The sequence below is a fragment of the Paludisphaera soli genome (genome assembly GCF_011064595.1).
GTDB lineage: Bacteria > Planctomycetota > Planctomycetia > Isosphaerales > Isosphaeraceae > Paludisphaera > Paludisphaera soli.
On the sequence record NZ_JAALJI010000002.1, the window covers coordinates 1 to 57,521 of the forward strand.

Here is a 57,521-nt window from a genome sequence, read left to right on the forward strand (position 1 = left end):
GACGTTGATCTGGAGCGCGGGGAGCGGCCAGCTTGCGGACGGTCGCCAGCGTCCGGAGCGTGGCGAGGTAGCGGCGGTGCGCGGCGTCGTGGCGGCGTAGGGCCAGACTGGCTTGCGGGATCGTCCTCCCTTCGCCGGGTTTGAGGTCGGTGACCTCGTGCCAGCGCAGGCGGAACCAGCACAGGGCGGCCGTCTCGGCGAGCGTCCTTTCGATCGGCGTGGGATTCGGCCCCGCCAGCTCGGCGGCGTGGCGGCGTAGGTTGGACTCGAAGACTTCGGCCCCCGTCTTTCCCTTGCCGACGGTCGCGGCGGCGTACTCTCTCAACGCCCATGCGTCGAGTTGAGTCAGGAATCTGTCGATGGGCAAAGAACGCCCCCCCGCCGAAGCGGGGACCGTCGTCGAGTCGGGCGTCGGCTCGGTCGTCTCAGCTAGCGCCTGCATCGAGGTGTCTCCTTCGGCGACGGTGCCGCCATTGCCCCTTGTGGTGGTGGCAACCGGCGGCGGTCAGGACCGACGTAGCTTCGGACTTCCCTTCCGCAACAAGGGTGGCGAGCAGGTCGTCGACCTTGTTCTCGCAACGCAAGCCTTCGCGCTCGGTTTCTCGTTTGATTCGATCGAGATTGTCGAGACGGGCGATCAAATCGGCGACCTCGCCCGCCCCGTAATACTCGCTGACTACCCGCTCTCCCACCCGTCGAGAACGGTAGTAGTAGCGCCGGCCGTTGATCGTCTTCCAGCCCATGCCCCGAGTCTCCCTGCCTCGATGCCGGCGAGGTCGAGCGGTCGCATCAGGTTTAACCCACACGCTTGCGTTAGCCCCGCTCCAGTATACCACCCCTGGAAAATTTCGCGTGTACAGAACGCCAGAGTCGATCACCCGGCCAAGAGAGCCGCGATAGCCACTGGCAATTCGCGGGTGTCGGATGCGAGAATGTCGTCGAGGACCGGCTCCGCTCGGGGGTGTGAGGCTGGTGTGGAAACCGACATGGTCGCGGTCGGGCCGGCCCTCGTCTACTCGATGATGCAGGCGTCGATGTCTCTTGTCCTGGTGCGCTACTACTGCCCGGCATGCGGTTATCCCGGCCTCGCCTGGCCGGCGTACGCCCGGCTCGGCCGACCGCCCTGGTATCACCCCGGCCCGCCGCCTTACGATCGCTGGTACGGCGATCCTTCCTACCAGGTCTGTCCGTGCTGCGGGTTCGAACCCGGCAACGACGATGATGCGTGGTCAGGAGCCGTGCTCCCCTTGAGCTTCGAGCAATATCTACGCATGTGGGTCCGGTCGGGCGGGGCTTGGCTCGATGAGTCGCTCAAGCCGGGGGGATGGATCCTGGCGCAGCAACTCCGAGACGCAGGGATAATGCTCGACCCAAATGCATATAATCCCGGGAAGTGCAGAGACTAGGCAGGTAGTCGAAACGGCCGGACCCGCCGCATGATGGCGAGCCCGGCCGACGCTCGCAGCCGAGCCACCTCGCGGCCCGCCGGCCCGGCGAACGCCAGCCGCCGCCCCCGCTCGCACGACCGGTGGCGGACGACCGAGGGATCGTCTCGAAACTCGTCCGATGCGGCGAGGTTCCGGGACGTAGATTTCGAGACGGGTAGCAGGACGGTTTCCGGCCCGCTGCCGCTGGTTCCGTCGCATCGCTCCCGAGCGTCCCATTAACGGGCGTTTTTGAGACAGGCGCCGGCGAACGTGTTCGTCCCTTTTTAGCGGGTTCAGGGTGAGGGGCTGGTCGAGTAGAATAGCGGCCCGTGCGATGGATTCGACCTTCAACCAATGAGACGTGAATCCATGAGACTGCGAGAAGCTGTGATTGCCTTCGCCGTCCTGGGCACGTTCCCCCTCGGCCTCACGGCGGCCGCCGACGACTCGGCCGCCAAGGTGACGACAGTCGCCGTCCCCGGCGGCGGCAAGCCCGTCGTGGCTCGCACCGATAAGGACGGTGCGGTTCACCTCCTGTTCGACTCGGGGGACGGGCCGAGGTACGCGAAGTCCACCGACGGCGGCGTGTCCTTCTCCGCGGCCATTCCGGTGGTCCGCGGGGGTTCGCAGGCCGCGGGCCTGGAGTACGACGGCTGGGACATGGCCATCGGCAAGGGCGGCCGGGTCCACGTGGCGATGTCAACCAACGCCTGGAAGCTCAAGCTCCCCCACGAGGAGTGGGGCTTCTTCTATGCCAGCCTCGACCCGGACGCATCTACCTTCTCGCCGGTGCGGAACATAAACAGGAAGCCGAGCGAGGGCTTCTCCCTCGCGGCCGACGAGAAGGGCAACGTCACCGCGTGCTGGCTCTCGGGCAAGCTCTACGCCACTGTCTCCCACGACAACGGCGAGACGTTCGGGCCGAACGTGGAGATTAATCCCCGGTTCAACCCGTGCGACTGTTGCACGACGAGTGCCGCCTACGGCGAGGACGGGCGGCTCGCCGTCCTCTATCGAGAGGAGACGAACAATGAGCGAGACATGTACCTCGTGCTCTGGGACCAGGCCCGCAACGAGACGACGCGGACGCGGGTCGGCCGCACCCCGTGGAAGCTCGACGGCTGCCCCATGACGTACTACACGGTCCGGCCCGACCGGAGCGGATTCGCGGCGGCCTGGCCGACGAAGGGGACGATTTACTTCGCCCGCCTCGACGGCCGAGGCAAGTCGTCACGCCTGGCCGAGGTCGAGACGCCGGGGCGGTCGGGGATGCGGACGGGCCTCCTCGCCCTGAACGGCCCCGACGGGGGCACGCTCGTGGCGTGGAAGAAGGACGGCGTGGCGGGGTGGCAGCTCTATGATGCTGAGGGTCAACCTTCCGGGCCGCCCGGCTCGGCGAAGAGCCCCGGCGACGGGGTCGCCGGCGTGGTCGGCAAGGACGGCGGGTTCGTCCTGTTCCGCTGATGGCCTCGACTCACGAGCGAGTGTCCCGAGCGAGGTCTTTATCTCGCTCGGGCCTCCCAGCTAGGAAAGCATAAAGGCGGCCTATCGGAAACGTCCCCGCTCGGTGAGAGCGGGGTCGTTTCGCTTTGGGCGCCCTGTCTCAAAAACGAGCGTTTTTGAGACAGGCAGAGAACAGTATTAAGAGGGTTATCCTGCACGACCCGCCGATAGGTTCGCTTCGTCGCGTTGACCAGGATTCGTCGACGACATGATACCTCCCATGACAGCGGCATTGAAATGGTTGGAGAAGAATTAGACGCCCCAGCAGTCGAACCGAGGGTACCTCGGCATCCGCGGAACTGGTGCTACCCTGGCTACTACCGGCGTGATGGGACGCCGCAAGTCGTTCGTTGGACGGACGATGCTTGCGGCACTGAGTTGACTCTAGATCAGCTAGTCTAGGTTCGAATGCTAGACCCCAGCTTTCAGGAAACCCGGCATCAGACCGGGTTTTTTGTTGCGCCTCACTGCACCGACTGGTGCGTCGGTGCCTCGTGCCGCATACTCGCCGTCGAGGATTCGCGTCGGAGCCGATCGACCCCTCCCATCTCGGGGGTTCGAGCCCTCACCGACTCGCCCCCCGCATTCGCGGCGAAGCCTTTGTCGATGCCTCACGTAGTCGATCGCCCGGTCCCGCGACGCCGCGGTCGGGCGAGGAAGCCCGGGCGTTGGGGCGCTTGCAGCACGATTTCTTGCCTCGACTTCGTCGAAGACGGCGTAGGTTGGTCGGGTGGACGAAGACCGTCGCGAACCTTTCGCATGTCTCGCCACCCTGCTCAGAGACTATCACCATGATGAAAAGCTCGATGTTGAGACTTCTCGTGCTCGGCCTGGGAGTCGGTGTGGGCCCGATTACGGCCGCCGGCCCCGTCCCTGATCATCGACCGGAATCGGGGGAGGATCGACCTGCGAGCGACCAGGGAGGCCGCTCTACGGCGGTGCGCGAACCGGACGCCGCTCCCGCGCCTACCGCCAAAAAGCCGAACATCCTGGTCATCTGGGGCGACGACGTCGGCACCTGGAACATCAGCCACAACAACCGCGGCATGATGGGCTATCGCACGCCGAACATCGATCGCATCGCGAAAGAAGGGGTCGGTTTCACCGACTATTACGCCCAGCAGAGCTGCACCGCCGGACGGGCGGCCTTCATCAGCGGGTCGGTACCGGTCCGCTCGGGCATGACGAAGGTCGGCCTTCCCGGCAGCAAGGAAGGCTGGCAGAAGTCCGACGTCACCATGGCCACCGTGCTCAAGAGCCTGGGCTACGCCACGGGCCAGTTCGGCAAGAACCATCAGGGCGACCGGGACGAGCACCTGCCCACGATGCACGGGTTCGACGAATTCTTCGGGAGCCTGTACCACCTGAACGCCGAGGAGGAGCCGGAGAACCTCGACTATCCCAAGGATCCCGAATTCCGCAAGAAGTTCGGCCCTCGCGGCGTCCTCAGGTGCAAGGCCGACGGCCAAGGGGGCCAGACGATCGAGAGCACCGGCCCGCTGACCCGGAAGCGGATGGAGACGATCGACGACGAGACCGTGGCCGCCGCCAAGGACTTCCTGCAACGGCAGGCCAAATCCGGCCGGCCCTTCTTCTGCTGGTGGAACGGCACGCGGATGCACTTCCGCACGCACGTTAAGGCGGAGAATCGCGGCAAGTCCGGCCAGGACGAGTATTCCGACGCCATGGTCGAGCACGACGCCCACGTCGGCGAGCTGCTCAGGGCGATCGACGAGCTAGGCCTGGCGGACGAGACGATCGTCATGTATTCCACCGACAACGGCCCGCACTACAACACCTGGCCCGACGCGGGGACCACCCCCTTCCGCAGCGAGAAGAACTCGAACTGGGAAGGCGCCTATCGCGTGCCGACCTTCGTCCGCTGGCCCGGACGAATCCCGGCCGGCACGACCCTCAACGGCATCGTCTCGCACGAAGACTGGCTCCCCACCTTCGCCGCCGCGGCCGGGGCGACGGACGTGAAAGAGAAATTGCTCCAGGGGGCCGAGTTCAACGGCCGGACGTATCGAAACCACCTCGACGGCTACAACCAGCTCGGCTACCTCACCGGGGCCGCCCAGGCATCCCCTCGCGAGGAGTTCTGGTATGTGAACGACGACGGCCAGATCGTGGCCGCGCGTTATCGAGACTGGAAGGTCGTCTTCCTCGAGAACCGGGGCGAGGGGTTCGGGGTCTGGAGGGAACCGTTCACGGAGCTTCGCGTCCCCTTGCTGTTCAACCTCCGACGCGACCCGTTCGAGAAGGCCCAGCACAGCTCCAACACCTACAACGACTGGTTCCTGGACCGGCCGTTCATCGTCGTGCCCGTGCAGGCGCTGGCGGCGAAATTCCTCCAGACCATGAAAGACTATCCGCCCAGCCAGTCCGCCGGCTCGTTCAACCTCAGCAAGATCGAGAAGCAGCTGCGGAACGGCGCCAGTTCGAGGTGAACCGGTCGATCGGGCGGCCCGATCCTGAGACGGGTCGCCCTCCTCCCGGAACGTGAGCCGGTGGAGCCCATCCCATGATGCGAAACCCCGGACGCCCTGCCCCGGACGTCCCGCCGAATCGTAGTCGTCGCGCCTTCCTCGCCCGAGCCGTGCTCTGGCCGGCGCTCGCCGGCCTGTCGGGCGATCCTTCGTCGCGGGCGGCGGATCGCGAGCCTTCCCGCTCCGGGAGGCTCTTCTTCACCTCGCGCGGCAGGACGGGACTCGTCGACGCCGACGGAGGCGGCCTGCGTTATCTCGACTTCGACAAGCCCGGTCAGGCCACCTGGCAGGTCGGCGCGACGTTCCCCGACGGCCGCCGCGTGATCCTCCTCAGCATGGAGCCGCGACGCGACGGCCCCGGGCGTCCGTTCGACGAGTACTACACGCAGACCCCGACGCACCTCTGGATCCACGACGTGGAGAGCGGGTCGCTGGAGGAGATCTGCACCCGGGATCGGCTGGCCCCTTTCACCACGCCCGCCCTGCTCTTGGGCGAGGATCGGCTGCTAGTGCAGGTGGTCCGCCAGAAGGTCGGCGAGGTCTTCAGCGTCCGGCTGGACGGGTCGGACCCTCGCGAGTTCACCCGAGCCGGCGAGGGCCTCCCCTACGGGTTGAGCCTGAGCCCCGACGGCCGGAGGGTCGCGTTCCACCTCGCCGGGCCGGAGGGGTACCAGGTCTGGACCAGCGACATCGACGGCAAGGATCGAGTCCGCCTGGCCGCCGCTCCGGGGCACCTGTACTTCGGCACGAACTGGTCGCCGGACGGGCGATGGGTCGTCTACGTCGATTGTCGGCCCGCCGAGGACCCCGGCCACGACTGGGCCGAAGTCTGCGTCGGCCGCGCCGACGGCGGCGAGCACCGCGTGCTGACGAGCGGCGGGGCGATGTGGTTCGCCGCGACCTACGGGGACGCGAAGACGCGGGGAGGCGGTTCGAACGTGCCCTCGTGGACCCGCGACGGCTCGATCCTCTTCCCGCGTCGACTGCCGGATTCCAAGGTCCCCTGGGAGTATCAGGCGCAACGGCCCGACGTCGACCACTTCAATCGCGACTACAAGCCCGAGCTCGCCCGGGGAGGCACGGAGATCTGTCGACTCGACCCGCGCGACGGGCGGATCTCCGTGCTGACCAACAGCCGCCCACCGGTTTGGGGCTTCCGCGCGAGCGAGTCGCCCGACGGCAAGTCCGTCGCCTTCTGCCGCGCCCCGACGGGGGGCCCGCCCGAGATCTGGACGATGGACGCCGACGGCGCCAACCCGCGATTCCTCACCCGGGGCCTCGACGATCTCGGGGCCGATCATCCCCGCTGGTTCTGACGATCGACCTACGGCCTGGTCCCGACGCCGGCCGGCGTCTCGGATTCCGGGACGAGAAGCGTCGCGATCACCTGAGCGTAGACGCGATGGCCGAAGTCGTTCGGGTGGTTCACGCCGTTTCCGGTCTGGTCCCAGTCCTGCTTCAACGCCAGGAACCGCTCCCAGACGGAGGTCAGGTCGGCGAGGGCGATTCCGGGGCCTAGAAGCTTCGCCAGGGCGTCGCGGTATTCCGGGAAGGCCTCGTGGCGGAGCCGGGTCCAGGCGGGATTGCCGAGCATCGTGGCGACCAGGACGAACTCGGCCTCGGGGAGTCGCTCGCGGACCTTCGCGACGAACGTCTCCACGTTCGCCTGATAGTCTTTCGCGGAACGTCCCGCCGCGTCGTTCATGCCGAACGCGACGACGACGAGGTCGGGTTGAGGCTCGACGACCTTCTCGACCATCGTGAGCGCCCAGGCGGTGTCCATGCCGCCGACCGAGAGGTTCGCGAGCCGGACCTCGCCGTGGCAGGTCTCCTGCAAGTGGCGACGCACCAGCTCGGGATAGGCGGGCTGGAAAGGAGCCCCCTCGGCCCAGCCGGAAGCGTTGCATCCCGAGGAGATGCTGTCTCCCAGGACGACGATCGAGACGGGCTCGCGGCCTTTCAGCTTCCCCACAGTACGCGAGAGCGCCGCCGGGTCGAACACCGGGATGGGCGCGGTCCAGAGGTCCCGCTCGTGCTCGTACGTGATGCAGGTCTGGAGCGCGTGGTACTCCAGCTTCGCACCGAAGAGGATCTCGCCGCCGCCGTCGCGGTGCGTCAGCTCGAACATCTGCGTCTTGGGGGGACGTCGCAGCTCGGCGGGGGCTGAAGAGACGATCCGCGAGCCCGGGGGCAGGACGATCTCGCGAGAGCCAGGCTTCCAGACGAAGTCGCGGCCATCCTCGTAGGCGACGTCGCCCGCCGAATTCCGAACGGCCAGCACCTTCCGGATCGGGAACAAGACGGAGGCCCGCGCCTGGCCGGTCTCGGCGTCCTTGAGGAACAGCACGGACTCCCCCGCCATGACCTCACCCTTCCAGAAGGGACGCAGAAGGTCGGCCGAGTATTCCCAGGCCGGCTTCGCAGGATCGTCGGCGAAAGCCGGCGCGGGAGCGCCGAGGGTGAGGCCGATCGGCAGGCACGCGAACATCCGGAGGAGGCGGAGGCTTCGATTCGATGGCATGGCGATTCCGAATCCGACAAAGAGAGGGGCTTCGAGCCGCGGCCGTCAGCCGAACAGCTCGACGAGCGGCCGGCCGCCGTCCACCAGGGCGACGGGACGGCCGAGCGGGTCGAGGATGCGCGACTCGGGATCGATCCCGAGCGCGTGGAAGATCGTGGCGGAGAGCTCCTCGGGAGACACCGGGTCGTCCAGCGGATAGGCGGCGTCCTTGTCGGAGCGGCCGAAGGCCACGCCGCCGCGGACGCCCGCCCCGGCCAGGACCGCCGGGAAGCAATGGGTCCAGTGGTCCCGGCCGAACTGGGCGTTGCTGAAACGAGGCGTCCGGCCCATCTCCCCCAGGCAGACGACGAGCGTCTCATCCAGGAGGCCGCGCGCGTTCATGTCTTCCAGGAGCGCAGAGAGAGTCTCGTCGAGGCCGGGGAGGAGGTGCCGTTCGAGGTCCTGGGCGCCCTGGTGGCTGTCCCAGCTGTAGCCGTCGGGCGCGTCCCAGACCACGGTGACGAACCGCGCGCCGGCCTCGATCATCCGACGGCCCATCAACGCCGACTGGCCGAACAGATGTCGCCCGTATCGGTCGCGGACCCGATCGGGCTCCTGGCGGACGTCGAAGGCGTCGCGCATGGACGGCGAGGTCATCAGGCGGGCGGCGCGGGCCTGGAGCCGGCCGAACTCCTCGGCCGATTGCGACCGATCGAGCCGCTCCCGCGCGGCGTCGAACTGATCGAGCAGGCTCATCCGCCCCCGCGACCGGTCGAGAGTCATGCCGGCGCCGCCGTCGAGCCCCTGGAGGCGGAAGTCCAGCTCCTCGTCGGTGCAGTCGCGGTAGTAGGGGTTGTCGTCCGGCCCGCGCTTGGGGATTCGGGTCGAGACGGCGTTGTACGTGTTGCCCAGCCAGCCGCCGTACCCGCCCGCGCGGTTAAAACCTTGAATGTGCCCCAGCGGGTTGGGCAGGTAGACGTAGCTTGGGAAGTCGCGACGTCGGGCCTCCGGGCTCGCCGACTCGTCCCGGCGATCCAGATACTCCACGATCGACCCCATGGCGGGCCAGTCCTGGGCGGCCGCGTCGACCATCGACGCCCCGCGCTGGGCCGGCGGGAGCGGACGCCCCGTCTGGATGTAATGGCAGGCGTTGTGGTCGTTGTAAGGGTGGGTCATCGTCCGGATGACCGCGAACCGATCGGAACACGCGGCGAGCCGGGGGAGGTGCTCGCTCATCAGCAGCCCCGGCGTCCGCGACGCGATCGGGCGGAAGGGCCCTCGGATTCCCGAAGCGGCGTCAGGCTTGAGGTCGAACGATTCGAGCTGGCTGGGCCCGCCGAACAGGAAGAGGAACAGCACGGACCGGGCCCGGGGGCTTCCGACCACGCCCGCCTCCTCGGCGCCGAGCAGCGTCGTCAGGCTCGTTCCCAGCAGCCCCGCCCCGCCGGCCCGCAGGAGGTCCCGGCGAGTGAGCCCGCTGCAGACGCGGCGCGGGCGACCCTGGATCGTGAGCATGCTGTCCACTCCGTTCGGGGAGGGGTCGGAGGCGGGGTCACATCAGGCCGGGTATCGGCGACCCTTGATAGATCAGGTGGGGGCGGTCCAGTTCGTCGCTCCAGCTCGCGGTGTCGGGGATGCCGAGCGCCTTGTAGATCGTGGCGGCCATGTTCTCGGGCGACTGCGGCAGCGAGGCGGGGTAGGCGCCGATCTTGTCGGTCGAGCCGACGACCGTCCCACCCCGGACGCCGCCCCCCGCGAACCAGACGCTCTGGGCCGCCCCCCAGTGGTCGCGGCCGACGGTCTCGTACGACTCGGGGAGCGTGGACAGCTTGGGAGTCCGGCCGAACTCGCTCGCCATGACGATCATGGTGGAGTCGAGCAGCCCTCGCGACTCCAGGTCGTCCAGCAAGGCCCCGAGGGCCCTGTCGGTCGGCGGGAAGAGTTTGTCCTTGAGTCGCGGGAACATGTCGCCGTGCGTGTCCCAGGTCTCGTTGCTGCCGAGGTTCACCTGGACCAGCGAGACGCCGGCCTCGACCAGCCGGAGGGCCATCAGCATCGACCAGCCGAAGCTGTTCTTGCCGTAGCGTTCCTGGACCTTCTCGTCGGCCCGGGTCACGTCGAACGCGTCGCGGATCTCGGGCGAGGCTAAAAGCGAGATGGCCGACTGGCGGTGCCGATCGAAACGCTCGGCGGTCGCGGTCGCCTCCAGGGAGCCGCGTTGGCGGTCCAGCTCCCGCAAGAGGTCGGTCCGCTGGTTGAGGCGTCCCAGGGTCATGCCGGGGGAGAGGGTCAGGTTCGGCGCCTGGAAGACGCGGTCGTCGGGGCTCTGCGGCGGCTTTTTGGACTCGTTGGGGAAGACGTACCCCGGGAACGCCCCGCGCCAGAAGGGATTCCCATAGGTCGACGCCTCGACGTAGAAGGGGTCGCGATGCGAGCCCATCTGGCCGCCGAAGCCCCCCGGAATCACGCCGCCGGACCAGTGGATCAGCCGTTCGGGGAGCACGACGGCCGGCGGCAGGTTGTGGCCCCGCGCGGCCATGGCGTCGCCGACCACCGAGGCGATGCAGGGCCAGTCGGTCGATCGCGGCTGGCGGTCGCCGCGGAAGCCGGGGTCGGGCTTGCTCCGCCCCGTGAGCATCAGGTAGTGGCCGAGCGTGTGGTCGTTCGTGCCGTGGGTCAGCGACCGGACGACGGCCCACTTGTCGCTGCGGGCGGCGAGGCCGGGGAGGTGCTCGCAGACCTCGACGCCAGGCGTCCGCGTGGCGATCGGCTTGAATTCGCCGCGGATCCCCTCGGGGGCGTCGGGCTTCATGTCGAAGCTCTCGTGCTGCGCCAGGCCCCCGGAGAGGAAGATGTAGATGCAGGACTTCGCCGTCCCGCCCGTCGCGCCACCCCGGGGCGTCGCCGCACGCAGGGCCTGCAGGTGGTTCATCCCCAGGCCGAGCAGCCCCACCGCCCCCGCCTGGACGGCCGTCCGACGGGTGACGTGCGGGTGCGAGCCCTGATGCGAAACCCTCATCGTGTCGCCTCCAGGCCCGGTCCCCGAGGCGACCTCGCGACGGGCCGGGCGAGCCCTCGTCCGTCCAACGATTGTTGAACAGAGCGCGGTCTCAACGATAACGGCCCGGGGCCGCGTGGGCAACGGGTTCCTTCAGGAGTTGACGGCGAGGCCCGAAGCTTCGAAGACGGCCGTCTGCACCGCGATGTCGTGCTCCGGGGTGAAGTCGATCGGCTTCTCCCCGCGGATGACCCGGGCCATTTCTGCGGCGTCGTCGACGTATCGCGTGTACCGGGGCATGGGGACGTCCTGGTAACCCTTCCGATAGGGATCGCGCGGCTCCGAGAAGGCGAGGCGGACAGAGGGTTCGTCCAGCGGCTGGATGTGGAAGGTCCCCTCCGACCCGCAGACGGTCAGATGCCGCCGCGCAAAGCCCTCAACCTCCAGGGCGGTCGACCGCACCGTGGCCGTCGCGCGGGGATACTCGAAGACGGCGAGCATGTTGTCGAGCAGCGAGTCGCCGGACTTCGAGGAATGCCGAGGATAGGGTGTGATCTTCCCCGGCGCCCCCAGGACCCCCACGACCAGGTCGATGACGTGGCAGCCCAGCTCGAACATGGTCCCGCCGCGATATTCGGCGAATGCGGCGCGGCCGGCGGGCTCGACGACCTTGCTCATGACCGCGTGGACCTCGAAAACCTCGCCCAGCCAGCCGCGTTCCAGGATCTCGCGGAGTAGGACGACGGCGGGGTTATAACGGTACATGTAACCCATCTGCACCCAAAGTTTCTTCTTCGCGGCCGCGTCCAGGATGCGCCTGTACTGAGGCAGCGACTCGCCGGCGGGCTTGTCGAGATGGACGTGCATCCCAGCCGCCACGCAGGCCTCGGCCGCGTCGAGCAGGTCGCGGACCCGCGTCTCGACGAGGACCGCCTGGAGCCCCGGCGTGGCGAGCAGTTGCTCGCGCGTCATCCAGGGGAGATCTCGGAAGGCCTCCTTCGATCGCGCCTGCTCCCGGAGGCGAGCGTCCATCTCGACGACGCCGACGACCTCGTAATCCTCGGATCGTCGATAAACGGCCAGCTTGTCCGCGTGGGCGTGCCCCACGCCGATCTGGCCGATCTTGATGCGAGGCGGCCGCGAGCCGGGGGTGTCCTGGCCTCCTCGCCCCGGATCCCCGAGCATCGAGACGGCGAGCAGCCCACCGGTCGTCCGCAGCATGGAGCGTCGATCCCGTCCGTTCATCGGTCCCCCCCTCGATAGGCTTCGCCTCGTCCGACCGCGGGCCTCATCCCGCGATGATACACGAGCCCGACGGGTCGTGATGCGGTGTTCCGGCGCCCGGCGGCCTCGGGCCTCGCTTGCCTCTCGAAGGGGCTTTAAGCTGATCGTCGAGTCGCCGGAGCATCCGGCCCTCGACGAGGAAGGTCGGGCGGGCGAGGCGAGTCGCCCCCGGACGCCACCACGGCCGGACCGAGGCCATCAGGAGATCGACATGAATCCGACGACGACCAAGGCCGCGGCGCGCTGCCACGGCCCGAATCGGCGGCAAGCCGCCAGCGCCTTGTTGGGCCTCCTCGCCGCCCTCTGCGCGACCTTCCAGCACGCCCGGGCGGCGGACGACGAGGTCGTCGTCTCTGTCTATCAGGGGGTCTGTCGCGAGGGGGATTTCTCGGCGAACCTCGCCACGGCGCGTTCGGTCGTCAAGGAGGCCCTCGACCGCGGCAGCCATTTCGTCGCCATCCCGGAGTGTTTCCTCTCCGGCTACGCGAGCGTCGAGGCGGTCCAGAGCGGCGCCCGGTCGCTCGACGACCCGGAACTCGCCGGGTTCATCGAGGAATCGGCGTCGCACGAGATGGTCGTGCTCGCGGGCCTGGCCCGAAAGGCGAAGGACGGCCTCTACAACAGCGTCCTGGTGATCCATCGCGGCCGCTTGCTCGGCATCTACGACAAGGTGATGCTCACCGGCGGCGACCGCGACGTCCTGGGCTTCAAGGCGGGGACCTCGGTCCCGGTCTTCGCGGCGCACGGCGTCCGCTTCGCCTCGATCATCTGCCACGACAGCTCGTTCCCGCACGTCGCGATGGCGGCGCGACTCCAGGGCGCGCGGCTCCTCTTCTCGCCCCACAACAACGAGATCGCCTCGCGGGCGGCCGACGACCATCGGCGATCGGTCCGGAACACCCACGTCGGCCTGGCCGGGCAACTCAAGATGGTGGTCGCCCGCGCCAACAACGTCAAATCTGATCGGGAGGGCCAGATCGGCTACGGCGACAGCTTCATCCTCGGCCCTCAGGGTGAGCCCCTCGCCGAGGCCGGGCTCTTCAAGACCGGGCTGATCACCGCCCGCATCGACCGCAAATCGCTGAGCGTCGGGTCCGTCTGGGCCGACGACGGCGAGGTCCCGGCGTGGCTGCGGACGCAGATCGCGCGGGGGCTCACCGAGTTCCGAACGCCGACCGACGACGCCGACCTCAAGGGTTGGCTGCAAAACATGGTCGTCCATCATCGCTTCACCCCGCAGGAGGTGGGCGCGGCGACCGGCTTCACGCTCCAGGAAGTCCGCGACGCCCTGCGTCGACTCGGGCTGGAGGGCGCCGCCCCGCCCCCTCGAAAGCCCGGCGATCCCCTGCTCGTCTTGCCGTACCCCGGCGGTCGGCATCCTCGGATCGGCTTCCTGGATGGGGCCGTCATGCCCCAGCGCGAGACGAAGCTGAGCGTGTTCACCCCCTGGGACGACGCGAGCTACGTCGTCGTCGACGTGCCCGAGGCGGTCTTCTCGAACCTGGGTTTGACCTATCTCGCCCACACCCACATCCCCACGATCTGGGACGCCAGGGGGATCGCCCTGCCCCGCCTGGAGTGGCGTCGCGACGAGGATGGGTCGTACCACGGCGAGCGGGCGCTGCCCAACGGCGTCGCCTTCGGGGCCGACGCCGCCCCGTCGCCGGCGGGCGTCCGGATGAGCCTCTGGCTACGGAACGGGACCGGCGAAAGGCTGACCGGCCTGCGGGTCCAGAATTGCGTGATGCTGGCGGGGGCCCGGGGCTTCGCCGACCAATCGAACGCCAACAAGGTCTTCCGCCCCCCCTACGCCGCCGCCCGCTCCGAAGACGGCCGCCGCTGGGTCGTCACCGCCTGGGAGCCCAACCAGCGATGCTGGGGCAACCCGGATTGCCCGTGCCTCCACTCCGACCCCCAGTTCCCCGACTGCGAGCCGGGAGCGACGGTCCGCCTCCGCGGCTGGCTCTCCTTCTACGAGGGCGACGACATCGACGGCGAGCTGAAGCGCCTCGACAAGGCCGGATGGCGGGACTGACGGGCCGAAGGATTCGCCGAGGCGAGGGGAGATGGCATGACGAAACTTCGATTAGTCCGGGGGTGCGTGAAAGCGACGGCGGCGATCTTCCTCCTCGCGGGCGGGGCGGGCGCGACCGAATACCGAGGGCGGGTGGTGGACTCACGGACCGGCGCCCCGCTCGCGTCTCGCGTCTACCTGCAGGCCCCGGACGGCGACTGGCTGTTCGTCGACGCGGCCGACCGGGAGGGGCGAGCCACGCCGTATCGCGAGCAGTGGGTGCCGATGCCGGGCTCGATCGACCGACATACGACCGTCACCGCCCACGAGTTCCGCATCGAGCTGCCGCCCGGCGATTATCGACTCGCGGTGGAGAGAGGCAAGGAGTACCTCCCGCTGGAGCGGGTCGTGCGGATGGGGACCGAACCGCTCGCCGAGATCCTGCCGCTGGAACGCTGGGCCGACATGGCCTCGCGAGGATGGTACTCGGGCGAGACCCACGTCCACCGGAGGCTGGAGGAATTGCCCGACGTGATGCTCGCCGAGGATTTGAACGTGGCGTTCCCCGTCACCTACTGGACCACGACGGCCGACGAGGCCCCGACGACCGCGCCCTCGACGCTCCGCCCCGAGCCGGATCCTCTGGGCCCGAGGCGTGATCCCGGCCCGGATCCGATCGCCGTGGACGCCACGCATGTGATGGTCCCCCGGAACACGGAGTACGAGATCTTCTCCGTGGGCGGCCGTCGCCACGTGCTGGGTGCCCTGTTCCTGCTGAACCACAAGTCGGTGTTCACGGAGCACGCGCCGCCCGTGGCGGCGATCGCCGAGAAGGCCCATCGCGAGCGGGCCTTGCTGGACCTCGACAAGCACAACTGGCCCTGGTCGTTCATGCTCGTGCCGATCGCCGGGGTCGACCTGTTCGAGCTGGCGAACAACAGCGTCTGGCGGGCCCCGTTCGGATTCCGGACGGGCATGGTCCCGCCCCCTCCGTGGATGGAGGTCGAGCAGGACTCCGGCGGGATGACCGAGCGGGGCTGGCTCGACTTCGGCTTCCAGACGTACTACGCGCTGCTGAACTGCGGGTTCCCGTTGCGGCCGACGGCCGGAACGGCCTCGGGCGTCCATCCGGTGCCGCTGGGGCACGGTCGCGTTTACGTCCACCTGGGCGGGCCGTTCCGCGTCGTAGACTGGATCGCGGGCCTCGACGCCGGGCGGAGCTTCGTGACCACCGGGCCGATGCTGCCGACGACGATCGACGGCCGACTCCCCGGCCATCGCTTCCGCCACCCGGACAAGGCCGCGCGGACGTTCCGCGTCGCGGGCGAGGCCCTCAGCGCCCGGCCGATTGAGCGGATCGAGGTGGTCGTCGATGGCGAGGTCCTGCGTCGCGTGGGCCCGGCGAACAATCCCGGCGCGGGCGGGGGCTTCGCGTCGCCTTTCGCCGAGGACGTGACCGTCGAAGGCTCGGCGTGGATCGCGGTCCGCTGCTTCGAAAGCCAGCCCGACGGCCGGGTCCGGTTCGCCCACACCGGCCCGTTCCACGTCGAGATGGCCGGCGAGCCCGTCCGGCCGCGACGCCGAGAGGTCGACTGGTTCATCGCCCGGATGCGCGAGGAGATCGAACGCAACACGGGCGTCCTCGACGAAGCGTCGCTGGCGGAATACACGAGGGCGCTCCAGATCTACGAGCGGATCGCTGAACGGGCGCGGGATTGAGCACCCTGCAGTCCGGAGGGACAACCGAGCTTGCCTCGCTTCCGGGCCCCTGATAGTTTGAGCCTCGGGGAGGGATCCCCGCGCGCCGACTTAGAAAGAACGTTTGCCGAGGCGGAGGGGTGGGACGGAGCCTTGAGCAGCCCAGCGATTCGGAAGGTCATCGTGATCGGCCTGGACGGCCTGGAGCCCAGCCTCGTCGAGCCCATGCTGGCCCGGGGCGAGCTACCCCACCTGGCCCGGCTGGCCGAGGAGGCCGGGCTCGCCCGCGTGGCGACGACCGCCCCCGCCCAGACGCCCGTCGCCTGGTCGACGTTCGCCACCGGCGTCAATCCGGGCGGTCACGGCGTCTTCGACTTCCTCCGCCGCGACCCCAAGACCTACCGGATCGACAGCGGGCTCAACCACTACGAGCAGAAGAACCCCCTGCTCCCCCCGAAGGCCGTCAACCAGCGGCGGGGGACCACCGTGTGGGACCTCCTCTCGGCGGCCGGCGTCCCCTCCACGATCCTGCGCTGTCCTTGCTCGTATCCGCCCGACCGGCTCCGCGGCTCGCTGCTCGCCGGGATGGGCGTGCCGGACCTCCGCGGCGGCTTCGGCACCTCCACCTATTACACGGCCGACCCCGACTCCCGGGCCGGCGAGAGCGAGCACGTCGTCACGCTGGTCGACGACGGTCGAGGCCCGATCGCCACCCGCCTGATCGGCCCGCGCAACCCCAAGACCCGCGCCGACCATCACGCCGAAATCCAGCTGGTCCGGGCCGCCGAGCCGGGCGTGCTGACGATCCGATCGGCGGGCGAGCCCCGCGAGCTGCTCGTCCGCGAGGGCGAATGGAGCGGCTGGCTGAAGGTGAAGTTCAAGCTCGGCCCGCTCCAGTCGGCCCACGGCGTCGTGCGATTCCTGCTGATCCGCCGCGACCCGACGATCGTCCTGTACGCCTCGCCGATCAACTTCGACCCCTCCGCCCCGCTGTTCCCGATCAGCTCCCCCCCCGAGTTCGCCCGCAAGTTGGCCGAGGGCGTAGGACGGTTCCACACCGCCGGGTTCGTCGAGGACCACAACGGCGTCATCAACGAGCGGATCTCCGAGGAGCAGTTCCTCGCCCAGTGCGACGACGCCTGGCGCGAGCGCCGGGCGATGATGGAGCACGAGCTGGGCCGGCTCGATTCGGGGCTGTTCTACTGCCTGTTCGACACGCCCGATCGCGTGCAACACATGCTCTGGCGTTTCCGCGAGCCCGAACACCCGGCGAATCGAGGGCGGCCCGAAGCCCCCGCGCTCGCCGCGGCCATCGAGGACCACTACCGACGCGGCGACGCGGTCGTCGGCCAGACGCTCGACCACGTCGACGACCGCACGCTCCTGATCGTCCTCAGCGACCACGGATTCAGCAGCTTCCAGCGCCAGTTCCACCTGAATTCCTGGCTGCTTCGCGAAGGTCTGCTCGCCCTCAAACCCGGCCTCGCGCCGGGCCAAGCGGCGGGCGAGTTCCTCCATGGGATCGACTGGGAGAACACGCAGGCTTACGCGATGGGCCTGAGCGGCCTGTTCCTCAACCTGCAAGGCCGTGAGGGCCGCGGGATCGTCCGCCCCGAGGACGCAGCCTCGCTCCGCCGCGCGATCGCCGAGAAGCTCGGCGGCGTCCGCGACGACGACCGAGGCCGCGTCGCGGTCCGCTCGGCCCGGCCGCGCGAGTCGGTCTACTCGGGCCCGCACGCCGACGAGGCTCCGGACGTCATCGTCGACTACGCGCCGGGGCATCGGGTCTCCTGGTCGTCGTCGATGGGGGGGGTGGCCGACGGCCCGCTGCACGAGGACAACGTCAAGAAGTGGTCCGGCGACCATTGCATCGACCCGGCCGCGACCCCGGGCGTCCTGCTCATGAATCGGCCCTTCCGTCGCGAGGGTGCGAGCCTGGTCGACCTGGCGCCCACGATCCTCGACGCCTTCGGGGTCGAGAAGGGCCCGCTGATGGAAGGGAGCACGCTGAAGCCATGAAGATCCTGGTCCTCGGCCTCGACTGCGCCGCGCCCGAGATCCTGCTGGGCGACGACCGCCTGGCCACGATCCGGAGCCTGATGGAGGTCGGCTGCCACGGCCGGCTGGAGAGCGTCGTGCCGCCGATCACGGTCCCGGCCTGGATGTGCCTGGCCACAGGTCAGGACCCGGGCTCGCTCGGCGTCTACGGCTTCCGCAACCGGGTGGATCACTCGTACAAAGGGCTGGGGATCGTCGACTCGCGGTCGATCCAGGCCCCGGCGATGTGGGACCAGGTGGCGAAGGAAGGGGGCCGCTCGATCCTCGTCGGCGTGCCCCCCGGCTACCCCCCCCGCCAGGTGGACGGCATCGCCGTCGGCTGCTTCCTCACGCCCGACACGACCAAGGGGACCTACACGCATCCCCCCGAGATCGCGGCGACGATCGAGAAGCTCGTCGGGACGTACCCGGTCGACGCCAAGGGCTTCCGCACCAACGACAAGGAAGCCCTCCGCGACCAGATCCTCGACATGAGCCGGAAGCAATTCACGGTCGTCCGGCACCTGATCGAGAACGAGCCGTGGGACTACTTCCACTTCGTCGAGATCGGGCTGGACCGCATCCACCACGCCTTCTGGCGGTATCACGACCCGGAGCACGTCCTCCACGAGCCCGACAGCCCATTCGCCGCGGTCGTGCGCGACTACTACTTCCACCTCGATGAGGAGATCGCCAAGGTCCTGGACCTCTTGACCGAGGACACGGTGGTCCTGGTCGTCTCGGACCACGGCGCCCGCCGGCTGGACGGCGGCTTCTGCGTCAACGAATGGCTCGTCCGCGAGGGACTGCTCGCCCTCAACGCCTACCCCGAACAGGTCACGCCGCTGTCGAAACAGGACGTCGACTGGTCCCGGACCAAGGTCTGGAGCGAGGGGGGCTACTACGCCCGCGTGTTCCTCAACGTGAAGGGCCGCGAGCCCGAAGGGACCATCGACCCGTCCGACTACGAGGCCTTTCGCAACGAGTTGAAGGCCAAGCTGGAAGCCACGACCGGACCGGACGGCGCGTTGCTCGGCACACTGGTCTTCAAGCCCGAAGAGATCTACCGGAACGTCCGCAACGTGGCGCCCGACCTGATCGTCCACTTCGGCGGCCTGGCCTGGCGGTCGATCGGCGGGGTCGGCTATCCGACGCTCCACGTCCGCGAGAACGACACCGGGCCCGACGACTGCAACCACGCCCAGCACGGCGCGTTCATCCTGGCGAGCCCCCAGCTCCCGCCGTTCGGCGAGATCGAGGGCGCCCGGCTGCTCGACATCGCCCCGACCTTGCTCAACCTCGCCGGCTATCCCCCCCTGCCCGACGCCCACGGCCGCAACCTCCTGGAAGGCCGCACGCCCGCCGACTCGGGAGACGGAGCCGGCGACGGCGAGCCGATGGACGACGACGAGCTGGTCCGCGACCGCCTCCGCGGCCTGGGCTACATCGGCTGAGGCCGCGGCCGGCCGACCTCCCGCCACACCCGACGATCCAGGAAGCCCGAGATGCCCCGACATCCCCGCGTCGCGACCGTCCTCCTCCTCCTTGCCGGACTCGTCGGGGGCCGGCCCGCAATAGGCCAGGAATACGACGTGATCCTGCGCGGCGGGACGGTCTACGACGGTTCGGGCGGCCCCGCCGTAGCGGCCGACGTGGCCGTCTCCGGCGACCGGATCGCGGCCGTCGGCGACCTGCACGGGGCGAGGGCCGGGCGCGAGATCGACGCCCGGGGCCTGGCCGTCGCGCCGGGGTTCATTAATATGTTGAGCTGGGCCCCCAGCTCGCTGCTCGTCGACGGCCGCTCCCAGGGGGACGTCCGCCAGGGGGTCACGCTGGAGGTCTTCGGCGAGGGGGAATCCTGCGGCCCCTACACGCCGGCCTTGAAGGCGGAGGCGGTCCGACAGCAGCGGGACCTGCGATTCGACATCACCTGGGACACGCTCGGCGGATTCCTGGAGACGCTGGAGCGGCGCGGGGTCTCGTGCAACGTGGCCTCGTTCGTGGGGGCGGCCACCGTCCGCTCGTGCGTGGTCGGGCTCGACGACCGCGACCCGACGGTCGAGGAACTGGAACGGATGCGGGTCCTGGTCGACCAGGCCATGTCCGAGGGGGCCCTGGGGGTCGGCTCGGCCCTGATCTACGCCCCGGGCTCGTACGCGAAGACCGACGAGCTGGTCGCGCTTTGCGAGGTCGCCGCCCGTCGCGGCGGGATGTACATCAGCCACATCCGGAGCGAGGGGGACCGGCTGCTCGAGGCGGTCGACGAGTTGATCGCCATCGCTCGCCGCGCGAACATCCCGGCGGAGATCTACCACCTCAAGGCGGCCGGCCGGGCCAACTGGCCGAAGCTCGACGAGGCGCTCGCGAAGGTCGAGGCGGCGCGGGCCGACGGACTCAAGATCACGGCCGACGTCTACCCTTACACCGCGGGGGCCACCGGGCTCGACGCCGCGATGCCGACCTGGGTCCAGGCCGGCGGGCTCGACGCCTGGATCGCCCGGCTCAAGGACCCGGCCACCCGGACCCGGGTCGTCCGCGAGATCGCCGAGCCCGGCGCCGATTGGGAGAGCCTCTACAAGGCCGCCGGCTCGGCCGACCGAGTCCTGCTCGCGGGCTTCAAAAGCGACCGGCTCAAGCCCCTGACCGGCAAAACGCTGGCCGAGGTCGCGGCGGTCCGGGGCGCGTCGCCCGAGGAGACTATCGTCGACCTGGTCGTCGAGGACGGCAGCCGCGTGGACGCCATCTACTTCTTCATCGACGAGGAGAACCTGCGGAAAGAGCTGAGGAAGCCCTGGGTGAGCGTCTGCTCCGACGAGGGCTCGTTCGCGCCCGAGGGGGTGTTCCTCAGGTCCAATCCTCACCCCCGGGCCTACGGCTCGTTCGCCCGCGTGCTGGGCCGGTACGTCCGCGACCAGCGGATCCTGCCGATGGAGGAGGCCGTCCGCCGCCTGACCTCGCTCCCCGCCGAGAACCTCAAGCTCGACCGTCGCGGACGGCTGGCGGAGGGATTCTTCGCCGACGTGGTCGCCTTCGACCCGACCGCGATCGCCGACCTCGCCACCTACGAGGCCCCCCACCAGTACGCCGTCGGCGTGCGGACCGTCCTCGTCAACGGGGCGATCGTCGTCGACGGCGGCGAGCACACCGGTGCGAAGCCCGGCCGCGCCCTCAGGGGCCCCGGATGGAAGCGCGACTGACCACGGATCCGGCCCCGTCACCGCCGAGAACAGGCCGACATGATCCCGAGAGACGCCCCGGAGTTCCCGCTCGACGGCTCGATGATGTTGCCTGCGTCCCCCGCCCATAGGCCCGCCCGACCTGCTCGCGACCGACGCCCCGAATCGGCTTCGTTCGCCAAGGCCCGAAAACGAACCCATCGGCCGCAAATCGTTTTCCATTATATATTTAGACTCATGTTTCGGCTTCTGGAATTGGGTTCGTTCGGCGCGTTTCGCGTACGTTTTCAGAGCCGATGCGTCGGGCGGGATGCGGGCTCGTTCGAATTCGGCGCGATCCTCCAAGATCATCTTGGTCCGCGTTCGACGATCGCCGAGCCGACGGCGGCGCGGGGCCGATCCGCATGGCCAGGATCGGCCGCTTCGACTAGACTCGGCGTCGCGTCCGGCCCGAGGCTGGGCGGAGTCGACGACGACATTCCGTGCCGGCGTTTCGGGCCGGGGCCCCGAGACGACCGTTCCGCGATCGCCCCGCCACCGCCGGGCGGCCTCCTCCCTCGATCCCTCGCGGTCGCGGGGCGTGCCGCGTCGCCGGGGGTTTTCCCAAGGATGGGGAGACGTCCATGAGCACGGGGCCGCTGGGGAGATTGTTGCTCGTCGAGGACGAGAACGTGCTGCGCCGGCTCGTCCACCAGTTCCTCTGCCTCGAGAACTACGAGGTGGAGCCGGTCGAGGACGGACAGGCGGCGGTCGACGCCTATGCGAGCCGGGGGCCGTTCGACGTGATCCTCATGGACCTCAACCTCCCGGTGCTGCCGGGCGTCGAGGCCTGCCGGCGGATCAAGTGGATGAACCCCGCCCAGCCCTTCCTCGTCTGCAGCGCGGCGATCCTGGACCACCACGTCGAGGCCCTGCACGCGATCGGCGTCCGCGAAACCCTCGGGAAGCCTTACCATCCCACGGAGCTGCTGACGCGGATCCGGTCCCTGATGGGGGCCTCGATCCCCTTGCGGGCGGACGCGGCCTCGTCGGTCCGACCGTGGCGGCCGGACGCGGCGGCTTCAGCTCGAGGGCCGTCCGCCTTGTCGGAAGCTCGCGTGTTGGAGTAAGCTGAGTGATCGTGCGCGGTGGGGCGGGACGGACCGTCGCCCATCGCGAGCCACATCGCAAGGCCTGGCCTTGCCGCCTGACACTTTTCGGAAGATGCGAGGGACGGTTTCATGGCTGGGAAACCGCTGAATCGACTGGAACTGCGACGCCAAAGCGAGGCCGCCGAGCCTCTCGACCCGATGGAGGACGAGACCGACGCGGTCGTCGAGGACGCCGACGACGAAGAGGTCGTCGTACGCCCCAAGAAGAAGGCCAAGGCCCCGGCGAAGACCAAGGCCAAGAGCACCCGCGCCGCCAAGCCCGCCGCCCGCATGAAGATCGTCTGGGTGGTCATGAACGACGCCTACAAGGCCGTCGGCACCTTCGAGTACAACCAGCGCGAGGCCGCCGAAGCCCGCGCCGCCGAGCTGACCGCCAAGGGCAAGGGGACGCACTTCATCCAGCGGACCAAGGAAGAGATGCCGGCCGACGCGCCGGGCATCGGCGCCCTGATCCCCCGCCCCGAGGTCGCCCCCTCCCGCGCCAAGGCCGCCGCCAAGGTGGTCAAGGAGGTCGAGGCCGTCGTCGAGGAAGAGATCGAGGAGGATGACGACGACGACGAGGTCGAGGCTGACGTCGAAGACGACGCCGACGACGAAGAGTAATCCGCTCCCGTCCGGCCGTCCCGCCCCCTCCCTTCGCGCACCCGCCTCGACCACGGCCCTCGTGGTCGAGGCCGCACCTTCCGCACGCACGCCCTCCCCTCGCCGACTTCCGCGGGTTCCCGCTCGCATCGGCGGATCGTTCGGGATACGCTGGAGTTCCTCTCCCAGACCGCCCATCCGGCCTCGGCCCCGCGCGCGAGGCTTCGAACGATTCCAACCGAGGAACCCGCCGCGATGCTCTTCTCGTCGGTCCTGATGCTCGGCCTCCTCCCCTCCCTCCCGGCGCAGGCCCCCACGTCCAGGCCGGTCGACGACCTGGCGACGGTCGCCGAGCGGAGCGATTTCAAGGCCACGGCCCGCCACGAGGACGTGGCCGCGCTCGTTCGCAAGCTCGCCGAGGCGTCGCCGAACGTCGTCGCGACGGAGCTGGGCCGCTCGGTCGAGGGTCGCTCCCTCCCCATGCTCCTCATCGCCGATCCCCCCCTGAAGACGCCGGCCCAGGCCGCGGCCTCCGGCAAGCTGATCGTCCTGGCGATCGGCGACATCCACGGCGGCGAGGTCTGCGGCAAGGAAGGGCTCCTCATGCTCGTCCGCGAGCTGGCCGCCGAGCCCCACCCGGAGCTGCTGAAGGACCTGATCCTCGCCGTCGTCCCCCTCTATAACGCCGACGGCAACGAGCGGATCGCCCGGGACAACCGGCCGGGCCAGGTCGGGCCCGAGGAGGGCATGGGCGAGCGAGGCAACGCGCGGGGGCTGGACCTCAACCGCGACTTCATCAAGCTGGAGGCCCCCGAAACCCGCTCGCTTGTCAAGTTCCTCAACGAGTGGAATCCGCACCTTTTCATCGACACCCACACGACCAACGGCTCGCACCACCGCTACACGATCACTTACGACGGCTCTCGGAACCCCGCGGGCGAGCCCTCGCTGATCCAGTACGCGCGGACGAAGCTCTTCCCTTCGCTCACGAAGGCGTTCGAAGAGTCGACGGGGCTGCAGACTTACTACTACGGCAGCTTCGGCGGCGACCACGACCGCTGGGAGAGCTTCCCCGCGTTCGGCCGGTTCGGCACCAACTACGTCGGCCTGCGGAATCGGATCGGCGTCCTGTCGGAAGCCTACGCGTACGCCCCGTACAAGACTCGCGTGCTAGCGACCCGAGACTTCGTCCGCGAGTGCCTGAAGTACGCCTCCGCGAATAAAGATGAGATCAAGAAGCTCCTGGACGACGCTCGAAAGGCGGCGACCGACGACGCGCCGGCGAGTCCGCGTCGCGTCGCCCTCCGCACCAAGGCCCGGCCCCTGGCCGACGCCGAGCCGATCCTGGGCTACGTCGAGAAGGAGGAGGACGGCCGCCGCATCGCCACCGAGGAGCCTCGCGACTATCCCGCGAAAGTCCTGGTCGACTTCGAGGCCGTCGAGTCCGTGGACCGTCCGTTCGCCTACCTCCTGGCCCCGGACCAGTCCGAGATCGCCGCCCTCCTCCAGCGGCACGGGATCGACGTGCAGGAGCTGCGCGAGGATCTCGACCTGGACGTGGAAGTCTACAAGGTGGACGCGGTCGGACGGCCCGAATCGTCGGGCTGGGATCGCCAGGACGTGCTCGAACTCAAGGTCACGCCGAGGTCCGAGGCCCGGCGGATCGCCGCCGGGACGCTCGTGGTGAAGGACGCGCAGCCGCTCGGAGCGCTCGCCGCTTACTTGCTGGAGCCGCGTTCCGAGGACGGGCTCGCCACCTGGAAGCTCTTCCCCGGCCTGAGGTCGGGCGAGGACTTCCCCGTCCTTCGCCTGGCCGGCAAGCCCGACCTGCTGACGGCCCGCGCCCGCGACTACGCGGAGCCCAAGTCGGGCCTGCCGATCCGCCTCGACGAATCGGGGAGGGTGGACGGCAACTTCTCCGGCTCGACCGTAAGCATCGAATGGATCGACGACGAGCACTGGTTGCGGTCGAGCCGCGACGGCGCCTTGAAGGTCGAGGCCCTGACCGGCCGCACGTCGCCGTTCGCGTCGACGGACCAACTCGTCCAGGGGCTCAAGCGCATACCCGGCCTCGATGAGAAGACCGTCGCGGATCTCGCCAAGCGACTGGCCGCGGGCGTCGGCCCAGCCGGACGGTTCGGTCGCGGCCGGATCCAGCTCGATCCGGCGCGGAAGGCGGTGCTGTTCGAGCACGAGCACGACCTGTACCACGTCGCGCTCGACGGCTCGTCGGGCGTACGGCTCACGAGCGCCCCCGGCGACGAGACCGACGCCCAGTTCAGCCCGGACGGCCGCCGCGTGAGCTTCGTCCGCGACTTCGACCTGCACGTCGTCGACGTTGAGGGGGCCGAGCGGGCGCTCACGACCGGCGGCAAGGACGACCTGCGGCGAGGACGGGCCGACTGGGTCTATTTCGAAGAGATCTTCAACCGATCGTGGGCGGCCCACTGGTGGAGCCCGGACTCCCGGCGGATCGCCTTCCTGGAGTTCGACGACGCCGAGGTTGGCTCCTTGACGATGCTCCACGACGAAAAGTCCCCCCGCGAGGTGGAGGTCAATCGCTACCCCCGATCCGGCGAGCCCAACCCTCGCGTGCGGCTCGGCATCGTCCCCGCGCAGGGCGGGCCCGTGCAATGGGCCGACCTGTCGGGCTACTCGGCCGAGGCCTTCCTCATCAGCGGCGTGAGCTGGAAGCCCGACTCGAAGTCCGCGCTCGCCTGCGTCCAGGACCGCGTCCAGACCTGGCTCGACCTGCTGGAAGTGCCCGTCGAGGGGGAGAAGCCACGGGTCCTCTTCCGCGACCGGACCAAGGGGTGGGTCGCCGACCCGACCGCCCCGAGCTTCCTGGACGACGGCTCGTTCCTCTGGTTGAGCGAGCGCGACGGCTGGAAGCACCTCTACCACTACGCGGCCGACGGCTCGCCGAAGGGACGGCTCACGGAGGGGGAGTGGGAGGTCCGCTCGCTCCAGCGGGTCGACGGCGCGACCGGCGAGGTGACGTTCCTCGGCACCAAGGACGCTTCCACGTCCAGCCAGCTCTACAAGGTCCGGCCGGGGGCGCCCGTCGAGCGGATCACCTCGGGCCTGGGGAGCTACCAGACGACGCACAGCCCCGACGGCCGCCATTTCGTCGCGACCTGGTCCGACCTCTCGACCCCCTCGCGGGCGAAGCTCCACGCCGCCGACGGCTCGGTCGTGCGGACGGTGGACTCGAACCCGGTCCACAAGATCCGGGAGCACCGGTTCGGGCCTCGCGAGCGGTTCCAGATCCCGGCCCGCGACGGTTTCCCGCTGGAGGCCGAGCTGATCCTCCCGCCCGACCTGGACCCGAACGTCAAGCATCCGGTCTGGTTCACGACCTACGGCGGTCCCCACACGCCGGTCGTCAACGACACCTGGGCGAACGGCCGCGTCTGGGACCAGGGGCTCGCCTCGGAGGGATTCGTGGTCTTCCGCATCGACCCCCGTCCCGCCAGCGGCAAGGGGGCGGCCTCGGCCTGGACCGCCTACCGAAAGCTGGGGCTCCAGGAGTTGGAAGACATCAAGGATGCGATCGCCTGGCTCAAGCAGAAGCCTTACGTCGACGGGACGCGGATCGGGATGACCGGCCACAGCTACGGCGGCTACATGACCGCCTTCGCGATGACCCACTCCGACCTGTTCGCCTGCGGGATCGCCGGGGCCCCGGTCACCGACTGGCACGACTACGACTCGATCTACACCGAACGCCTGATGGGCCTGCCGCAGGACAATCCCGAGGGCTACAAGAACTCGTCGGTGGTCGAGGCGGCGAAGAATCTCAGCGGAAGGCTGCTCATCGTCCATGGCGCGGTCGACGACAACGTCTCGGTGCGGAACACCATGCGGCTCGTCGAGGCCCTTCAGGACGCCGGGAAGGATTTCGAGCTGATGATCTACCCCGGCTCGCGGCACGGGATCGCGAGCGGCCACTACGGCAAGCTGATGATCGACTTCATCCGCCGCAACCTGGCGACCGCCAGGCCCGCCCCGCCCTCCGCCCCGACGTCCGGGGCGGCGCCGGCCTCGATCTTCGCCCATCCTTGATCGAGCGGACGCGGCTCGCGGGAACGACGAACGGCCGGCTGGGGCGAGCCCAGCCGGCCGTGTCGATCTCGCATCCGGGTCGTCGTTCAGGCCGACTCAGTAGGCGAAGATGCCGAACGGATACGGGGTGAAGAACGGCCGGGTGTAGTTCTTCTTGAAGTCCAGCCACCAGATGCCGTCGTCCCAGCGGAGAGTGACCGCCCGCCAGTCGAGGGGGACTTCCGGGTAGGGGTAGAAGGGGCCGATGTTCGGCCAGGCCTGCCAGGGGTAGGCCGTGGGGTAGCCGACGGCCGAGAAGTTCCCCGGAGGGGCGTAGCTGGGCCAGGCGTAGTTGGGCTGGTTCTGCACCACGCCGCCCGCGGCGCCGCCGGCGGGGCCTTCGGGCAGGGGGCTGCCGTCGTAGACGGGCCCGCCGGCGACGGGGCCGCCGACCATGCCGCCCATGCCTTCATTCACGCCGATCGGGGCGCCGCCGACGGGGCCGCCGCCGACCATGCCGCCGTGCCCCATGTGGCCGCCCATGGCGACCTGCTGCGGCACGTACTGGGCCGGGCGGACCGACCGGTCGCCGACCTGGATCTTGTCGACCACCCCCGTCACCCCGGCGACCCGCTGGGCGCGAGAGAGGGCCTCGGACTTGATCTCGGGGCTGCCGGCGACGCCGGAGAGCGTCACCAGGCCGCCCTGGGCTTCGATCTCGATCCGGGTGGAGGCCAGCGTCCGGCTGGTCCGCAGCGCTCCGGCGACCGAGTCGGCGACGACCTGGTTCGGATTGGTCGCCTGGCCCATCGCCATCGGGGCCGTCGCGGCCAGGAGACCGAGCACGGCTGAAATCCGTTTCAGTCCAACCATTGTGGGCAAGTCCTTCTCCCGCATGGATCCGACTCGACCTAAAGAAGGCGAACGGCGAGCGGGGCGTCGTTCGGGTCGGTGATCAATCCTTCGTGACGGTCTGCCGACGGCTCGAGGGATGGCGCACGAGGACGGGGGACCCCCGTCGTCGCGGACCATACGCCGAGACGAGACGGATCGAAGGACCGGCGGAACAAGGTGGGAGTCGGTGAGGGGGAGTCAGGATACGCCAGTCCGTCGATTCAGAACCTGATTCGCCGGAACTATGGCGCACGCTTTCGGGGTCGTCAAACGACCGCCAAAAAAAAAACGGGGCCGCGTGGCCCCGAGAGTTTCAAATTGTTGGCCTTTAAGCCTTTAGGGATGACCAAAAAACCAGAGGATCACGCCGCCTCGGGTTCGACGAGGGGACGCATGGGGTAAACGGCACCGGTATTGCTGTTTCCGATCGTCATGCCGATCAGGAGGAGCGTCATGGTCCCGCCGGCGAAGAGGGCGAACTCCGAGTCATGGCGACCGCAGAGGGCTCCCGAGATCCCGAGCCCGAACAGGGCTAGGATCAGACCGAACCGCCCCAGGCCGGACCAGCTCGATCCGTGCGGGGTCAGGCGGTGCAGGCAGAGGCACATGACCCCGCAGGTCTGGAAGAACATCACGAGCATCTCGAACACGCCGCAGAAGTTGAGATGAGAGATGGACATGGCCTGACAGGCTCCTTCCTTGGTTCCTGTTTCGGGTCGTCGGAGATGTGGCGGACTTTGCCGGATGAGATGATTCGGCGAAGTTTGCGTCCTGCCCTAGAGCACGCCGCGTACCAAAAGCCTCCGACGGCCGATTCCGTGCGAGAACGCCGGGGTGCAAGTCGGAAACTTGAGGAAAAAACGGCCCGGCGTCGAGATTCTCGACGCGGGCCTTGGCGTTTTTACAAGCGTTGCCGCTCGAAGCTTGCAGAAAGCTCCATATCAGGCTGCCGGGATCGTTTCAGCGTCGCTGGGTGGCACCGCGATTACTCGGGCTCTTGAACTCGGTGGGGCTGGAGATGTCCAGGACTCCCCAGCCCTTCTTCTCCTTGCGGACGGTGACGGTCCGCTGCAGCCAGCCTCCGTCGTCGAGCGTCTTCCGGATGGTCACGCCGAGGCGCCCGGTGCTCTTCACCTGATTGTCGCCGGCGTCGACGTAGCCGTCGAGCTTCGTGGCGAGGTCGTCCAGTTCCGTCTCGGAAATGCTCTCGTCGATGATGCGGGCGAAGAGTTCGCGATACTTGCCCCCCTCCTGATCGCTGTTGGCCCGCAAGGCGGTCGCCTCGGAGAGTCGGCCGCGATCCTTGTTCTTGATGGCGTGGAGGAACGCCTTGACCGCACCGTGGGCGGAGTTGGTGTCGCCGGGGTCGTTCGAACCCGCCGCGCCGCCGAGGCCGAGTCCTCCGGGGATGCCCGACGAGCCGTCCTCGCCGCCCCGGAAGCCGGGGCCTCGCGCGCCCATCTCGCCGCCGGGGCCGCCGGGGCCTCCCGGGAACCCCGGAGGCGTCATCAGGTCGCCGGCGCCCGGTTCCGGCGCGATCTCGCCCGCGGGTGCGGGGGCGGTGGCCCCGGGCGCGGGGGCCGATTCGGCCGGGGCGGCCGCGCCGGTGGCCATCGCCAGGAGCTCGGCCGTATCGGACTTGACGGCTCCGGCCGCGGCGTCCGGCGTCGGCGGGGCGGCGGCCACGGGCGCGGGCGCTTCTCCCGGCGCCGACGCGGCGGGGCCGGCGGGGGGCGTCGGGGCGGGGGCGGGAGCGGCCGCGACGGCGGCCGCCGCATCCTCGGGCGGTGCCGGTTCGGCGGGCGCGGCCTCCGCCTCGTCGGCCGCGGCCAGGTCTTCCGCGGACGGCTCGGGGACGTCGCCCCCGCCGCAGCCCGCCAGCCCCAAGGCCAGCACCCCCGAGAGTCCGAGGCCGTACAGCCAGGCGTTCCAAGGTCTCATGGCGTCCCGCCCTCCCCTTCGCGTCGATTTCCCGGCCGGGCGTCGAGTCGCGGCCCGGCCGCGATCCCCGCCCGTCCCCTGCCCCGAAATGCGGCCGAAGCCACGCTCGATTATGATCTCCCGCGGGGCCGCCGAAAAGGGGGCGACCCCCAATCTCCACGCCCGGCCCCGATCGTCCCGGATTTTCGACATGTCTTCATGCCGAGATCCTTTGACCCGTCCCCCCCGCCCCTTGCCTGTCCGACGGGCGCGGGCTAGACTGGAGTCGCGCCTCCTAGAGTCATCGTGCGCCGCCTCGACCCGAGAACCAACGCCATGAGCCCACAACAACGCACCATCCTTCTGGTCGACGACGACCACGAGATCGTCGAGTCGATGCGCACGATCCTGGAGAACCGGGGCTATCGCATCCTCGTCGCCCGAGACGGGAATTCCGGCCTGATGGTGGCCGAACGCGAGAACCCCGACCTGCTCATCCTCGACATGATGATGCCCAAGAAGAGCGGCTTCCTCGTCCTGGAGAAGCTCCGCAGCCGCCCCGGCGGCCTGATCCCCACCATCATGATCACCGGCAACGAGGGGAGCCGCCACCGCGCCTACGCCGAGATGCTGGGCGTGCGCGACTACATCCGCAAGCCGTTCGCGATGGAGAAGCTCGTGCGATCCATCGACAAGGTCCTCGGCGTCGCCCCGCGCACCGCCGGCGGCTTCGACGACGAGGTCTGACCCGCCCGGCCGTCCTGGCCGACGGCTCAGGGGATCTCCCACCCCAACTCCGCGAGGATGCCGACCAGGGCCAGCAGCGGCATGCCGGTGATCGCGGAATGGTCGCCCGACTCGATCCGCTCGAACAGGGCGACGCCCCCCTGCTCCAGCTTGTAGCTCCCCGCGCAGTCGAGCGGGGCGTCCCGAGCCACGTAACGCTCGATCGCCTCGCGGTCGAGCCTCCGCATCGTCAGCCGCGTGACGTCGGTATGGGCGAACCGGCGACCGGGGGCGATCACGACCATCGCCGTGATCAGCTCGTGGACCCGGCCCGACATCGCGGCGAGCTGGTCCACCGCCCGGTCGGCGTCGCCCGGCTTCCCGAGGATCCGGCCGTCGAGCGAGACGAGCTGGTCGCAGCCGATGACGACGGCGGTCGGCTCCGCTTCCGCCACGCTCTCGGCCTTGCGGCGGGCGAGCGTCTCGGCCAGGGCTCGGGGCGCAAGCCCCGCCCCCGCCAGGCTGGACTCGTCGAACGGCGGGGCGACGGCGAGGAAGGCGACACCCAGCCGCTCCAGCAAGGTGCGGCGATAGGGCGACGTGCTCGCCAGGATCAGGTCGGGCGTTCGGCTTCCGGTCATCTCGCGGCCCCCGCCCCGGTTCAGATCCGCAGGACTTCGACCAGTTCCCGGGGCGGGACGATGTAGCCGAAGTAGAAGTCGCCGAAGAGGGCGTATTTGGCGGAGCTTTCGTCGAACCGCATCGTGTAGACGATGTCTTTCAGGAAGAGCGGGTTGCGCGCCCAGAGGGTGACGCCCCACTCCCAGTCGTCCAGGCCGGTCGACGCGGTGATCACCTGGCTGACCTTGCCGGCGTAGGCCATACCGGATCGGCCGTGCTGGGCCATCAGCTCGGACCGCTGCTCGAAAGGCAGCAGATACCAGTTCTGCTCGCCCTGGCGCATCTTGCTCATCGGGTAGAAGCAGAAGCAGGGCCAGTCGGGGAACTCGGGATAGAGCCGATGCTGGTTCATCGGGCCGAGGCGCTCGGAGTACGAGGCCACCTTGGCCTGGAACATCGGGGACTCGGGGTCGAGCTTCTCGCGGTCGCGGAGGATCGCGGCGTACTGCTCGGCGTCGGGGACGTATTCCGAGACCTCGGTGATCGAGTAGAACGAGTACGACGGGGTGAGCGCCGGTCCCAGGAGCGAGGCGGCGAGCGCCGTCTGCACGCCGTGGATCGCCTTCAGGTCGGTGCCGGCCAGCATGACCCCGAAGTCGGCCTTGTGCCCGGGGACGGCGAAGCACTGGAGCTGCTCGACGCCCTCGGGCTTCGTGCCGAGGATCGCGACGAACTCCTCGCGGGCGCGGTCGAGTTCGTCCGGCTCCACGTCGAGGATGGCGTCCCGGTCGACGTGGTAGAAGAGGTGGAGGAAGTGCCACCCGGTCTCCGGGACGAGCGAGGCCGGGACCTGCCGGGGCGACGGCCTACGCCCGGGGCGCCCGGCGTCGGGGCTGGGCTCGGCGGTCTCGGCGGGGCTGGTCTCGGGCGTCTCCTGGGTCATGGCCGGTCCCTTGCGGTTCGCGTCTCGTCGTCGGGTCCAGACGGCGATTGTAGGCCGCGTCGGCCCCGCCCGGCAAGGCGGCCCCGCGGCGCTCAGGACTTCGACGCGGAGCGGACCGAGGACTTCTTCGGCTCCGGCGGGTGACAATGGTCGCACGGGGAGAGCCCCTTGGCGGCGGCGTCTTCGGGCCTGTCGATGGCGAAGCGGTTCGCAGGGGCCATCATCTTGACGTCGTCGCAAGTCGCCAGGTGATAGCGCTTGCCCTTCAAGTTGCCCACCAGGCCGTCGGCGTCGACGGCCGCCCTCCGGGCGGACGGCTTCGGTGGGGCGAAAGGGTTCGCGGGAGTGGGTGTGGCGGCCTCGACCTCGGCCGAGAGATCGACGAGGCCGATCGGCGCGGCCGTCGGGCGGTCGCCGGCCGGGCGCGCCGCAAGGTAGCCGACGAGCAGTCCGAGCGACGTCAGCGCCGCGCCCGCGACGAGCGCGAGGCCGGTCGGCTTACGACGAGCCTTCTCCGCGGGCCGCTCCTGGGTGCGGAGCCAGGCGTCCAGCTCGTCGGCGAGGGCGCGGGCGGTCGGGTAGCGATCCTCGGGCCTGGCGGCGGTCGCCTTCTTGCAGATCTGGACGAGGCCGGCGGGCACGGCGACGTCGACGTCGGCCCAGTCCTCGGCGGGGGGGGCGTCGTTCGCCCGGGCGGGCCCGTTCGGCGGGGTCCGGATGGTCGTGGCCGAGTGCGGCCGGCGGCCGGCCAGGGCCTCGAAGAGGACCACGCCCAGGCTGAAGACGTCGCTGCGCTCGTCGACCTGCCGGCTGTGGCCGAGGGCCTGTTCGGGGCTCATGTAGGCCGGGGTGCCGATCACGGCCCCGTCGCGGGTGAGGCTGGAGTCGAGGTCGGCGCGGCGGGCCAGGCCGAAGTCGATGAGGCGGGGCCGCATGAGGTCGTCGATCAGGATGTTGGCCGGCTTGATGTCGCGGTGGACGACGCCGTGCTTGTGGGCGTAGTCGACCGCGTCGGCGAGGTCGCGGATCAACTTCGCGGCGGGGAGGGGCTCGATCGGCTGATGGTCGAAGAACCACCAGAGCGGCCGGCCGCTGACGTACTGGTAGGCGACCCAGCAACGGCCCCTGTCGAAGCCGGAATCGTACACCGCGACGATGTTCGGGTGGTCGAGCCGGGCGGCGGCCCGAGCCTCGCGGAAGAACCGCTCCATCACGCGGTCGCTGGGGTTGGCCTGGCGGAGGACCTTGAGGGCCACGTCGCGGTCGAGTCGGGGGTCGTAGGCCAGGAAGACCTCGCCGAAGCCGCCGTCGCCGAGCCGGTCCCGGAGCTGAAACCGATTGAGGACGCCCAACGACCCCCGGGTCCAGGTCGCGATCCATTCGGAAGTCGCTTCGCGGTCCATCCTCGCGCCCTCGGTCACGTCGGTGGCGGCGTCCTGCTCTTGCGTTGGCCCGCTACTCAGTCCCAGCCGACTGTCCAACGCCTGACCGCAGTACGGGCAGGAGCCGCTCGGCGGGGTCTCGACGTCCTCGTCGATCTCGACGCTCCGCAAGCATCCCCGGCAGACGATCCGAACCGGAGGCTTCATTTCCCGGACTCCTTGGAACTCGGCTCGGGATCGCTCGAAGAACCGCGCGAGGCGTCCCCGCCCGTCGAGGGCGCGAGCGGCGGCTCGGCCGCCAACTCTCCGGGATAAAACCTAAGCGATCGCCCTGAGAAGGCGAACTGCTCGGGAGAAATGCCTGGCCGGGTTCATCCTCACGACGCCGAACGCGAATCGAGCTAAGGTGTTGGATCAAGGCCGGTCGGCGTCGCCGCCGTCCCCAAGGGAGGAGCGTTCGCCCGCGGGCTCGTCGTCGGTGGCCGCGGGGGCCGTCGCGAAAAGCCGACGGTCGGTGGTGGGCGGGCCACGCCATCGTTGCTCGCATGCCACGCATTCTAGATTCGTGGCACCCAGGCATCATGTGACGCCCTCATCCCAAAAAATGCGGATTCGGCTCCTGAAGGCGCAATAGAAAGAGCCGTCGCCCCTCGCGTGCAGCGGGGGACGACGGCTCGTGGGGGTCGGACGCGGTCGCGTCGGCGTCGGTCAGGGGCTCATGGAGGCCCCGGTCGACGGATTGACGGGCAGCACGGCCGGCGGGGCGTCGATGGCCGGGGGCCCGGCGCACCGGCGGAGGTGGTCCTTGTCGATGTAGACGACCTCGACCTTGTGGTCGACGTGGTTGAACGGGATCGGGTAGTCGGCCCAGTACAACTCGTCGTAGTACACCGTGCACTTGTAGTGGCAGTGGACGAGCTGGCAAGGTCCGGCGAGGGGATAGACCCGGCAGGGGTCGATCTTCTCGCCGATCTTCTCGATCAGGAACCGGACGTTGTTCCGCTGGGTCTCGTAGAAGACCGGCGAGCCGTTCTTGAACTTGGGCACCTTGTCCCAGACCTCCTCCTCGCTCGGGGGGTCGAGGCAGGCGGCGGGGGCGAAGTCGCCCGGGATCGGGTCGAGGATCGGCACCCGGCCCTCGGTCTCCTCGCGGGCCATGTCGGCCTCGAGGCGCTGCGACTGCGACGCGAAGATCGGCCAGGCGAACGACCAACCGGTCGGGTGCAGCGGCGAGATGTTGCGGAAGACGTACGACAGGCCGCAGCCGACGTGCGTGGTGCAGAGTGCGGCCGTGATGGCACCCATGGCGAGGCCGCGAACCCAGCGCGGGGTCTTATGGCTCAGGTGCCGCGCGGATCGGAACATGGTCTTATCCCCTCCTTGGGAACGTGCGCGAACACGCCGACGGGCGTTCCAGCCTCGCCGACCTACTGCGCCGGGATCGCTATCCTGTTCGAGCGGAGACGACCGATCGTTCCGGCGACTTCCTCATCGCGACCGGTCCATGTGGACTAGTTATCGTTCGCGGGCCGCATGGTCTGTTAGGAATTTCCGGATTCGCCCGGCGGATTCCCTCGACCTCTCCAACCCGCAGTCGATCGACCGTCTCACGTCACACAGTCCGGATCATCGGCCTTTTCGGCCCGGGAACTTAGGTCGTTCCGCCGGGGGCCGCGAAGGCCGCTCAGGCCTTCCCAAGCCGGAGGGCCTCGACGATCGCGTCGGCGTCGTAGACGCAGCCGCCCCAGACTCCGCCCGAGACCTCCTGGAGGGCCGCCCAGAGCCGGACGTCGTCGGGCAGGTCCGGGTCGGGCGACAGCAGCGGGTGGGGCGTGCGATCGGCCAGGATCCGGGCCCCCTCCTCCGCCCCCACGTCCTCCCCCTCGGCTCCGACCAGGTCCACGGAGCCTTCGAGCCGGACGCGATCCACGACGATTCGGATCAGGTCGCCGTCGCGGACCTTGCCCAATGGGCCCCCGGCCAGGGCCTCGGGGCTGATGTGGCCGACGCAGGCCCCGGTCGAGACTCCCGAGAACCGGGCGTCGGTCAGGACGGCCACCTCCTTGCCGAACGGCAGGTGCTTCAGGGCGGAGGTGATCTGATAGATCTCCTCCATCCCGGCCCCCACCGGCCCCCGGCCGACGAGCACCACCACGTCGCCGGCGCGGACGGGGATCGAGGCCTGGCCCTTGATCGCCGCGACGGCGTCGTGCTCGCGGGTGAAGACCCTCGCGGGGCCGAGCTTGCGGTAGACGCCGTCCGGATCGACCACGGCCGGGTCGATGGCCGTGCTCTTGATCACCGACCCGTGCGGCGCCAGGTTGCCGCGCGGGAAGGTGACCGTACTGGTCAAGCCGCGCTCTTTCGCCTGAGAGGGGCTCATGATGACGTCGTCGGGGTCCACCCCGTCCTCCCGATGCAGCCGCTCGCGCGAGCGCTTCCGCCGATCGCAGGCCTCCCACCAGTCGAGCAGTCGGCCGAGGGTCGTCCCCGAGACGGTGAGGACCGACTCGTCGAGCAGGCCGAGGCCCCGAAGATGCAGCATGACCTCCGGGACGCCCCCCGCGAGGAAGGCCCGGACGGTCGGGTGGTGGCTCGGGCCGTTGGGCAGGACGCTGACGAGGCGAGGGACGCGGGTGTTGATCTCGTGCCAGTCGCCGACGTCCGGCCGCCGCAGGCCCGCCGCGTGGGCGATCGCCGGGACGTGCAGGAGCAGGTTGGTCGAGCCGCCGAACGCCGCGTGCACGATCATGGCGTTGCGGATCGAAGCGTCGGTGAGGACGTGGCGCGAGGTCGTCGCATGACGTGCCAACTCAACGAGCGCGCGGGCCGAGCGTCGGGCCATGTCGCGCCAGACCGGCTGGCCTGAAGGCGCGAGGGCCGAATGCGGCAGCGACATCCCGAGCGCCTCGCCGACGACCTGGGCGGTGGCGGCGGTCCCCAAAAACTGGCAGCCGCCGCCGGGGCTGGCGCAGGCGCGACAACCCATGTCGGCGGCGGTTTGCAGGTCGATCTCGCCGTGGGCGTAGCGGGCCCCGATCGTCTGGATCTTCCCCGCGTCCTCGCCCGATCGCGGCGGCAGCGTGACGCCCCCAGGGACGAGCACGGACGGCAGCCGCGGCATCCCGGCCAGCGCCAGCATCATCGCCGGCAGGCCCTTGTCGCAGGTGGCCACGCCGAGCACCCCCTTGCGCAGGGGGAGCGAGCGGATCAGCCGGCGGAAGACCACGGCGGCGTCATTGCGGTACGGGAGGCTGTCCATCATCCCCGTGGTCCCCTGCGAGCGGCCGTCGCAGGGGTCCGAAACCATCGCCGCGAACGGCACCGCCCCCAGCCGCTTCAGCTCCTCGGCCGCCTCTTTGACCAGGAGGCCGATCTCCCAGTGGCCGGTGTGGTAGCCGAGCGCGATCGGCGAGCCGTCCTCGGCGCGGAGCCCGCCCTGGGTGCTGAGGATCAGATAGGGGTCGCGGGCGGTCTCGGACGGCGCCCAGCCCATCCCGGCGTTCTGCGAGAGGCCGAAGAGGTCGCCGGAGGGCCAGAGTCGGAGCATCTCGTCGGTCAGCGGGAGCGCACCCTGGGGCCCGTCGGAGGCCGTGGCGACCCCGTCCCAGTCGACGTCCGGCGACTCGACGACCTGTTTCCAGTCCGGGTTTTCCGACGACGTTTCGATCGACATAACCGCGTCCTCTGACGGGGGAGGTTTTCCGCGCGGGGCGCGCCTCGTCCCATCATGGCCTGGCGACGCGAGCCGTCACAACCCTGGGATTTGGCCGGAACGGTCCCTTGTTTGCAGGTTTCAATCGACGTGGTTCAGCCGAACCGCCCCCGGCCCTACGGTCGGGCCCTTGATCCATCACCGGAGGAGGAGGAACCATGGAGCGACGCGAAGTCCTGAGCCTGTTGGGCGTCGGCGCGGCCGGCGCGATGCTGAGCGGGACCGTCCGGGCGGGCGATGACGACAAGGACCACAAGGGCCATCATCACCCCGACCACGAGGACATGAAAGCGCATCACGAGCACATGAAGACGATGGGCGAGTGCGCCATCATCTGCAACATGACCGCCGCCCACTGCCTGAAAGAGGCCGTGAAGGAGGACTGCAAGCAGCGCGAGATGCACGCCAAGGCCGCGGCGATGACGAACGATTGCCAGACCTTCTGCGTCCAGGCCGTCACCCTGATGGCCCGCCACAGCCCGCTCGCCCCGCATGCGCACAAGGCCTGCGCCGATGCCTGCCGCGATTGCGCCGAGGCCTGTTCCCAGGGCGATGACGAGATGATGAAGAAGTGCGCCGAGATCTGCCGCGAGTGCGAGAAGGCCTGCCGCGCCTGCTGCGAGGCCGCCTGATCCGCGTTCCGCCGCGTCGCCCGCCAGACCCGCTCGATCAGAGCAGCTCCCGGGGCGGCGCGGCCCCGTCGACCAGCCGCAGCGGCCGCCCGTCGGGGGTCTCATACGTGTGCTTGGGATCGATCCCCAGCTTCGTATAAAGCACGTGCGCCAGGTCCGCCGGCGTGACAGGCTTCTCGATCGGCGAGTCCCCCTTGGCGTCGGTCCGTCCCAGGACCAGGCCGGCCGGGATCCCCGCGCCGGCGAGGAGCACGCTGTTGGCCCGACCGTGGTGGTCGCGGCCGGCGTTGGGGTTGATCTTCGGCGTCCGGCCGAATTCCCCCATCATGACGACGAGGGTGTCGTCCAGCAGCCCGCGTTCCGCCAGGTCGACGACCAGGGCGGCGAGCCCTTGATCGAGGGCCGGGGCCAGCGAGTCCCGGATCGTCGGGAAGTTCTGCGCGTGGGTGTCCCAGCCCAGCGGACCGGGGCCCCGGTCGTTGACCGTGACGAATGCGACGCCGGCCTCCACGAGGCGACGCGCCAGGAGGCACGACTGGCCGAACGTGTTCCGTCCGTAGCGATCGCGGACCTCGGGCTTCTCGTCCGCCATCCGGAAGGCGGCCTGAGCGGCGTCCGAGGTCATCAGGGTGTAGGCGCGATCCGAAAACTGGTCGCGACTCCGCGTGAGGGGCGTCGGCGGGACGTCGCGGGCGAAGTCGTCGAGGCTCTTGACCATCGAGCGACGCCGGAGCAGCCGTTCGAGCGTCAGCCGATCCGGCGGCGCGAGGTTGCTCACGCGGAACCCGTCCTGATTGGGATCGCCCGAGACGCCGAACGGGTCGTACGCCGGGGACAGGTAGCCGCTCATCGACGAGGAAGGCGGGTCGGGGATCGCGACGTAGCGGGGCAACAGACCCGCGCTCGCCTCTCGCCACTTCGCCACGACGCTGCCGTAGCTCGGGTAGACCTGCGCCGGCGCGGGCCGATACCCCGTCAAGAGGTGGTGCGAGGCCCGGTCGTGGTCGGCCTCGGGCGACGTCATGCTCCGGATCAGGGTGACGCGGTCGAGGACCTTCGCCAGGTTCGGCAGGACCTCGCTGACCTGGACGCCGGGGATCGTCGTGGCGATCGGGTTGAACTCGCCCCGGACGTCGGCGGGCGCGTCGGGCTTGGGGTCGAACGTGTCGATGTGCGACGCGCCCCCCGCCAGCCAGATCAGGATGCAGTTCTTCGCGCCGGCCGCGCCCGCTCCGGGAGCGGCGAGGGAGCGGAGGCGAAGCCCGTCCTCCAGGCCGAGGCCGAGGAAGCCGAGCGCGCCGGCCTTGAGGATCGCGCGCCGCGAAGGGCCCGAGCAGGTGATGGGTCGCGTCCTGGGCGTCATGGCCGGCCTCCCCGCGGGGATGTTCGATGGATCAGTGGTTGAACGCGAATTCTCGGGAGTTCAGCAGGGCCCAGAAGAGATCCTCGGCCGCTTCCCGGAGCGAGGCTGCCTGTTCCAGCTCGGTCGACCAGTGCGAGGACTCCTCGGCGGTCGGCGGTCGGCAGAGCGTGCGGTAGTAGAGGTTCTCCACCAGCTCCGCCGGCTCCAGATCCAACTCCAGCGCCGATGCCAGGTAGCCGTTGAGGCTCTCCACCTTGCTCTCGATCACGTCGCCGCCGATCAGGAGCAGCGATTGTTTGAGGCTGAGAGGGGGAGTCTGGACCGAGGCGCAGGTCGTCGTCCGGGGGCATCGGCCGAAGGCGTCGAGGATCGGGCTTTGCACGCCCGGGTCGGTCACGCGGATGGCCCGACGCGTCGGCGAGGCTCCCGGGAATCGGTTCGGCACGTCGGTCGCCTGCGCCAGGGCGTCGGCCATCTGGTGCGCGGAGAGGGGCCGGGGCGTCTGGTGCGAGAACCATCGGCCGTCCTTCTCGTTTCCGGGGACGGGGGCCGAGGACAGGCCGTAGGCCTGCGAGGTCGCCACCGTGCGGATCAGGTCCCGGAGGTCGAACTTCGTCGCGACGAACCGCGCGGCCAGGGCGTCGAGCAACTCGGGATGGACCGGCGGATTCGATCGGCTCATGTCGTCGGGCGGGTCGACGATCCCCCGGCCGAAGAGCTGCGCCCAGACCCAGTTGGCCGTGGCCCGAGCGAAGAACGGATTCTCCGGCGCGGTGATCCAGCCCGCGAGCGCGACGCGGGCGTCTTCGCCCTCGGCGATCGTCGTCGGCCGGCCGTCGAGCAGGCGGGGCGCGGCCGGTTCGCCGGTGCGGAGATGCTTCACCACGCCCTGGGGATCGACCCGGACGTCGGCCCGGCCGGCCATCATCATGCCGCCCATCCCGGGCCCCGATCGCGTCACCCGGGCGAAGAAGCCGGCGAGGCCGTAGTAGTCGTCCTGCGTCCAGACGTCGAACGGATGGTCGTGGCACTGGGCGCAGCGCATCCGAAGGCCCAGGAATCTCTGGGCGGTCTGCTCGGCGGCGACGGTGGGCTCCAACGCGTCGACCGCGTAATTCACCGGCCCGCCCGTTTCCACGTCGTTCGGATCTCCCAGGGCGGTCAACAGGGTGCGAACGACCACGTCCCAGGGGGCGTTCTCGGCCAGCCGGGCGTCGAGCCACTCCTGGTAACGGTAAGCCCCGTTCCCCTGCCTCGCCGCGCTGATCTGGAGCAGGTCGCCGAACTTGATCCGCCAGAATTGGACGAACTCGGGTCGGTCCAGGAGCCGATCCACGAGCGTCGCCCGCTTCTCCGGGTCGGGGTCGGCGAGGAACCGGCGGATCTCCTCGGGCGAGGGGGGCCCGCCAGTCAGGTCGAGGGTGATCCGCCGCAGGAACGCGGCGTCGCTCGCCGGCGGGCTGGGCGGGACCTTGAGGGCTTCCAACCTCCGGAGAAGCTGGTCGTCGATGAGATTCGACCTGGGCAGGGCCGCGAAATCGAACGCCAGTTGGGGATTGACCGGGGTCGAGAGCCGGACGGTCTCCACCCGGGTCCCGTAACGGACGACGAGATCGGCCTCGCCCCGACGCAGCAGCTCGGCGCGGCCGAGATCGTCGACGACGGCGGTGGAGTCGTCGAGCGACTTGTAGACGGCCTGGCGGGTGGCGTCGCGGCGACGGCCGTCGGCGTACTCGGCGAGGACCCGGAGCTGGCGGACGCCCGGCCCCGGCATCATCGCCGAGCCCGGCTCGATCACCAGCCTTGCGAGCGCCGCGGGAGCCTCGCCGAGCGTCCGGGGGGCCCCGGCGCGGATCCAGGCGACGAGCGTCTCGTAGTCGGACGAGCCGACCGCCAGCCGCCGACCGCCGCCGTGGGGGGCCTCGCCGGTCGCCTTCAGGACGACGAGGCTGCGTTCGGCGTCGAACGGCGAGATCCGCCGCCCGGCGACGTCGCGTGCCAGCGCGATGTGATCGCCGTCGGGGTCGTAGCCGAACAGCGAGAGATGGAAGCCGTTCTGGCCGTCGGCCTTGCCATGGCAGGCGCCGGTGTTGCAGCCGGCCTTGGTCAAGATCGGCTCGACGTCGCGGGCGAAGTCCCAGAAGCGGCGGCCGTCGCGGGGCTCGACGACGACGTGCGCCCGCCCTTCCACCCCGCCGGCCGAGGCGACGACCTCGACCGTCCCGGCGGCGATGGGGCGGACGTATCCGGCGTCCACCGAGGCGATCCCCGCCGGTTCGACCCTCCAGGACGGTTCGCCGACCGGTCCTTCGGGCCCGTTCCGGGTCGCCAGGAGTTGCACCCCCGGGGCGTCGGCCGCTATCGTGAAGGTCGTCGGGTCGATCGTGATCGTCCGCGGCGCGGGGGCGGATTCGGCCCCGACGGCTCGCGGAGCGACCGGAGGCGGCGACGGTGCGGCGGTCTCGACGACCGTCGGCGTCGATCGTCCGCAACCGGCGTGGGCGGCCAGCACGCAGGTCGCTATCATGGAACCGACCCGGCGGCGGGGCATGGGGCTGGTCTCCTTCTCCCGTCGCGAACCGAGACTCGACGTCCATTTGACAAACGTCGGATGGATTGTATCGTACGCGAGCTTCACGGCAAACGAAAAAATCCGAGGACGCGGCCCGGCGAGACCGGCGGGACGCGAGGGGAAAACGAACCATGGGCAAGGGCGACAGGCGCAGCAAGCGGGGCAAGACCTTCCGGGGCACGTTCGGCAAGAAGCGGCTCAAGGCCGAGACGGTGAAGAAGGCCAAGGCGGCGGCGGCCGCCGGCGCGGTCGCCGCCGAGCCGGCCACGGCGGAGGCCTGAGTCGGACCGATCGCGACGTCCGGACGCGGGGGCCCCCTCGCTTCCGGACGCCTTTTTCCGACGCGCGTCCTCGCCGGCCCGGTTCGGGTTGCGTGCGGTCCGCGATTTTGTTCCAGTCGAAGGAGACAGGGACGGCAACCAGGACGACGATCGAGGATCACGAGTCATGGCCAAGTTGCGCTTGCTCAAGACCGGACACGGCGACCTGACCCTCGCCGAGTGGGACAAGCAGCGGCCGGAGACCATCGAGGCCGCCGCCGCCCAGTTCGCGGAACACGTCACCCCCGGCCGCATGGCCTTCCGGCTCGACGGGCCCGGCCAGACCCGCCTCATCAAGCAGTTCGACGCCGCGGCGCCCGAGATCCTCATCGTCCCCGCCGTCCAGGGCGGCTGAGGGCCCCGCCGCGATGATCCGCACCGGCTATCTCCGCTGGGAGATCGACGTCGACGACGTCCACTGCCCGACCGACCCCTACTCGCGCGAGGTCGTCTTCCTCGCCCGGCCCACCCACCGGGTCGTCCGCGTGCGGACCACCAACCACGCCGACGCCGCCGCGCGCTTCGTCCGCGGCGAGGCCGCCTACGACAGCGTCCTCAAGACGCTCGACTCCAAGCGGGGGGAGGTCGACCTGACCATCCCCGACGTCGGCCCGCGACGCTTCCGCTACTCCGAGTCCGACCGGATGAAGATGCTCCGGTACTGGATGGAGAAGCTCCAGCGCGAGGCCGCGACCTTCGCCCATGAGGTCGTCGCAACGGCCTCCTCATTCACCCAGCTGGTGATCGCTAGCCAGGCCCTGCGCTCGGGCTACGCCAAGCTCGTCGAGAACGAGATCTTCCGCGTCATCGAGGGCAAGAGCCAGTCCCAGCCGACCTCGGAGGAGCCGATCCGCATCGACGCCGCCGATTATCAGCAGGGCGTCCCCGAGCTGGTGGCCGCCGAGCTGGTGCGCGACGTGGTCGAACCGAAGGAGTTCCACGAGTTCTGCCAGTTCGACTGCCTGACCGTTCGCAACGGCGACAAGTACTACCGCATCCCCCGCCGCCCCCACGGCCTGATCGAGGTGTGGGACGCCCAGACGAAGGCCGCGATCTGCCGACTCTGCGTCGTCTTTCAGGATCCGGGCATGCCCCCCTCGGATGAGGTGGTCATGAAGTACCTCCTCGCCAAACATCAGCCCGACCAGCTCTGGCAGACCGGAGTCCGCTTCGCCGCACCCAAGGGCCGGTTCGAGGTCACTCCCCCGAGGCGATGGTCCGTCGACTATTGACCGACCGGACGCCTTCGAAACGAAAACGCGTGGGGAAGCTTCCCCACGCGCCGAGATATCGAAACGACCACCGGGCGTCGGAACTCAACGCACGGTCTTCTCGGACTCCCGCGAGGCCTGCGGGGATGGGCTCGCGGCCGGCGCCGGAGCCGGCACCGGGACGGGAGCCGGGGCGGTCGTCGGGACGAGGACCTGACGGGTCACCGGAACCTGTCGGGCGACGTGCTGCTGCTGCATCGTGTAGGTCGTAACCGGGACCGTGTAGGGGACCGGGACGCAGACCTGGCGGGTGACGTTCTCGGTCACTTGCTTCTGCTGGGTCGTGTAGGTCGTCACGGGGACCGTGTAAGGGACCTGCGTCGCGACCTGGCGGGTGACGTTCTCGGTCACCTGCTTCGACTGCTGCTGATACGTCGTCACCGGCACGGTGAACGGGACCTGAGTCGCGAACTGCCGGGTGACGTTCTCGGTGACCTGCTTCGTCTGCTGCTGATAGGTCGTCACTGGGACGGTGAACGGCACCTGCGTCGCGACCTGCCGGGTGACGTTCTCCGTCACTTGCTTCGACTGCTGCTGGTACACCGTCACGGGGACGGTGACCGGGACCCTGACGGCGTACTGCTGCGTCGTCTCCTCGGTGACCTGCTTGTAGCGGGTGGTGGGGACGGTCTGGGTGCGCTGCTCGGTCGTGTAGACGGTCGTCGTGACCGGCACCGTCTCGCTGACCTGGGAGGCCTGCATGGTGGTCACCGGGACCTGGGTCGTGCGGACTTCCTGCGTCGGCGCGTTCTCGGTGACGCTGACGGGGACCATTTCGGTCGCCGTGGTGGGGACCTGGACGACGTTCTGGACCGGGACGGACCTGGTGCGGGTCTGGGCGACGTAGGTCGTCTCCGGGATCAGCCGGACGACCGGCTTGGAAACGTAGACGTGCTCGGTGGTGTAGGCGACCCGGCAGTCGCCGGAGATCGCGACGGGCGAGGCGAGGGCGCCGGCGAACAGGCCCGCGGACCCTCGGCCGCCGCAGTGGCCGCAGCCCCCGCCGAGGCTCAGGCGATGGCCGCACTTGTGCCCGCAGCCGTGCCCCCCTCCGATCGCCGCCCCGACCGCGTTGCCGCAGGGGTCGACGGCCGGGGACGAGGTGTAGACCGGGACGGTCCGGCACTCATAGCCCCCCTGCTCCTCGACGACCTGGCGGTTGACCGTCACCGGGACGTTCTCGGTGTAGGTCTGGTCGACGTAGCTGGTCTCGACCCGCGACGTCATGACCGTTTTGGTCTGGGGCTGGAGGATCGTCTTCGTGACCGGCTTCATCACGGTCACGAATTCCTGCCGAGCCTGCATCGTCGTGACCGGGTTGTAGACGGTCTTGGTCACGGTCTGGTTGACGGTCTGCTGCTTCGGGATGCTGACCGTATAGGTCTGCTGCACGTCCACGACCTCGGCCACCGTGCGCACGACCGGGACGGTCCGCGTGCGGTACTCGATCTTGTACTGAGTCTGATTGACCGTCACCGGGATGTTCTCGGTCACCGTGCGCGTGACCGGGACGGTCTCGGTGCGGTACTCCGTCTTGTACTGTGTCTGGTTGGTCGTGACCGGGACGCTCTCCACCACCGTGCGGGTGACGGGCACCGTCTCGGTTCGATACTCGGTGCGATACTGGGTCTGGTTGGTCGTGACCGGGACGCTCTCCACCACCGTCCGGGTGACGGGGACGGTCTCGGTGCGGTACTCGGTCTTGTACCGGGTCTCATTCGTCGTGACCGGGACGGTCTCGCAGATGGTCCGCGTGACGGGGACCGTCTCGGTGCGGTACTCGGTCTTGTACCGGGTCTCATTGGTCGTGACCGGCACCTGGACGCACTGGACGTCGTAGACGGTCTCGTAGGTGACCTGGGACTGCGGGGTCAGGACCGTCGTGGTCGCGGTGGCGACCGGGGCGGGGCCCTGGGCCGAAGCGTTCGGCCCGTCGTCGGCCTTCGCCGCGTGGGCCGAGGCCAGCCCCAGGATCAGTCCCGCCGCGCACGCGCGTCGGAACAAGGCTCGATCGGTTCTCATGCTGTCGTCTCCCGATGCGAAATGGAGGATGAGCGAGTCCCTTCGCCGCCGCGTAGGCCAGGGCACCCCTCCAGGTCCCCGATGACTCCCGAAATCTCGAACCTCGCAGGATCGTCAGATTTCCCAGAACTCGCAGACTTAGCAACATACGCGCCGAATGGTCGCTTGACCACAACCTAGTCCCTACGACCGACAGAGTCTCTTCTTATGCTGACGGAGCGAGGGCGTCCGGTCATGCCGATCGTGGCCACGGCGACCAGGAGGGGTCGATGCGGGCCGCGACGAGGACCCCCCGGTTTGCCGGCGTCGGGTTGAGGCGGAGGCAGATTTGCCGTAACATGAGCCGGTCTACGCGGGTGGGACGGTTCTCGAGCGGCCGGTGGGGCCGGAGGGGTCGCGTGAAGCCCGCCGGTTCCGATCCCCATCGTCGAAGCTCGCGAGCGTCGTCATCCATGTCTAAAACCGAGCATGAACGAGAGCGCAACCTGGCCGTCTTCATCGACCTGGAAAACCTGGCGATGGGGTTCCAGAGCCAGCGCAAGGTCAAGTTCGACGTGCAGAAGGTGCTCGAACGGCTGGTCGAGAAGGGCAAGCTGATCGTCAAGAAGTCGTACGCCGATTGGAGCCGGTACCCCAACTACACGGCCCCGTTCCACGAGTCGGCGATCGAGCTGATCGAGATCCCCAAGCGTTCGCAGACGGGCAAGAACTCGGCCGACATCCGCCTGGTCGTCGACGCCATGGACCTGGCCTGGAGCAAGCCCCACGTCGACACATTCGTGATCGTCTCGGGCGACTCGGACTTCTCGCCGCTGGTCTCCAAGCTCAAGGAGAACGGCAAGCACGTCATCGGCCTGGGGATGAAGGGGTCGACCTCGGAGCTGCTCCGCGACAACTGCGACGAGTTCATCTACTACGAGGACCTCGAGCGTCAGGAGCAGAACGAGCAGCAGCTCGCGATCGACCTGAACGCCTACCTCCCGGCCAACCTGAACGAGAAGCAGCGCGAGGTCTTCAGCCTGCTGGTCGAGGCCTGCTCGGCCCTCCGTCGCGAGAATCACGAGGTCCTCTACGCCTCGATGATCAAGGACACGATGAAGCGGAAGATGCCCTCGTTCGACGAGAGCTATTTCGGCTACCGCAGCTTCACCCACCTGCTGGAAGACGCCGACAACCTGGAGCTGGTGGACATCGAGCGCAACCCCAAAAGCGGCACCTACATGGTGACCCGCGTCAGCGGCGAGGGCGCGGCCGACGCCGGGCGTTCCACCGAGGTCGGGACGGCCCGACCTTCGGGCCCCCACCGCGGCCGGGGCGGGCGACACGGCTCGAATCGCTGATCGGCCCGGGAATTCCGCGGCCGACCCACGCGAGATCCTGGAAATCCTCGCCACTCGATCGTCATCCTGCATGAGAGGGAACGCAACGCCCCCCGGGCGACTCGTGTCGCCCGACGGCGGCCCTTCCCGATCTCCTGTTACGGTTCCGAGTCGAGTCGTCAGCGAGGATCAACATGTCGAGAATTCACCGAGGGCTGGCGGCCGCGGCCGCCGCCGTGATGGGCGTCGGGGGTACGGCCGCGGGGGTCGAGGCGAAGCCGGCGGCCCCCCCGTCTGAAGACGTCGTCGCGGCCGTCTCGCGGTTCACCGTCGACCTCTACAAGGCGGTCGCGATCGGCGGCGTAAACGTCTTCGCCTCGCCTCTGAACGTCGCCACGGCCGTCGAGATGACCGCCGCCGGGGCGAAGGGCGAGACGGCCGAGCAGATCGCCCGGACGCTCCACCTCGACGGCCTCGGCGAGGCCGCGCACGACGGGCTCGGCACCCTGGTCGACTCGGTGCGAGGGGCGATCCAGCCCGCCCCCGGCGGCGAGGACGACGGCAAATCGCCCGGCCTCTGGACCGCCAACGCCGGCTGGTTCGACGAGCGGGAGGAGATCCTGCCCGGGTTCGTCGACCGCCTCGAACGGTCTTATCACGCCAAGCCCCACCGGGTCGACTTCGCCCGCTCGCCCGACGCCGCCCGCGAGACGATCAACCAGTGGGTCGCCGATCAAACCCGCGACAAGATCCGCGACCTGCTCAAGCCCGAGCACGTCCGGCCCGGGACCTCGTTCATCCTCACGAGCGCCATCTACTTCAAGGGCCTCTGGACCTTCCCGTTCCGAGCCGAGGCGACGACCGACGAGACCTTCCAGGCTTCGAGCGGCCCCGTCCCCGTGAAGATGATGAATCAGACCGCGCCCCGACTTCCCTACTATGAGGACGACGAGGTGCAGGCGGCGTCGCTCCCCTACAAGGACGGGTCGCTGGCGATGCTGGTCGTGCTGCCGCGCAAGCCCGACGGCCTGGCCGAGCTGGAGGCGTCCCTCACCGCCGAAAAGATCGCGGCGTGGGGCGCGGGGGTGCGTCCCGGCCGCGTCAAGCTGAGTCTCCCTCGCTTCCGATCGACGGCCGAGTTCGATTTGAAGGAGGCGCTCTCGAAGCTCGGGATGCCGGCGGCCTTCGACCCGGCCCGGGCCGATTTCTCCGGGATCACCGGCGACCGGGGCGTCTACCTGTCGGCCGTCGTTCACAAGGCGTTCGTGGAGGTGGAGGAGACGGGGACCGAGGCCGCCGCCGCGACCGCGGTCGTCGGCGTCCGGAGCGCGGCAGTCGCGCCTTCGCGGGAGATCGTCTTCCGAGCCGACCGGCCGTTCCTCTACCTCATCCGCGACACGAACACGGGCGCGTGCCTGTTCATCGGCCGGATGAGCCGTCCCTGATCGACGTGGGGCCGGGGGCGCTGCGACCGGACATCGACGCAGCGATCCGGACCGTCTCGGACTGGATCGCCACCGTGTCGTTGATGTCCCGGGCGTAGCCCCCGGCCATGGCCGTCGCCACCGGCAGGCCGGCCTCGCGGCAGGCCTCGAAGACCAGGCGGTCGCGCGCGGCCAGGCCCTCGCGACTGAGCTTCATCCGGCCCAGGCGATCGCCGGCGTAAGGGTCGGAACCCGCCAGATAGATGGCCAGCTCGGCCTCGGATACCTCGATCGCCGTCTCCAGCGCCGGTTCGAGGGCGGCGAGATAGGCGTCGTCTCCGGTCCCGTCCTCAAGCTCGACGTCGAGCCGGCTCCTCTGCTTGCGGAGCGGATAGTTCCGCGCGCCGTGGATGGAGAACGTGTACACCTCCGGGTCGTCGGCGAAGATCGACGCGGTGCCGTCCCCCTGGTGGACGTCGCAGTCGATCACGAGGACGCGACGGCACAGGCGCTCGGCCTGCATGGCTCGGGCGGCGACGGCCGCGTCGTTGAAGACGCAGTAGCCCGCCCCGTGGTCGCGGAAGGCGTGGTGGGTGCCCCCGGCCAGGTTGAAGGCGACGCAGAGGCCGTCTGGCCGGGCGTCCCATCGCGCGAGCTCCCCCAGCACGGAGCGGGCCGCCTCGACCGTCGCCCCGCACGAACGGAGCGAACGCTCGACCAACTCTTGCGACCAGGGTAGGCCCATCTCGCGGACCTCCGACTCCGACAGCCGGCCCTCCACGACCCGCTCGTAATAGGCGGGGTCGTGGACCCGCAGGATCTCTTCGCGTGAGCACGCGGCGGGGACGTGCATCCGCTCCGGCGACACGATCCCCTCGTCGAGGATCCGACGCCGCAGCAGGGCGTACTTCGCGGCCGGGAACGAGTGGGTCGCGGGGAGCGGGAGCGCGAACTGATCCGTGTAGAAGACGTCCATCTCGGCCCCCGCCGTCGCGCCGTCGCAGTCGTCAGCGGCCGTTCTTCGCGAGCTGTTCCCTGGCGGCCTCGTAGACCCGGTCGACCGTGAAGCCGAACTGCGTCAGGAGGTCCTTCAGCGGGGCCGAGGCCCCGAACGACTTCATGCCGATCGTCGCGCCCTTGCGGCCGACGTACTTCGCCCAGCCGAAGGTCGACGCCTGCTCGACCGAGACGCGGGCGTCCACGTCGGGGGGCAGGACCTCGTCCTGGTAGGCCTCGTCCTGCTCCTCGAACAGCTCCCAGCTCGGCATGCTGACGACCCGGGCCTTGACCCCTTCGGCCTTGAGCTTCTCGAAGGCCCCGACGCAGAGCGAGACCTCGCTGCCGGTGCCGATCAGGATCACGTCGGGCTTGCCGTCGGCCGCGTCGGCCAGGACGTAAGCCCCCCTGGCGAGCCCGGAGGCCGGCGCGTACTTCTCGCGGTCGAGCGTGGGGATCGCCTGGCGCGTCATCACCAGGGCGACCGGCTTGTTGCGGAACGGGATGATCGTCCGCCAGGCCTCGACTACCTCGTTGGCGTCACAGGGGCGGACGACGACCAGGCCCGGGATCGCGCGGAGCGACGGCAGCTGCTCGATGGGCTGGTGCGTCGGCCCGTCCTCGCCCACGCCGATCGAGTCGTGCGTGAAGACGTAGATGACGGGGAGTTCCATGATCGCGGCCAGGCGGATCGGGGCCCGCCCGTAGTCGCTGAAGATCAGGAAGCCGGAGCCGTAAGGGCGGACCTTGACCGTCGACATGCCGTTGAGGATCGCCCCCATGGCGTGCTCGCGGATGCCGAAGTGGAAGTTCCGGCCGCCGTAGTTCCCGGCCTCGAACGAGCTGGCGTCCTTGATCAGCGTCTTGGTCGACGGCGCGAGGTCGGCCGCGCCTCCCATGAGCCAGGGCAGATTCTTGGCGACGGCGTTGAGCACCTTGCCCGACGACTCCCGCGAGGCGACGCCCTTGGGGTCGGCCGTGAACGTGGGGAGGTCCTTGTCCCAGCCGTCGGGGAGCTGGCGGTGCTGGATCCGGGAAAGCTCGTCGGCCAGCTCGGGATGCTTCGCCTTGTAGGCGTCGATCTTCCGGAACCAGGCGTCGCGAAGCTCCTTGCCGCGGGTGCCCATGCCGCTGCGGAAGTGCTCGTAGACGCCGTCGGGGACGAGGAACTTGGCGTCCTCGGGCCAGCCGTAGAACTTCTTGGTGAGGCGGATCTCGTCGTCGCCCAAGGGCTCGCCGTGGGCCCCGCTGGTGTCCTGCTTGTTGGGCGACCCCCAGGCGATGTGGCTGTCGACGATGATCAGCGTCGGCCGGTCGTTGCAGTGGAGGAAGGCGTCGTAGGCCCGCTCCAGAAGCTGCAGGTCGTTGGCGTCGCCGACGCGGACGACGTTCCAGCCGTAGGCCATGAACCGCTCGGCGGCGTCGTCGCCGTAGGTGAGCTCGGTGCTCCCCTCGATGGTGATCCGGTTGTCGTCGTAGATCCAGCAGAGATTCGAGAGCTTCAGGTGGCCGGCGATCGAGGCGGCCTCGTGGGAGATCCCCTCCATCATGTCGCCGTCCGAGCAGATGGCGTACACGTTGAAGTCGATCAGGTCCTCGAACCCGGGCTGATTGTAGCGAGCCCCCAGCCAGCGCTGGGCGATCGCCATGCCGACGGAGTTCGCCACGCCCTGGCCGAGCGGGCCGGTGGTCGTCTCGACGCCCGAGGTCAGGCGGTACTCGGGATGTCCGGGGGTCGAGCTTTCGTGCTGGCGGAAGTTCTTGATGTCGTCGAGCGAGACCGAGGGCCTGCCGAGCGTCTCGTACTTCTCGTCCACGGCCTGGACTTCGGCCAGGTGGAGGAGCGAGTAGAGAAGCATCGAGGCGTGGCCCGCCGACAGGACGAAGCGGTCGCGGTTGGGCCAGACCGGGTCGGACGGATCGTAGCGCAGGTGCTTCTGCCAGAGGAGATAGGCCACGGGCGCGAGGGCCATCGGAGTGCCGGGATGGCCCGAGTTGGCCTTCTGGACGGCGTCCATCGCGAGCGTGCGGATCGTATCGATGCACGTCTTATCCATCGGGTCGTCGACGGCGCTGACGGGCTGCTTCAGGTTGGCGGGGGAAGACATGCCTCGGGAGACTCCTACATGCTCCGCGGCCGACGCGCGACGGAGACGCTTCTCGGATCGATTCGTACAGTCCCCCATAGACTAAAGTCCCCGGGCGGGTGGCACAATGGACGTTCGCGACGGCCGGCCGCCGGCCCGCAATACTCGCGAGGATCCGACGAACCCTCTCCTGACGTCGGGCCGCCCGCGACTCGCGGCCGAGATCCCCTGCCTCGAAACAGAGTGGAGACCTCATGACAGCGGCGATTGCGATCCGAGGGGCCACCAAGCGATTCGGGAGCGTCACGGCGGTCGACCGCCTCGACCTGACCGTGCCGCGGGGCTCGCTCTACGGCTTCATCGGCCCCAACGGGTCGGGCAAGACCACCACCCTGCGGATGATCATGCACATCATCCTCCCCGACGAGGGGGAGATCGAGGTCCTGGGCGTCCGCGACACCCGCGCGGCCCACGACCGAGTCAGCTACCTCCCCGAGGAGCGAGGCCTCTACAAGCGGATGACCGTCCGCCGACTGCTCCGCTACTTCGGCTCCCTGAAGGGCGCCCGCCAGCCCGACCTGGATCGCGACATCGTCCATTGGCTGGAAGTCATGCGTCTTCCCGAATGGATCGACAAGCGCGTCGACGCGCTGTCGAAGGGCATGGCGCAGAAGATCCAGTTCATCGCGTCGGTCCTGAACCGGCCCGAGTTGCTGATCCTCGACGAGCCGTTCTCCGGGCTCGACCCGGTCAACGCCGAGGTGCTGACCGACGCGGTGCTGGAGCTTCGCAAGGCGGGGACCACGGTGGTCTTCTCGACCCACGACATGGCCGTCGCCGAGCGGCTCTGCGACCGGATCTTCATGATCTACAAGGGGCAGAAGGTTCTCGACGGGACCCTCGACGAGATCCAGGCGCGCTACGGCTTCGACACGATCCGCGTCGCGTCCGACGCCGGCCTCGACGCCTTCGACGGCCTCGGCGGGATCCACGAGGTCCACGACCGGGGCAACTTCCAGGAGGTCCGCTTCCAGGGCGATCCCCAGGACCTCCTGCGGACCTTGATCGACCGCACCCGGATCACCCGGTTCGAGATCACGCGGCCCTCGCTGCACGACGTCTTCGTCCGCATCGCCGACCCCCAAGAGGAATCCAGCCTGGAGGCGCCGATCCATGCCGCTTGACCTTCACAAGATCGGGGTGGTCGCGGGCGCGGAGTTCTCCTCGTCGGTCCGCACCAAATCGTTCCTGATCAGCCTGCTGGCGCTCCCGCTCATCATGGGAGGGTCTGTCCTTCTCCAAGTTTTCATGGGGTCGCAGGTCGACACGAAGCCGCGACGGTTCGTCGTGATCGACGACGCCCAGGCGTTCGCCCCGACGATCGCGAAGGCCGTCGAGGGCTACAACTCCCAGCTCGACGCCGCCGGCGGCAAGGCCTCGCTGCCTCGGTTCCTGCTGGAGCCGGTGCCGACCGCCGAGGCAGACGCGGCCGCTCGGGCGCTCGCGCTCTCGGATCGGGTCCGCAAGGGGGAGCTGGACGCCTACGTCGAGATCGTCCCCGGCGGCGAAGGCCCCGAGGCCGCTCCGAAGATCCAGTACCACTCCAACAACCCCAACGACGACCTCCTCCGGCGATGGGTGACGGAGACGGTCAACGCCGAGGTGCGGGCGCGTCGGTTCCGCACGGCGGGGATCGACCAGGCGGTGGCCGAGCGCCTGAGCCGGCCGGTCGCGACCGAGAACCTCCAGCTCGCCGAGCGCAACGACGCCGGCGCGGTGCGCAAGGTTGACCCGGTCCGGACGATGGCGCTCCCGGCGGTCCTCCTGTTCACCGTGTTCCTGGTCGTGATGACGAGCGGGCCGCAGCTCCTGAACAGCGTGATCGAGGAGAAGATGAGCCGGATCAGCGAGGTCCTGCTCGGCTCGGTCTCCCCGTTCGACCTGATGATGGGCAAACTTCTGGGGAACGCGGGCGTGGCGATGCTCCTGGCCAGCCTCTACCTGGGCGCCGGCTACGGCGTGGCGGTCTACCACGGCTACGGCGACGTGATCTCGCCCGGCCTGCTGGCGGCTTTGGTCGGCTTCCTCTTCCTCGCCGTCTTGCTATACGGCTCGCTCTACATGGCCATCGGCGCGGCGTGCAACGACCTGAAGGACGCGCAGTCGCTGATGTGGCCGGTGATGGTGCTCTCGATGCTCCCCGTCTTCACCTGGACGGCGGTGCTCAAGAACCCCGCGAGCCCCATGTCCGTCGGCATGTCCCTCTTCCCGCCGGCGACGCCGTTCCTCATGCTGATGCGGATGGCGATGCAGCCCGCCCCGCCCGCCTGGCAGGTGATCCTCGGCGTCGTCCTGGCGACCGCCACCGCCCTCTTCTGCGTCTGGGCCGGCGGCCGGATCTTCCGGACGGGCCTGTTGATGCAAGGCAAGACCCCGACCCTCACCGAGATGGCGAAGTGGGCGGTGAAAGGTTGAGGCGGGGAGCCCGGTCGATGCCGACTCGTCGACCGGGCCCCGCCGCTTTCGCCCGAAGCTCGAACAGGACGACGGACGTTGCGAATGAAGCTCCCCGACTTCACCGAGCATTTCCGGCGTGAGGAGGTGAAGCCGCTTCGCTTCCGCTCGCGTCCCGACGGGAACTACAAGCACGAGGTGCACTACCTGTCGGGCTATCTCCACGACGCGCGCTTCACCGCGGCGTCGGTCGTCCGTCGCGGCCAGACGCTCCGCGTCGATTTCGATCGCGACTGCTGGGAACTCGGCCTCGTCCGACGCCCCGCCAGCTCGGAACTCTACATCGCGAAGAGTCGCTTCACGATCGCCCCGGTCGCCGACCTTCGCTGGGATATCGACGATCCTGCGACCCTGACGCGGGAACTCTGGGTCGAGAACATCTACCTCGGACCGGACCACTGGGAGGTGCCGGGTGCCAGCGAACTCGTCCTCTCCGCGCCGCACGGCGGCTGGCGGATGCGGATCGAGATCGACGACGATGTCGCCGACATCCGCCTTCGGGATTTGGAGAAGCCCTACCTCTACTCGTCCAGACAGGGTTGAAATCGCCTGTCGAGAGTTCGGACCAGGACCAGGGACCGGCGGCACCCATCGGATGATCCCTGCCGGTCGACGGGGCCCAATACGAGGATGAGTTATGGAGTATGGCGAGTACCGGTATAACCAGTGGATCGAAGCCGCCCGTCTTGGCGACGTCGCCGCAGTCGCCGCATTCCTCGAGCAGGGGATCGACGTCAACTGGGAGGACGGAGCCGCCCACACGGCGTTGAGGAGAGCCGTACGATGGGGCCGAATCGACGTCGTCCGTCTCTTGCTGGACCGGGGCGCGGACCCGAATGTGGCGAACAGAGAAGGTTACTCGGCGACGACCGACGCGATAGTCGCCGCGTGGAGCGGACACGGCGAGATGCTGCCGCTCCTGATCGCGGCCGGGGGCCGACGCCAGACGCTCCCGGACGCGGTCTGGTCGGGCGACGTCGAACTCGCCTGTACGTTGCTCGATGCGGGGGCCGACGTCGACACGGGAAAGGGGTGGACGTATCACGGGACGATGATCCAAGTCGCCTGCCTCCGTGGCGACCTCGCGATGGTCGACCTGTTCCTGGACCGGGGTGCCGACGCCGATGAGGAGAGTGACATCTGGGAACGTCCCCTGACGACGGCCGCGAAGCAGGGCCACCTGGAACTCGTCCGGCGGCTCCTGGATTACGGCGCGGACATCGACGTCGTCGACACATACGGCCTGAGCGCCCTGTCTCATGCGAGCGTCAGGGGCGATCGGCCCTTGTATGATCTGCTGACCGCGAGAGGAGCCAAGATCCGGATGTTCGACGCCCTGAATGAGGGCGACCTGATCTTGTTCGAGAGTCTGCTCGACGAGAAATTGAAAGAGCTGGCAAAAGACGACGGACACGTCGATCATATCAAGCGTTGGTGTGGACCCCGCCTGGCGGCCTTCGCGGCGGAGGAAGGCAACGTCGCGGTCCTCCGGATGGCGCTCGATCGCGGGGCCGCTTTCTCTCACGATCACGATGACGTCTCACCGCTCGCGCTGGCCGCGAAGGGTGGACATATCGACGCGATGGAGTTGCTCTTGTCGCGCGGCGACGATCCGAATCGCCCTGCCTCTGAGGGCCGCACTCCGCTGGCCCTGGCCTTGAAGGAAGGTCGGGACGAGGCCGTCGCCCTGCTGAGACGCGGGGGGGCGGTGGTCTGACGCAGAAGTTGAATCGAAACCGGCCGCGCTTCCGGGAGGGGAAACGCGGCCGGTGGGTTCGTCCTCGGGGCGTCCTCGCTCAGGAGTTCTGCGAGGATTCCAGCAGGCGGGCGAGCTTCTGGAAGTCGGAGCCCTGCTCGATGAAGCGGACGACGGTGACGAGGGTCTCGGGGTCGATCAGGTTCTCGAACGGGACGAAGTTGAGTTCGAGCTGGCCGGCGGTGGAGATCATGACGCCGTCGTACTGGTTCTCGACCAGGGCGCGGACGGCGCCGACGCCGAGCTGGCTGCCGAGCATGACGTCGAAGGCGTGCGGCAGGGCGCAGCGGGACTCGTAGCCGAGCTGGACGGGGGTGATCCGCCGTTTCTTGCCGGTCCGCTTGGTGTACGCCTTCTCGACCAGGTTGTTGATCAGCCGGGCCATGTTGGTGGCCGCCAGCGACAGGTGGCCGTGCTCGTCGAACTTGGCGCCTTCGAGGTTGGCGCTCGGCAGGTACGAGGCGATGCCCTCGGCCAGGACGACGACGCCGTACTCCTTGCCGACCTCCTCGCGGTCGATCATCAGGTCGACGATCTTCCCAACGAAGGTGTCGATGTTCATGATCTTGCGGACGGTCGACACGCCCGTCTTGGGGTCGGTGACGGTCTCCTCGGTCATGAGGTCGCCGACCATGTCCTCGACGCTCATCACGAGGCTGGCCTCGCTGGCGATGGCGGCCCCGTAGGCGAGCCAGCCGGCGCTCCGGCCCATGCACTCGGCGATGAAGTAGCCGCGGGTGGCCTCGCCGTCGGCCAGGAGGTTCCGGATCTCCTCGGCCAGGGTCTCGACGGCCGTGAAGTAGCCGAAGGTGAAGTCGATGCCGCGGTAGTCGTTGTCGATCGTCTTGGGGACGTGGACGACCGAGATCCGCTTGGCGTCGTCCGGCAGCGTCTGCTGGAAGAGCCGGAACTTGTTGGCCGTCTTCAGCGTGTCGTCGCCGCCGATGGAGACCAGGGCGTCGACGCCCAGCGAGGTCAGCGCCTCGTGCACGGTCCGCAGCAGGGTCGTCCGCTTGGCGTCCTTCAGGTGGTCGGGGTGGGAGACGTCCTTGCCGGGGTTGGTCCGGGCGGTGCCCAGCATGATGCCGCGGGTGTTGCGGGTGCGGCGGAGCCTCTTGGGCGTCAGCAGGATGTAGTCGCGACCCTCCTGCATCGGGTGGTCGGGGCCGAACTCGACCAGGTGGGAGTAGCCGTTCATGACGCCGACGACCTCGACCCCGTGGTTGAGGAACGAGGCGGCGCAGGTGGAGATGACGGCGTTGGCGGCCGGCGCGGGCCCGCCGGCGAAGAGGATCGCCACGCGCTTGATGGTGCGTCCCGTCGACTTGGGGGTGGCGGGGGCGGGGCTCGGGGAGGCGGACATTCAGGACTCCGTCCAGTCTGGCTGGATCTTCAAATAAGCGTTCGGGATGGATGAATCGGACGGCCGCCGGGCGCGTCCCCGCGACGGCGGGTCGGGGCGCTCGCGGGCGGGCCCCTGGAGAGCGGGGGCCGTCCTCCCTCGGTGCGTTCACCGAAGCTCGGGGCGAGGTCTTTCTCGCCCGTCCACGTTAACTTCGGGGGGGGCCGCCGACAAGATTCTTATCCCCCCGCGCGGGCGTCGCGGCGGGCCCGGCGGCCGTCAGGTGGAACCGCGCGTCGGTCGCCGGGGCCAGGGCGCGAAGCCAGTCGTCGGCCATCTTCGCGAGGCGATCGACCGTCTCGCCGCCGGAGCCCCTCGCCAGCGCCGCGACGCGGCCGTGGGGGTCGATCAGGAAGTGCCAGGGGTCCCCCTTCGTCTCGATCCCGAACCTTTCCGGGGCGTCCGCCCCGGCCAGGTAGAGCGGGAGCTTCCCCTTGTAGGCCTCCAGCGCCGCCCGGGCGCGGACGGGTCCAGCCCGGTCGACGGCCGCGACCGCCATGCCGAACCGACGGTCGGGCCCGAGCCGCTTCCACACCGCCTCCAGGGCCGGCAGCACGGGAGACGCCTCGGCCGACTCGGTCGGCAGGAAGACCAGCCAGAGCACCTCCCCCTGCACGCCCAGCAGGAGCCGCGAGCCCGGCTCGTGCAGGTCGGCGAGCCGCGTCGGCGGCATCGGCTCGCCGACCCGGACGGGCGTCGGGAACAGCCCCGGGCCGAACCGGAGCCAGGCCGTCGCCGC

43 protein-coding genes and 1 pseudogene (1 of these 44 running past the window's edge) are annotated in these 57,521 nt (G+C 69.3%); 23 read left to right on the forward strand and 21 right to left on the reverse strand.

Features of this window, described 5'->3' with window-relative positions:
- Both G6O68_RS02915 and G6O68_RS02920 read right to left on the reverse strand, forming a co-directional pair.
- Window positions 1-442, reverse strand: a pseudogene (locus G6O68_RS02915) (hypothetical protein); the annotation flags it as partial.
- On the reverse strand, window positions 426-743 hold the full coding sequence (locus tag G6O68_RS02920) for a hypothetical protein (protein WP_165244665.1): 318 nt from the start codon (window positions 741-743) through the stop codon (window positions 426-428). The gene G6O68_RS02920 and the pseudogene G6O68_RS02915, both read right to left, overlap by 17 nt.
- A gap of 243 nt (window positions 744-986) precedes the next feature.
- On the opposite strand from G6O68_RS02920, the gene G6O68_RS32285 reads away from it, so the two are divergent.
- The 4 genes from G6O68_RS32285 to G6O68_RS02940 all read left to right on the forward strand — a co-directional run bounded on the left by G6O68_RS32285 (window position 987) and on the right by G6O68_RS02940 (window position 6,735).
- On the forward strand, window positions 987-1,406 hold the full coding sequence (locus G6O68_RS32285) for a hypothetical protein (protein ID WP_206108002.1): 420 nt from the start codon (window positions 987-989) through the stop codon (window positions 1,404-1,406).
- Window positions 1,407-1,796: 390 nt separating this feature from the next.
- Window positions 1,797-2,891 carry a hypothetical protein gene (locus G6O68_RS02930; RefSeq protein ID WP_165244667.1) on the forward strand — a complete coding sequence of 365 codons (1,095 nt, stop codon included), beginning with the start codon at window positions 1,797-1,799 and terminating at the stop codon, window positions 2,889-2,891.
- A 977-nt stretch (window positions 2,892-3,868) separates the two neighbouring features.
- Window positions 3,869-5,380, forward strand: coding sequence for an arylsulfatase (locus tag G6O68_RS02935; RefSeq protein WP_240911010.1), 1,512 nt, complete (start codon window positions 3,869-3,871; stop codon window positions 5,378-5,380).
- A gap of 74 nt (window positions 5,381-5,454) precedes the next feature.
- On the forward strand, window positions 5,455-6,735 hold the full coding sequence (locus tag G6O68_RS02940; protein ID WP_240911011.1) for a TolB family protein: 1,281 nt from the start codon (window positions 5,455-5,457) through the stop codon (window positions 6,733-6,735).
- Between the two features lie 8 nt (window positions 6,736-6,743).
- On the opposite strand, the gene G6O68_RS02945 is transcribed toward G6O68_RS02940, so the two are convergent.
- The 4 genes from G6O68_RS02945 to G6O68_RS02960 all read right to left on the reverse strand — a co-directional run bounded on the left by G6O68_RS02945 (window position 6,744) and on the right by G6O68_RS02960 (window position 12,138).
- On the reverse strand, window positions 6,744-7,940 hold the full coding sequence (locus G6O68_RS02945; RefSeq protein WP_165244671.1) for an SGNH/GDSL hydrolase family protein: 1,197 nt from the start codon (window positions 7,938-7,940) through the stop codon (window positions 6,744-6,746).
- A 45-nt stretch (window positions 7,941-7,985) separates the two neighbouring features.
- A complete protein-coding gene (locus G6O68_RS02950) occupies window positions 7,986-9,434 on the reverse strand; it encodes a DUF1501 domain-containing protein (protein WP_165244673.1) in 1,449 nt (482 codons plus the stop codon).
- A gap of 37 nt (window positions 9,435-9,471) precedes the next feature.
- On the reverse strand, window positions 9,472-10,938 hold the full coding sequence (locus tag G6O68_RS02955; RefSeq protein ID WP_165244675.1) for a DUF1501 domain-containing protein: 1,467 nt from the start codon (window positions 10,936-10,938) through the stop codon (window positions 9,472-9,474).
- Between the two features lie 132 nt (window positions 10,939-11,070).
- A complete protein-coding gene (locus G6O68_RS02960) occupies window positions 11,071-12,138 on the reverse strand; it encodes a Gfo/Idh/MocA family protein (RefSeq protein WP_240911012.1) in 1,068 nt (355 codons plus the stop codon).
- A 274-nt stretch (window positions 12,139-12,412) separates the two neighbouring features.
- Here G6O68_RS02960 and G6O68_RS02965 point away from each other — a divergent pair, with 274 nt between their 5' ends.
- From G6O68_RS02965 to G6O68_RS03000, 8 genes are all read left to right on the forward strand, one after another.
- Window positions 12,413-14,236 (forward strand): carbon-nitrogen hydrolase family protein, encoded by a 1,824-nt coding sequence (locus tag G6O68_RS02965; RefSeq protein ID WP_165244679.1) that lies wholly within the window; start codon window positions 12,413-12,415, stop codon window positions 14,234-14,236.
- A gap of 36 nt (window positions 14,237-14,272) precedes the next feature.
- Window positions 14,273-15,934: a CehA/McbA family metallohydrolase gene (locus G6O68_RS02970; RefSeq protein WP_165244681.1), complete on the forward strand. Its 1,662-nt coding sequence runs from the start codon at window positions 14,273-14,275 to the stop codon at window positions 15,932-15,934.
- Between the two features lie 132 nt (window positions 15,935-16,066).
- A complete protein-coding gene (locus G6O68_RS02975) occupies window positions 16,067-17,932 on the forward strand; it encodes an alkaline phosphatase family protein (RefSeq protein ID WP_240911013.1) in 1,866 nt (621 codons plus the stop codon).
- A complete protein-coding gene (locus tag G6O68_RS02980; RefSeq protein ID WP_165244683.1) occupies window positions 17,929-19,404 on the forward strand; it encodes an alkaline phosphatase family protein in 1,476 nt (491 codons plus the stop codon). The genes G6O68_RS02975 and G6O68_RS02980 overlap by 4 nt, the downstream gene beginning before the upstream one ends.
- 51 nt (window positions 19,405-19,455) lie before the next feature.
- Window positions 19,456-21,147 (forward strand): N-acyl-D-amino-acid deacylase family protein, encoded by a 1,692-nt coding sequence (locus G6O68_RS02985; RefSeq protein ID WP_165244685.1) that lies wholly within the window; start codon window positions 19,456-19,458, stop codon window positions 21,145-21,147.
- Window positions 21,148-21,749: 602 nt separating this feature from the next.
- Window positions 21,750-22,235 (forward strand): response regulator, encoded by a 486-nt coding sequence (locus G6O68_RS02990; RefSeq protein WP_165244687.1) that lies wholly within the window; start codon window positions 21,750-21,752, stop codon window positions 22,233-22,235.
- Window positions 22,236-22,346: 111 nt separating this feature from the next.
- Window positions 22,347-22,880, forward strand: a complete 534-nt coding sequence (locus G6O68_RS02995; protein ID WP_165244689.1) for a hypothetical protein — start codon at window positions 22,347-22,349, stop codon at window positions 22,878-22,880.
- A gap of 234 nt (window positions 22,881-23,114) precedes the next feature.
- Complete coding sequence (locus G6O68_RS03000; protein ID WP_165244691.1) at window positions 23,115-26,924, forward strand: DPP IV N-terminal domain-containing protein; 3,810 nt, start codon at window positions 23,115-23,117, stop codon at window positions 26,922-26,924.
- 96 nt (window positions 26,925-27,020) lie between these two features.
- On the opposite strand, the gene G6O68_RS03005 is transcribed toward G6O68_RS03000, so the two are convergent.
- The 3 genes from G6O68_RS03005 to G6O68_RS03015 all read right to left on the reverse strand — a co-directional run bounded on the left by G6O68_RS03005 (window position 27,021) and on the right by G6O68_RS03015 (window position 29,738).
- Window positions 27,021-27,776 carry a BON domain-containing protein gene (locus tag G6O68_RS03005; RefSeq protein WP_206108004.1) on the reverse strand — a complete coding sequence of 252 codons (756 nt, stop codon included), beginning with the start codon at window positions 27,774-27,776 and terminating at the stop codon, window positions 27,021-27,023.
- Window positions 27,777-28,159: 383 nt separating this feature from the next.
- On the reverse strand, window positions 28,160-28,477 hold the full coding sequence (locus G6O68_RS03010) for a hypothetical protein (RefSeq protein WP_165244695.1): 318 nt from the start codon (window positions 28,475-28,477) through the stop codon (window positions 28,160-28,162).
- Between the two features lie 280 nt (window positions 28,478-28,757).
- On the reverse strand, window positions 28,758-29,738 hold the full coding sequence (locus G6O68_RS03015) for a hypothetical protein (protein WP_165244697.1): 981 nt from the start codon (window positions 29,736-29,738) through the stop codon (window positions 28,758-28,760).
- Between the two features lie 315 nt (window positions 29,739-30,053).
- Between G6O68_RS03015 and G6O68_RS03020 the strand changes: the two genes are divergently transcribed.
- Window positions 30,054-30,464: a response regulator gene (locus G6O68_RS03020; protein WP_165244699.1), complete on the forward strand. Its 411-nt coding sequence runs from the start codon at window positions 30,054-30,056 to the stop codon at window positions 30,462-30,464.
- Window positions 30,465-30,490: 26 nt separating this feature from the next.
- Here the strand turns inward: G6O68_RS03020 and G6O68_RS03025 are convergent, their stop codons facing one another.
- From G6O68_RS03025 to G6O68_RS03045, 5 genes are all read right to left on the reverse strand, one after another.
- Window positions 30,491-31,084, reverse strand: coding sequence for a Maf family protein (locus G6O68_RS03025; protein WP_165244701.1), 594 nt, complete (start codon window positions 31,082-31,084; stop codon window positions 30,491-30,493).
- A 20-nt stretch (window positions 31,085-31,104) separates the two neighbouring features.
- Complete coding sequence (gene hemQ / locus G6O68_RS03030; RefSeq protein ID WP_165244703.1) at window positions 31,105-32,007, reverse strand: hydrogen peroxide-dependent heme synthase; 903 nt, start codon at window positions 32,005-32,007, stop codon at window positions 31,105-31,107.
- A 92-nt stretch (window positions 32,008-32,099) separates the two neighbouring features.
- Window positions 32,100-33,596 (reverse strand): serine/threonine-protein kinase, encoded by a 1,497-nt coding sequence (locus tag G6O68_RS03035; protein WP_165244705.1) that lies wholly within the window; start codon window positions 33,594-33,596, stop codon window positions 32,100-32,102.
- Between the two features lie 501 nt (window positions 33,597-34,097).
- Entirely contained in the window at window positions 34,098-34,754 is a 657-nt protein-coding gene (locus G6O68_RS03040; protein WP_240911014.1) for a hypothetical protein, read from the reverse strand.
- A 319-nt stretch (window positions 34,755-35,073) separates the two neighbouring features.
- Complete coding sequence (locus G6O68_RS03045) at window positions 35,074-37,065, reverse strand: YjhG/YagF family D-xylonate dehydratase (protein WP_165244707.1); 1,992 nt, start codon at window positions 37,063-37,065, stop codon at window positions 35,074-35,076.
- A gap of 197 nt (window positions 37,066-37,262) precedes the next feature.
- Here G6O68_RS03045 and G6O68_RS03050 point away from each other — a divergent pair, with 197 nt between their 5' ends.
- A complete protein-coding gene (locus G6O68_RS03050) occupies window positions 37,263-37,736 on the forward strand; it encodes a four-helix bundle copper-binding protein (protein ID WP_165244709.1) in 474 nt (157 codons plus the stop codon).
- 37 nt (window positions 37,737-37,773) lie between these two features.
- On the opposite strand, the gene G6O68_RS03055 is transcribed toward G6O68_RS03050, so the two are convergent.
- Entirely contained in the window at window positions 37,774-39,099 is a 1,326-nt protein-coding gene (locus G6O68_RS03055) for a DUF1501 domain-containing protein (protein WP_165244711.1), read from the reverse strand.
- 31 nt (window positions 39,100-39,130) lie between these two features.
- The gene (locus G6O68_RS03060) at window positions 39,131-41,650 is read right to left on the reverse strand and encodes a DUF1549 and DUF1553 domain-containing protein (RefSeq protein ID WP_240911015.1); all 2,520 of its coding nucleotides are present in this window, start codon (window positions 41,648-41,650) and stop codon (window positions 39,131-39,133) included.
- A 152-nt stretch (window positions 41,651-41,802) separates the two neighbouring features.
- On the opposite strand from G6O68_RS03060, the gene G6O68_RS03065 reads away from it, so the two are divergent.
- The 3 genes from G6O68_RS03065 (at window position 41,803) to G6O68_RS03075 (ending at window position 43,223) form a co-directional block, all read left to right on the forward strand.
- A complete protein-coding gene (locus G6O68_RS03065; RefSeq protein ID WP_165244713.1) occupies window positions 41,803-41,952 on the forward strand; it encodes a 30S ribosomal protein THX in 150 nt (49 codons plus the stop codon).
- 166 nt (window positions 41,953-42,118) lie between these two features.
- A complete protein-coding gene (locus tag G6O68_RS03070; RefSeq protein ID WP_165244715.1) occupies window positions 42,119-42,346 on the forward strand; it encodes a hypothetical protein in 228 nt (75 codons plus the stop codon).
- A gap of 13 nt (window positions 42,347-42,359) precedes the next feature.
- On the forward strand, window positions 42,360-43,223 hold the full coding sequence (locus G6O68_RS03075) for a hypothetical protein (RefSeq protein ID WP_165244717.1): 864 nt from the start codon (window positions 42,360-42,362) through the stop codon (window positions 43,221-43,223).
- 84 nt (window positions 43,224-43,307) lie between these two features.
- Here G6O68_RS03075 and G6O68_RS03080 read toward each other — a convergent pair whose 3' ends face one another.
- Window positions 43,308-45,284 carry a hypothetical protein gene (locus tag G6O68_RS03080; protein ID WP_165244719.1) on the reverse strand — a complete coding sequence of 659 codons (1,977 nt, stop codon included), beginning with the start codon at window positions 45,282-45,284 and terminating at the stop codon, window positions 43,308-43,310.
- A gap of 452 nt (window positions 45,285-45,736) precedes the next feature.
- Between G6O68_RS03080 and G6O68_RS03085 the strand changes: the two genes are divergently transcribed.
- Together G6O68_RS03085 and G6O68_RS03090 are read left to right on the forward strand one after the other, a co-directional pair.
- Entirely contained in the window at window positions 45,737-46,624 is an 888-nt protein-coding gene (locus G6O68_RS03085) for an NYN domain-containing protein (RefSeq protein WP_165244721.1), read from the forward strand.
- Window positions 46,625-46,797: 173 nt separating this feature from the next.
- Window positions 46,798-48,048, forward strand: a complete 1,251-nt coding sequence (locus G6O68_RS03090) for a serpin family protein (protein WP_165244723.1) — start codon at window positions 46,798-46,800, stop codon at window positions 48,046-48,048.
- On the opposite strand, the gene G6O68_RS03095 is transcribed toward G6O68_RS03090, so the two are convergent.
- Complete coding sequence (locus G6O68_RS03095) at window positions 48,023-49,003, reverse strand: histone deacetylase family protein (RefSeq protein WP_165244725.1); 981 nt, start codon at window positions 49,001-49,003, stop codon at window positions 48,023-48,025. The genes G6O68_RS03090 and G6O68_RS03095 overlap by 26 nt on opposite strands.
- 31 nt (window positions 49,004-49,034) lie before the next feature.
- Window positions 49,035-51,131: a transketolase gene (gene tkt / locus G6O68_RS03100; protein ID WP_165244727.1), complete on the reverse strand. Its 2,097-nt coding sequence runs from the start codon at window positions 51,129-51,131 to the stop codon at window positions 49,035-49,037.
- 233 nt (window positions 51,132-51,364) lie between these two features.
- Between tkt and G6O68_RS03105 the strand changes: the two genes are divergently transcribed.
- From G6O68_RS03105 to G6O68_RS03120, 4 genes are all read left to right on the forward strand, one after another.
- Window positions 51,365-52,294 (forward strand): ABC transporter ATP-binding protein, encoded by a 930-nt coding sequence (locus G6O68_RS03105; protein WP_165244729.1) that lies wholly within the window; start codon window positions 51,365-51,367, stop codon window positions 52,292-52,294.
- Window positions 52,284-53,585, forward strand: coding sequence for an ABC transporter permease (locus G6O68_RS03110; protein WP_165244731.1), 1,302 nt, complete (start codon window positions 52,284-52,286; stop codon window positions 53,583-53,585). Before G6O68_RS03105 ends, G6O68_RS03110 begins: the two co-directional genes overlap by 11 nt.
- 84 nt (window positions 53,586-53,669) lie before the next feature.
- Window positions 53,670-54,167, forward strand: coding sequence for a hypothetical protein (locus G6O68_RS03115; protein ID WP_165244733.1), 498 nt, complete (start codon window positions 53,670-53,672; stop codon window positions 54,165-54,167).
- Between the two features lie 94 nt (window positions 54,168-54,261).
- A complete protein-coding gene (locus G6O68_RS03120; RefSeq protein ID WP_165244735.1) occupies window positions 54,262-55,341 on the forward strand; it encodes an ankyrin repeat domain-containing protein in 1,080 nt (359 codons plus the stop codon).
- A gap of 79 nt (window positions 55,342-55,420) precedes the next feature.
- On the opposite strand, the gene G6O68_RS03125 is transcribed toward G6O68_RS03120, so the two are convergent.
- Entirely contained in the window at window positions 55,421-56,743 is a 1,323-nt protein-coding gene (locus G6O68_RS03125) for a 6-phosphofructokinase (RefSeq protein WP_165244737.1), read from the reverse strand.
- Window positions 56,744-56,930: 187 nt separating this feature from the next.
- On the reverse strand, window positions 56,931-57,521 hold the 3' portion of the coding sequence (locus G6O68_RS03130) for a hypothetical protein (RefSeq protein ID WP_165244739.1). Its footprint extends 117 nt past the window's final position; 591 of the gene's 708 nt are visible here — the last part of the coding sequence; its start codon lies off the right edge, out of view; the stop codon is at window positions 56,931-56,933.

What these genes read in the sequence shown, in the direction of transcription:
- G6O68_RS32285 (WP_206108002.1), top strand. Translation starts at nt 987, where the DNA reads ATGGTCGCGGTCGGGCCGGCCCTCGTCTACTCGATGATGCAGGCGTCG.
- hemQ (WP_165244703.1), bottom strand. Translation starts at nt 32,007, where the DNA reads ATGACCCAGGAGACGCCCGAGACCAGCCCCGCCGAGACCGCCGAGCCC.
- G6O68_RS03125 (WP_165244737.1), bottom strand. Translation starts at nt 56,743, where the DNA reads ATGTCCGCCTCCCCGAGCCCCGCCCCCGCCACCCCCAAGTCGACGGGA.
- G6O68_RS03110 (WP_165244731.1), top strand. Translation starts at nt 52,284, where the DNA reads ATGCCGCTTGACCTTCACAAGATCGGGGTGGTCGCGGGCGCGGAGTTC.
- G6O68_RS02985 (WP_165244685.1), top strand. Translation starts at nt 19,456, where the DNA reads ATGCCCCGACATCCCCGCGTCGCGACCGTCCTCCTCCTCCTTGCCGGA.
- G6O68_RS02965 (WP_165244679.1), top strand. Translation starts at nt 12,413, where the DNA reads ATGAATCCGACGACGACCAAGGCCGCGGCGCGCTGCCACGGCCCGAAT.
- G6O68_RS03115 (WP_165244733.1), top strand. Translation starts at nt 53,670, where the DNA reads ATGAAGCTCCCCGACTTCACCGAGCATTTCCGGCGTGAGGAGGTGAAG.
- G6O68_RS02990 (WP_165244687.1), top strand. Translation starts at nt 21,750, where the DNA reads ATGAGCACGGGGCCGCTGGGGAGATTGTTGCTCGTCGAGGACGAGAAC.
- G6O68_RS02980 (WP_165244683.1), top strand. Translation starts at nt 17,929, where the DNA reads ATGAAGATCCTGGTCCTCGGCCTCGACTGCGCCGCGCCCGAGATCCTG.
- G6O68_RS03010 (WP_165244695.1), bottom strand. Translation starts at nt 28,477, where the DNA reads ATGTCCATCTCTCATCTCAACTTCTGCGGCGTGTTCGAGATGCTCGTG.
- G6O68_RS03105 (WP_165244729.1), top strand. Translation starts at nt 51,365, where the DNA reads ATGACAGCGGCGATTGCGATCCGAGGGGCCACCAAGCGATTCGGGAGC.
- G6O68_RS03095 (WP_165244725.1), bottom strand. Translation starts at nt 49,003, where the DNA reads ATGGACGTCTTCTACACGGATCAGTTCGCGCTCCCGCTCCCCGCGACC.
- G6O68_RS03080 (WP_165244719.1), bottom strand. Translation starts at nt 45,284, where the DNA reads ATGAGAACCGATCGAGCCTTGTTCCGACGCGCGTGCGCGGCGGGACTG.
- G6O68_RS03005 (WP_206108004.1), bottom strand. Translation starts at nt 27,776, where the DNA reads ATGGTTGGACTGAAACGGATTTCAGCCGTGCTCGGTCTCCTGGCCGCG.
- G6O68_RS03055 (WP_165244711.1), bottom strand. Translation starts at nt 39,099, where the DNA reads ATGACGCCCAGGACGCGACCCATCACCTGCTCGGGCCCTTCGCGGCGC.
- G6O68_RS03045 (WP_165244707.1), bottom strand. Translation starts at nt 37,065, where the DNA reads ATGTCGATCGAAACGTCGTCGGAAAACCCGGACTGGAAACAGGTCGTC.
- G6O68_RS02955 (WP_165244675.1), bottom strand. Translation starts at nt 10,938, where the DNA reads ATGAGGGTTTCGCATCAGGGCTCGCACCCGCACGTCACCCGTCGGACG.
- G6O68_RS03090 (WP_165244723.1), top strand. Translation starts at nt 46,798, where the DNA reads ATGTCGAGAATTCACCGAGGGCTGGCGGCCGCGGCCGCCGCCGTGATG.
- G6O68_RS03075 (WP_165244717.1), top strand. Translation starts at nt 42,360, where the DNA reads ATGATCCGCACCGGCTATCTCCGCTGGGAGATCGACGTCGACGACGTC.
- G6O68_RS02920 (WP_165244665.1), bottom strand. Translation starts at nt 743, where the DNA reads ATGGGCTGGAAGACGATCAACGGCCGGCGCTACTACTACCGTTCTCGA.
- G6O68_RS03120 (WP_165244735.1), top strand. Translation starts at nt 54,262, where the DNA reads ATGGAGTATGGCGAGTACCGGTATAACCAGTGGATCGAAGCCGCCCGT.
- G6O68_RS02960 (WP_240911012.1), bottom strand. Translation starts at nt 12,138, where the DNA reads ATGCTGCGGACGACCGGTGGGCTGCTCGCCGTCTCGATGCTCGGGGAT.
- G6O68_RS03035 (WP_165244705.1), bottom strand. Translation starts at nt 33,596, where the DNA reads ATGAAGCCTCCGGTTCGGATCGTCTGCCGGGGATGCTTGCGGAGCGTC.
- G6O68_RS03085 (WP_165244721.1), top strand. Translation starts at nt 45,737, where the DNA reads ATGTCTAAAACCGAGCATGAACGAGAGCGCAACCTGGCCGTCTTCATC.
- G6O68_RS03025 (WP_165244701.1), bottom strand. Translation starts at nt 31,084, where the DNA reads ATGACCGGAAGCCGAACGCCCGACCTGATCCTGGCGAGCACGTCGCCC.
- G6O68_RS03060 (WP_240911015.1), bottom strand. Translation starts at nt 41,650, where the DNA reads ATGCCCCGCCGCCGGGTCGGTTCCATGATAGCGACCTGCGTGCTGGCC.
- G6O68_RS03040 (WP_240911014.1), bottom strand. Translation starts at nt 34,754, where the DNA reads ATGTTCCGATCCGCGCGGCACCTGAGCCATAAGACCCCGCGCTGGGTT.
- G6O68_RS03050 (WP_165244709.1), top strand. Translation starts at nt 37,263, where the DNA reads ATGGAGCGACGCGAAGTCCTGAGCCTGTTGGGCGTCGGCGCGGCCGGC.
- G6O68_RS03020 (WP_165244699.1), top strand. Translation starts at nt 30,054, where the DNA reads ATGAGCCCACAACAACGCACCATCCTTCTGGTCGACGACGACCACGAG.
- G6O68_RS02970 (WP_165244681.1), top strand. Translation starts at nt 14,273, where the DNA reads ATGACGAAACTTCGATTAGTCCGGGGGTGCGTGAAAGCGACGGCGGCG.
- G6O68_RS03000 (WP_165244691.1), top strand. Translation starts at nt 23,115, where the DNA reads ATGCTCTTCTCGTCGGTCCTGATGCTCGGCCTCCTCCCCTCCCTCCCG.
- G6O68_RS02950 (WP_165244673.1), bottom strand. Translation starts at nt 9,434, where the DNA reads ATGCTCACGATCCAGGGTCGCCCGCGCCGCGTCTGCAGCGGGCTCACT.
- G6O68_RS03070 (WP_165244715.1), top strand. Translation starts at nt 42,119, where the DNA reads ATGGCCAAGTTGCGCTTGCTCAAGACCGGACACGGCGACCTGACCCTC.
- tkt (WP_165244727.1), bottom strand. Translation starts at nt 51,131, where the DNA reads ATGTCTTCCCCCGCCAACCTGAAGCAGCCCGTCAGCGCCGTCGACGAC.
- G6O68_RS02930 (WP_165244667.1), top strand. Translation starts at nt 1,797, where the DNA reads ATGAGACTGCGAGAAGCTGTGATTGCCTTCGCCGTCCTGGGCACGTTC.
- G6O68_RS02995 (WP_165244689.1), top strand. Translation starts at nt 22,347, where the DNA reads ATGGCTGGGAAACCGCTGAATCGACTGGAACTGCGACGCCAAAGCGAG.
- G6O68_RS03065 (WP_165244713.1), top strand. Translation starts at nt 41,803, where the DNA reads ATGGGCAAGGGCGACAGGCGCAGCAAGCGGGGCAAGACCTTCCGGGGC.
- G6O68_RS02940 (WP_240911011.1), top strand. Translation starts at nt 5,455, where the DNA reads ATGATGCGAAACCCCGGACGCCCTGCCCCGGACGTCCCGCCGAATCGT.
- G6O68_RS03015 (WP_165244697.1), bottom strand. Translation starts at nt 29,738, where the DNA reads ATGAGACCTTGGAACGCCTGGCTGTACGGCCTCGGACTCTCGGGGGTG.
- G6O68_RS02945 (WP_165244671.1), bottom strand. Translation starts at nt 7,940, where the DNA reads ATGCCATCGAATCGAAGCCTCCGCCTCCTCCGGATGTTCGCGTGCCTG.